The 54462-nt window shown below is 68.8% G+C and carries 60 protein-coding genes, 3 tRNA genes and 2 pseudogenes (1 of these 65 cut by a window edge); 31 read left to right on the top strand and 34 right to left on the bottom strand.

The features are described from left to right. From AC069I_RS03980 to AC069I_RS03965, 4 genes are all read right to left on the bottom strand, one after another. A protein-coding gene (locus AC069I_RS03980) for a hypothetical protein (RefSeq protein ID WP_478223586.1) crosses the window boundary here: on the bottom strand, positions 1-377 show its 5' portion. The gene continues 82 nt to the left of window position 1, outside the view; 377 of the gene's 459 nt are visible here — the first part of the coding sequence; it begins with the start codon at positions 375-377; its stop codon lies off the left edge, out of view. A 4-nt stretch (positions 378-381) separates the two neighbouring features. Beyond that, positions 382-939, bottom strand: a complete 558-nt coding sequence (locus tag AC069I_RS03975; protein WP_340686793.1) for a SigE family RNA polymerase sigma factor — start codon at positions 937-939, stop codon at positions 382-384. Further along, positions 940-1287 carry a hypothetical protein gene (locus AC069I_RS03970; RefSeq protein WP_478223585.1) on the bottom strand — a complete coding sequence of 116 codons (348 nt, stop codon included), beginning with the start codon at positions 1285-1287 and terminating at the stop codon, positions 940-942. It lies immediately after the preceding gene. Between the two features lie 158 nt (positions 1288-1445). Then, positions 1446-2687, bottom strand: coding sequence for a L,D-transpeptidase (locus tag AC069I_RS03965; protein ID WP_340686795.1), 1242 nt, complete (start codon positions 2685-2687; stop codon positions 1446-1448). Positions 2688-3108: 421 nt separating this feature from the next. On the opposite strand from AC069I_RS03965, the gene AC069I_RS03960 reads away from it, so the two are divergent. Beyond that, positions 3109-3312 (top strand): cold-shock protein, encoded by a 204-nt coding sequence (locus AC069I_RS03960; protein WP_003097368.1) that lies wholly within the window; start codon positions 3109-3111, stop codon positions 3310-3312. Between the two features lie 115 nt (positions 3313-3427). Here AC069I_RS03960 and AC069I_RS03955 read toward each other — a convergent pair whose 3' ends face one another. After that, positions 3428-3847 (bottom strand): hypothetical protein, encoded by a 420-nt coding sequence (locus AC069I_RS03955; protein ID WP_034310430.1) that lies wholly within the window; start codon positions 3845-3847, stop codon positions 3428-3430. A 525-nt stretch (positions 3848-4372) separates the two neighbouring features. Between AC069I_RS03955 and AC069I_RS03950 the strand changes: the two genes are divergently transcribed. The 4 genes from AC069I_RS03950 (at position 4373) to AC069I_RS03935 (ending at position 5145) form a co-directional block, all read left to right on the top strand. Then, positions 4373-4630 (top strand): hypothetical protein, encoded by a 258-nt coding sequence (locus tag AC069I_RS03950; protein WP_020633070.1) that lies wholly within the window; start codon positions 4373-4375, stop codon positions 4628-4630. A gap of 235 nt (positions 4631-4865) precedes the next feature. Continuing rightward, positions 4866-4938, top strand: a tRNA-Glu gene (locus tag AC069I_RS03945). Between the two features lie 28 nt (positions 4939-4966). Next, positions 4967-5040 (top strand) — tRNA-Asp (locus AC069I_RS03940). A 31-nt stretch (positions 5041-5071) separates the two neighbouring features. Then, positions 5072-5145: transfer RNA gene (locus AC069I_RS03935), tRNA-Phe, on the top strand. Between the two features lie 131 nt (positions 5146-5276). Here the strand turns inward: AC069I_RS03935 and AC069I_RS03930 are convergent. Beyond that, the gene (locus tag AC069I_RS03930; RefSeq protein ID WP_478223584.1) at positions 5277-6056 is read right to left on the bottom strand and encodes a S1 family peptidase; all 780 of its coding nucleotides are present in this window, start codon (positions 6054-6056) and stop codon (positions 5277-5279) included. Between the two features lie 180 nt (positions 6057-6236). Between AC069I_RS03930 and AC069I_RS03925 the strand changes: the two genes are divergently transcribed. After that, a complete protein-coding gene (locus tag AC069I_RS03925; protein WP_478231324.1) occupies positions 6237-7058 on the top strand; it encodes an arylamine N-acetyltransferase family protein in 822 nt (273 codons plus the stop codon). Between the two features lie 3 nt (positions 7059-7061). Here the strand turns inward: AC069I_RS03925 and AC069I_RS03920 are convergent, their stop codons facing one another. Both AC069I_RS03920 and AC069I_RS03915 read right to left on the bottom strand, forming a co-directional pair. Further along, a complete protein-coding gene (locus AC069I_RS03920) occupies positions 7062-7361 on the bottom strand; it encodes a GNAT family N-acetyltransferase (RefSeq protein ID WP_478223582.1) in 300 nt (99 codons plus the stop codon). Further along, positions 7358-10135 (bottom strand): sensor domain-containing protein, encoded by a 2778-nt coding sequence (locus AC069I_RS03915; RefSeq protein ID WP_478264792.1) that lies wholly within the window; start codon positions 10133-10135, stop codon positions 7358-7360. Before AC069I_RS03915 ends, AC069I_RS03920 begins: the two co-directional genes overlap by 4 nt. A 246-nt stretch (positions 10136-10381) precedes the next feature. Here AC069I_RS03915 and AC069I_RS03910 point away from each other — a divergent pair, with 246 nt between their 5' ends. Further along, positions 10382-10900 (top strand): serine/threonine protein kinase, encoded by a 519-nt coding sequence (locus AC069I_RS03910; RefSeq protein ID WP_478264791.1) that lies wholly within the window; start codon positions 10382-10384, stop codon positions 10898-10900. Here the strand turns inward: AC069I_RS03910 and AC069I_RS03905 are convergent. Next, positions 10897-12246, bottom strand: coding sequence for a nucleobase:cation symporter-2 family protein (locus AC069I_RS03905; protein ID WP_478264790.1), 1350 nt, complete (start codon positions 12244-12246; stop codon positions 10897-10899). The two genes, AC069I_RS03910 and AC069I_RS03905, sit on opposite strands and share 4 nt — an antisense overlap. Positions 12247-12376: 130 nt before the next feature. Here AC069I_RS03905 and AC069I_RS03900 point away from each other — a divergent pair, with 130 nt between their 5' ends. Together AC069I_RS03900 and AC069I_RS03895 are read left to right on the top strand one after the other, a co-directional pair. Beyond that, complete coding sequence (locus tag AC069I_RS03900; protein WP_478264789.1) at positions 12377-13591, top strand: NAD(P)/FAD-dependent oxidoreductase; 1215 nt, start codon at positions 12377-12379, stop codon at positions 13589-13591. Between the two features lie 32 nt (positions 13592-13623). Further along, on the top strand, positions 13624-14343 hold the full coding sequence (locus AC069I_RS03895) for a Clp protease N-terminal domain-containing protein (RefSeq protein WP_478231328.1): 720 nt from the start codon (positions 13624-13626) through the stop codon (positions 14341-14343). 93 nt (positions 14344-14436) lie between these two features. Here the strand turns inward: AC069I_RS03895 and gndA are convergent, their stop codons facing one another. Both gndA and AC069I_RS03885 read right to left on the bottom strand, forming a co-directional pair. Further along, positions 14437-15876, bottom strand: coding sequence for an NADP-dependent phosphogluconate dehydrogenase (gene gndA / locus AC069I_RS03890; protein WP_478223576.1), 1440 nt, complete (start codon positions 15874-15876; stop codon positions 14437-14439). A 324-nt stretch (positions 15877-16200) separates the two neighbouring features. Beyond that, positions 16201-17108: pseudogene (locus AC069I_RS03885) on the bottom strand (MBL fold metallo-hydrolase). A 219-nt stretch (positions 17109-17327) separates the two neighbouring features. On the opposite strand from AC069I_RS03885, the gene AC069I_RS03880 reads away from it, so the two are divergent. From AC069I_RS03880 to AC069I_RS03870, 3 genes are read left to right on the top strand one after another with little or no spacing between them, the layout of a single operon-like run. Then, positions 17328-18185, top strand: a complete 858-nt coding sequence (locus AC069I_RS03880) for a helix-turn-helix domain-containing protein (protein ID WP_478223574.1) — start codon at positions 17328-17330, stop codon at positions 18183-18185. 1 nt (position 18186) lies between these two features. Continuing rightward, the gene (locus AC069I_RS03875; protein WP_478264788.1) at positions 18187-19002 is read left to right on the top strand and encodes an SAM-dependent methyltransferase; all 816 of its coding nucleotides are present in this window, start codon (positions 18187-18189) and stop codon (positions 19000-19002) included. 14 nt (positions 19003-19016) lie between these two features. Next, the gene (locus AC069I_RS03870; RefSeq protein ID WP_340686807.1) at positions 19017-19865 is read left to right on the top strand and encodes an SAM-dependent methyltransferase; all 849 of its coding nucleotides are present in this window, start codon (positions 19017-19019) and stop codon (positions 19863-19865) included. Positions 19866-20045: 180 nt separating this feature from the next. Here the strand turns inward: AC069I_RS03870 and AC069I_RS03865 are convergent, their stop codons facing one another. Continuing rightward, positions 20046-20306 carry a hypothetical protein gene (locus AC069I_RS03865; RefSeq protein WP_478223572.1) on the bottom strand — a complete coding sequence of 87 codons (261 nt, stop codon included), beginning with the start codon at positions 20304-20306 and terminating at the stop codon, positions 20046-20048. Positions 20307-20311: 5 nt separating this feature from the next. After that, entirely contained in the window at positions 20312-20584 is a 273-nt protein-coding gene (locus AC069I_RS03860) for a hypothetical protein (protein WP_034310462.1), read from the bottom strand. 350 nt (positions 20585-20934) lie between these two features. Here AC069I_RS03860 and AC069I_RS03855 point away from each other — a divergent pair, with 350 nt between their 5' ends. After that, positions 20935-21189: a DUF397 domain-containing protein gene (locus AC069I_RS03855; RefSeq protein ID WP_478223571.1), complete on the top strand. Its 255-nt coding sequence runs from the start codon at positions 20935-20937 to the stop codon at positions 21187-21189. 58 nt (positions 21190-21247) lie between these two features. On the opposite strand, the gene AC069I_RS03850 is transcribed toward AC069I_RS03855, so the two are convergent. From AC069I_RS03850 to AC069I_RS03820, 7 genes are all read right to left on the bottom strand, one after another. Beyond that, the gene (locus AC069I_RS03850) at positions 21248-21796 is read right to left on the bottom strand and encodes a hypothetical protein (protein WP_478223570.1); all 549 of its coding nucleotides are present in this window, start codon (positions 21794-21796) and stop codon (positions 21248-21250) included. Then, the gene (locus tag AC069I_RS03845; RefSeq protein WP_478223569.1) at positions 21789-22922 is read right to left on the bottom strand and encodes a hypothetical protein; all 1134 of its coding nucleotides are present in this window, start codon (positions 22920-22922) and stop codon (positions 21789-21791) included. Before AC069I_RS03845 ends, AC069I_RS03850 begins: the two co-directional genes overlap by 8 nt. A 17-nt stretch (positions 22923-22939) precedes the next feature. Further along, positions 22940-23347, bottom strand: a complete 408-nt coding sequence (locus AC069I_RS03840) for a FixH family protein (protein WP_478223568.1) — start codon at positions 23345-23347, stop codon at positions 22940-22942. Next, positions 23344-24792, bottom strand: a complete 1449-nt coding sequence (locus AC069I_RS03835; RefSeq protein ID WP_478223567.1) for a hypothetical protein — start codon at positions 24790-24792, stop codon at positions 23344-23346. The genes AC069I_RS03840 and AC069I_RS03835 overlap by 4 nt, the downstream gene beginning before the upstream one ends. Before the next feature lie 236 nt (positions 24793-25028). Then, positions 25029-25886, bottom strand: a complete 858-nt coding sequence (locus AC069I_RS03830) for an oxygenase MpaB family protein (RefSeq protein WP_478223566.1) — start codon at positions 25884-25886, stop codon at positions 25029-25031. Further along, a complete protein-coding gene (locus AC069I_RS03825; protein ID WP_478224421.1) occupies positions 25883-26431 on the bottom strand; it encodes a TetR/AcrR family transcriptional regulator in 549 nt (182 codons plus the stop codon). The genes AC069I_RS03830 and AC069I_RS03825 overlap by 4 nt, the downstream gene beginning before the upstream one ends. Next, positions 26428-27810, bottom strand: a complete 1383-nt coding sequence (locus tag AC069I_RS03820; RefSeq protein ID WP_478223565.1) for an amidase — start codon at positions 27808-27810, stop codon at positions 26428-26430. The genes AC069I_RS03825 and AC069I_RS03820 overlap by 4 nt, the downstream gene beginning before the upstream one ends. 74 nt (positions 27811-27884) lie before the next feature. On the opposite strand from AC069I_RS03820, the gene AC069I_RS03815 reads away from it, so the two are divergent. Continuing rightward, complete coding sequence (locus tag AC069I_RS03815) at positions 27885-28889, top strand: D-cysteine desulfhydrase family protein (RefSeq protein ID WP_478223564.1); 1005 nt, start codon at positions 27885-27887, stop codon at positions 28887-28889. Positions 28890-28967: 78 nt separating this feature from the next. Here AC069I_RS03815 and AC069I_RS03810 read toward each other — a convergent pair. Both AC069I_RS03810 and AC069I_RS03805 read right to left on the bottom strand, forming a co-directional pair. Next, a pseudogene (locus AC069I_RS03810) lies at positions 28968-29438 on the bottom strand (DUF998 domain-containing protein); the annotation flags it as partial. 134 nt (positions 29439-29572) lie between these two features. Then, positions 29573-30346: a protein phosphatase 2C domain-containing protein gene (locus AC069I_RS03805; RefSeq protein WP_478223563.1), complete on the bottom strand. Its 774-nt coding sequence runs from the start codon at positions 30344-30346 to the stop codon at positions 29573-29575. 61 nt (positions 30347-30407) lie between these two features. On the opposite strand from AC069I_RS03805, the gene AC069I_RS03800 reads away from it, so the two are divergent. Beyond that, positions 30408-30617 carry a sigma factor-like helix-turn-helix DNA-binding protein gene (locus AC069I_RS03800; RefSeq protein ID WP_004559389.1) on the top strand — a complete coding sequence of 70 codons (210 nt, stop codon included), beginning with the start codon at positions 30408-30410 and terminating at the stop codon, positions 30615-30617. Continuing rightward, the gene (locus AC069I_RS03795) at positions 30617-31141 is read left to right on the top strand and encodes a Clp protease N-terminal domain-containing protein (protein WP_478223562.1); all 525 of its coding nucleotides are present in this window, start codon (positions 30617-30619) and stop codon (positions 31139-31141) included. Before AC069I_RS03800 ends, AC069I_RS03795 begins: the two co-directional genes overlap by 1 nt. Positions 31142-31177: 36 nt before the next feature. Here the strand turns inward: AC069I_RS03795 and yczE are convergent, their stop codons facing one another. After that, positions 31178-31810 (bottom strand): membrane protein YczE, encoded by a 633-nt coding sequence (gene yczE / locus AC069I_RS03790; RefSeq protein WP_478223561.1) that lies wholly within the window; start codon positions 31808-31810, stop codon positions 31178-31180. A gap of 61 nt (positions 31811-31871) precedes the next feature. Between yczE and yczR the strand changes: the two genes are divergently transcribed. Continuing rightward, entirely contained in the window at positions 31872-33326 is a 1455-nt protein-coding gene (gene yczR / locus AC069I_RS03785) for a MocR-like transcription factor YczR (protein WP_478223560.1), read from the top strand. Between the two features lie 516 nt (positions 33327-33842). Here yczR and AC069I_RS03780 read toward each other — a convergent pair. Next, on the bottom strand, positions 33843-34895 hold the full coding sequence (locus AC069I_RS03780; RefSeq protein WP_478223559.1) for a hypothetical protein: 1053 nt from the start codon (positions 34893-34895) through the stop codon (positions 33843-33845). A gap of 365 nt (positions 34896-35260) precedes the next feature. On the opposite strand from AC069I_RS03780, the gene AC069I_RS03775 reads away from it, so the two are divergent. Continuing rightward, positions 35261-35734: a sigma-70 family RNA polymerase sigma factor gene (locus tag AC069I_RS03775; protein ID WP_478223558.1), complete on the top strand. Its 474-nt coding sequence runs from the start codon at positions 35261-35263 to the stop codon at positions 35732-35734. Positions 35735-35746: 12 nt separating this feature from the next. Here the strand turns inward: AC069I_RS03775 and AC069I_RS03770 are convergent, their stop codons facing one another. Beyond that, the gene (locus AC069I_RS03770; protein ID WP_478223557.1) at positions 35747-36910 is read right to left on the bottom strand and encodes a pyridoxal phosphate-dependent aminotransferase; all 1164 of its coding nucleotides are present in this window, start codon (positions 36908-36910) and stop codon (positions 35747-35749) included. A 29-nt stretch (positions 36911-36939) separates the two neighbouring features. Between AC069I_RS03770 and AC069I_RS03765 the strand changes: the two genes are divergently transcribed. Then, positions 36940-38238 (top strand): DUF445 domain-containing protein, encoded by a 1299-nt coding sequence (locus AC069I_RS03765; RefSeq protein ID WP_478223556.1) that lies wholly within the window; start codon positions 36940-36942, stop codon positions 38236-38238. Between the two features lie 305 nt (positions 38239-38543). On the opposite strand, the gene AC069I_RS03760 is transcribed toward AC069I_RS03765, so the two are convergent. Next, complete coding sequence (locus AC069I_RS03760) at positions 38544-39044, bottom strand: CGNR zinc finger domain-containing protein (protein WP_478264787.1); 501 nt, start codon at positions 39042-39044, stop codon at positions 38544-38546. A gap of 60 nt (positions 39045-39104) precedes the next feature. On the opposite strand from AC069I_RS03760, the gene AC069I_RS03755 reads away from it, so the two are divergent. Genes AC069I_RS03755 through AC069I_RS03745 form a run of 3 tightly spaced genes read left to right on the top strand, consistent with a single transcriptional unit; the run spans position 39105 to position 40543 of the window. Further along, positions 39105-39473 (top strand): VOC family protein, encoded by a 369-nt coding sequence (locus tag AC069I_RS03755; RefSeq protein ID WP_478223555.1) that lies wholly within the window; start codon positions 39105-39107, stop codon positions 39471-39473. Between the two features lie 33 nt (positions 39474-39506). Next, entirely contained in the window at positions 39507-39884 is a 378-nt protein-coding gene (locus tag AC069I_RS03750; protein ID WP_126733187.1) for a zf-TFIIB domain-containing protein, read from the top strand. Between the two features lie 2 nt (positions 39885-39886). Further along, positions 39887-40543: an AAA family ATPase gene (locus AC069I_RS03745; protein WP_478223554.1), complete on the top strand. Its 657-nt coding sequence runs from the start codon at positions 39887-39889 to the stop codon at positions 40541-40543. On the opposite strand, the gene AC069I_RS03740 is transcribed toward AC069I_RS03745, so the two are convergent. Beyond that, entirely contained in the window at positions 40508-41638 is a 1131-nt protein-coding gene (locus AC069I_RS03740) for a methyltransferase domain-containing protein (protein WP_478264786.1), read from the bottom strand. The two genes, AC069I_RS03745 and AC069I_RS03740, sit on opposite strands and share 36 nt — an antisense overlap. 151 nt (positions 41639-41789) lie before the next feature. On the opposite strand from AC069I_RS03740, the gene AC069I_RS03735 reads away from it, so the two are divergent. The 4 genes from AC069I_RS03735 to AC069I_RS03720 all read left to right on the top strand — a co-directional run bounded on the left by AC069I_RS03735 (position 41790) and on the right by AC069I_RS03720 (position 43965). Next, entirely contained in the window at positions 41790-42203 is a 414-nt protein-coding gene (locus tag AC069I_RS03735) for a helix-turn-helix domain-containing protein (RefSeq protein WP_425342040.1), read from the top strand. Next, positions 42200-42874 carry a hypothetical protein gene (locus AC069I_RS03730; protein ID WP_478223552.1) on the top strand — a complete coding sequence of 225 codons (675 nt, stop codon included), beginning with the start codon at positions 42200-42202 and terminating at the stop codon, positions 42872-42874. The genes AC069I_RS03735 and AC069I_RS03730 overlap by 4 nt, the downstream gene beginning before the upstream one ends. An 84-nt stretch (positions 42875-42958) precedes the next feature. Further along, positions 42959-43252, top strand: a complete 294-nt coding sequence (locus AC069I_RS03725) for a DUF2516 family protein (RefSeq protein ID WP_034310520.1) — start codon at positions 42959-42961, stop codon at positions 43250-43252. 158 nt (positions 43253-43410) lie between these two features. Further along, positions 43411-43965: a YbaK/EbsC family protein gene (locus tag AC069I_RS03720; RefSeq protein WP_478223551.1), complete on the top strand. Its 555-nt coding sequence runs from the start codon at positions 43411-43413 to the stop codon at positions 43963-43965. A gap of 147 nt (positions 43966-44112) precedes the next feature. Here AC069I_RS03720 and AC069I_RS03715 read toward each other — a convergent pair whose 3' ends face one another. Together AC069I_RS03715 and AC069I_RS03710 are read right to left on the bottom strand one after the other, a co-directional pair. Continuing rightward, the gene (locus AC069I_RS03715) at positions 44113-44829 is read right to left on the bottom strand and encodes an ABC transporter permease (RefSeq protein ID WP_478223550.1); all 717 of its coding nucleotides are present in this window, start codon (positions 44827-44829) and stop codon (positions 44113-44115) included. Next, positions 44826-45512, bottom strand: a complete 687-nt coding sequence (locus AC069I_RS03710; RefSeq protein WP_478224420.1) for an ABC transporter permease — start codon at positions 45510-45512, stop codon at positions 44826-44828. Before AC069I_RS03710 ends, AC069I_RS03715 begins: the two co-directional genes overlap by 4 nt. Before the next feature lie 175 nt (positions 45513-45687). Between AC069I_RS03710 and AC069I_RS03705 the strand changes: the two genes are divergently transcribed. The 3 genes from AC069I_RS03705 to AC069I_RS03695 all read left to right on the top strand — a co-directional run bounded on the left by AC069I_RS03705 (position 45688) and on the right by AC069I_RS03695 (position 48269). After that, positions 45688-46584, top strand: coding sequence for an ABC transporter substrate-binding protein (locus AC069I_RS03705; protein ID WP_478224419.1), 897 nt, complete (start codon positions 45688-45690; stop codon positions 46582-46584). Between the two features lie 152 nt (positions 46585-46736). Further along, positions 46737-47171 carry an SRPBCC family protein gene (locus tag AC069I_RS03700; RefSeq protein WP_478231347.1) on the top strand — a complete coding sequence of 145 codons (435 nt, stop codon included), beginning with the start codon at positions 46737-46739 and terminating at the stop codon, positions 47169-47171. Positions 47172-47270: 99 nt separating this feature from the next. Next, positions 47271-48269, top strand: coding sequence for an NADP-dependent oxidoreductase (locus AC069I_RS03695; RefSeq protein WP_478223548.1), 999 nt, complete (start codon positions 47271-47273; stop codon positions 48267-48269). Positions 48270-48347: 78 nt separating this feature from the next. Here the strand turns inward: AC069I_RS03695 and AC069I_RS03690 are convergent, their stop codons facing one another. The 5 genes from AC069I_RS03690 to AC069I_RS03670 form a co-directional block, all read right to left on the bottom strand. After that, positions 48348-48977 carry a pyridoxamine 5'-phosphate oxidase family protein gene (locus AC069I_RS03690; RefSeq protein WP_478223547.1) on the bottom strand — a complete coding sequence of 210 codons (630 nt, stop codon included), beginning with the start codon at positions 48975-48977 and terminating at the stop codon, positions 48348-48350. A 15-nt stretch (positions 48978-48992) separates the two neighbouring features. After that, the gene (purU, locus tag AC069I_RS03685; RefSeq protein ID WP_478264785.1) at positions 48993-49877 is read right to left on the bottom strand and encodes a formyltetrahydrofolate deformylase; all 885 of its coding nucleotides are present in this window, start codon (positions 49875-49877) and stop codon (positions 48993-48995) included. Continuing rightward, the gene (locus AC069I_RS03680; RefSeq protein WP_478223545.1) at positions 49855-50514 is read right to left on the bottom strand and encodes a DedA family protein; all 660 of its coding nucleotides are present in this window, start codon (positions 50512-50514) and stop codon (positions 49855-49857) included. The genes purU and AC069I_RS03680 overlap by 23 nt, the downstream gene beginning before the upstream one ends. A 63-nt stretch (positions 50515-50577) precedes the next feature. Beyond that, a complete protein-coding gene (locus AC069I_RS03675; RefSeq protein WP_478264784.1) occupies positions 50578-51375 on the bottom strand; it encodes a class I SAM-dependent methyltransferase in 798 nt (265 codons plus the stop codon). Then, the gene (locus AC069I_RS03670) at positions 51357-51854 is read right to left on the bottom strand and encodes a DUF2505 domain-containing protein (RefSeq protein ID WP_478264783.1); all 498 of its coding nucleotides are present in this window, start codon (positions 51852-51854) and stop codon (positions 51357-51359) included. Before AC069I_RS03670 ends, AC069I_RS03675 begins: the two co-directional genes overlap by 19 nt. Positions 51855-51880: 26 nt before the next feature. Between AC069I_RS03670 and AC069I_RS03665 the strand changes: the two genes are divergently transcribed. Further along, positions 51881-52945, top strand: coding sequence for a UDP-N-acetylmuramate dehydrogenase (locus AC069I_RS03665; protein ID WP_478264782.1), 1065 nt, complete (start codon positions 51881-51883; stop codon positions 52943-52945). Between the two features lie 220 nt (positions 52946-53165). Then, the gene (locus AC069I_RS03660) at positions 53166-54341 is read left to right on the top strand and encodes a L,D-transpeptidase (protein ID WP_478264781.1); all 1176 of its coding nucleotides are present in this window, start codon (positions 53166-53168) and stop codon (positions 54339-54341) included. The last annotated feature ends 121 nt before the right edge of the window (positions 54342-54462 follow it).

Here is a 54462-nt window from a genome sequence, read left to right as displayed (position 1 = left end):
CGGCCGGGCTGAACGGACCTCGGTGTCGAACGCGTCTGCTCGGTCTTCGGGGCCGTCGCGGGCGGGGGCGGCTTCTCGGGGGAGACTTCCGGACGGGGAGTCGTCTCGGAAGGCGCAGGCGAGACCGGTGCCGGGGCGATGGTCGACAGGCCCGGCCCCGCGGGCTGCACCGGCGTGGAACCCTCGCCGCCGCGACCGCCGACGGCGATCGCGCCGACCACGATCACCGCGACCGTCGCCAGCGAACTCCCCGCCACCGCCAGCCGTTTGCGTCGTCGCCGGATCCGGCCACCCCGCTCGATGATGTCCGCCGCCCGGATACCCAGCGGGGGACCGCTCGCCCCGTGCGAAAGCACGCCTTTGATGTCCTCGTCCATCTCCTCACCTCCCATCGTCGTGCGCTCCGCTCAAGGCCAGTTCGCTGAAATGCGGTCCGAGCCGCTTGCGCAGGGTCGCCAGACCCCGCGCGGCCTGGCTCTTCACGTTGCCGGTGCTGCAGCCCAGCGCCGCGGCCGTCTCTTCGACGCCGAGATCTTCGAAGTAGCGCAGCACCAGTACGGCCCGTTGCTTCGGGGCGATGCCGGACAGCGCGTGCCTGACCAGCATCTCCTGTTCGGTGCCCCCTGCCTCGCTCGGGACGTCGGGAAGGGCGTCGGTGAGCTTCTCCCGTTTGCGCCACACGCGCCGGTGCTCGGAGAGGAACGTCCGCAGCACGATCTTGCGCGCGTAGCCGTCGAGCGCGTCGTGCCGGGAGAGCCTCGGCCAAGCCAGGTACAGCTTCAGCAGCGCGGCCTGGGTGATGTCCTCGGCCTGGTGCCAGTCGCCGCACAAGAGGTACGCGGTGGCACGCAGGCTGTGCGCGCGCTCGTCGAAGTACCGGGCGAACTCGCCGTCCCACGGCGAGCCCGTCCCGGTCTTCGACGAGCGGCTCAGCGACACCTAGTTACCGGCTCCTTCGACGATGGCGGGGAGGTGCAGATCCCCGGTCGGCCCGGCGGGAACGGCCTTGGGCACGCGGTGCTCACCCGGCTTCACGACGGCGGCGCCGGTCTTCGCCGGGGCCGGCGCCGGCGGGGCGGCGGTGGCGCGGGTCGGTTCGCCCGGTGCCACGGTGGGCGCCTTGGTCGGCGGCTGGGGCGCCTGAGTGGTCGTCGGCGACGGGGCGCTCTGATCGGCCGACGCCAGCGACGTGGTCGCGAAGGCGGCGCCGCCCGCCAGCAGCAGCGCGCCGAGGGAAAGAGCGATACGAGTACGCAAGAGTGTCTCCTCGATCCGGGCGCCGCTCATTGGCCGCGGCGCCTTACGTCGTTAGACATGCGTCCCGCTCGTTCTGGGGTTGCATCGAGTTTCGGAAGTTCGCGGAAGGTGCCAGTCAGCGCACGGCAACGAACACGAACGGCCGGAGACCGCGAAGGTCTCCGGCCGCCCGGTTCCATGGAAGTACTTCAGCTCGCGAGAGCGGACAGCTTGGTCCACTCGTCCCAGGAGTAGGTCCAGTCGCTGTAGTCGCGCGCGCGGTTGATCTTCACCGTGCTGCCCTCGATCTCGACGGGGTCGCCGACCAGGGCGCCGTCCATGTACGCCTTGGCGTTCGCCGGCGCCAGGTTCACGCACCCGTGCGAGATGTTCTTCTTGCCCTGCGCCCAGATCGAGGGCGCGTAGCCGTGGATGAACTCGCCGTTGGTCGAGAACCGCACCGCGGACGGCACGACGATGTTCTCGTAGTTGTAGCGCTCGTTGGTCATCGAGTACGTGTCGTGCTTGGACATCACCACGTGCGTGCCGCTCGGCGTGACGCGGCCCGGGTCGGCGTCGAGGCCGTAGCTGGCCGGGTAGTCCGCGATCTGCTGCCCGTCACGGACCACCACGAGCCGGTGGGTCTGAGTGTTGCCCTTGACGATCTGCGAGCGGCCGATCGTGAAGCTCGCCGAGCGGTCTTCCTTGCCGTACACGCCTTCGCCGATCTTGACGCCGTAGATCTTGGCGTTGAACTTCACCGTGGTGCCGGGCTGCCAGTAGGCCTTCGGCCGCCAGTGCACCGAGGTGTCGTCGTGGACCCAGGCCCAGGACCCCTCGGTCTTCGGCGTGGTCTCGACCGAGAGCGCCTTCTCGACCGACGCCTTGTCGGTGACCTTGCTCGGGAACGTCAGCGTGATCGGCATGGCGACGCCGTACGTCTGCCCGTCGAAGACGTTGATGTTCGCGCCCACCTGCTTGCGCGGCTTGACGGTGGTGAAGTTCCCGCCGATCTCGACGGGCTTGCCGTCGGTGCCGGTGGCCTTGCCGGACCACGTGTAGGCCTTGCCGTAGCCGAGCTGTTCGGTGGTGGACCAGCTCTTCTTGTCCTCGGACGGCTGACCCGCGACCTGCTTGCCGTCCGGATTGGTCAGCACGACCTGGTCGAGCGTGCCGTCGGCGACGCTGACCTTGATGGGCTGCCCCGGTGCGACGTCTTGCGCGCCCGCCGCGGGCTCGTACGTCAGTTTGGCGGGCGCGGGCGCCTTCCCGCCGGTGTCACTGCTGACCGGCCCGCCGCCGTCCGGCCCGCTGGCCGACACGGTCGGCTCGCTGCTGCACGCCCCCAGCGTCAGAACCGCCACCAACCCCAGTGCCGCGAACGCCGCCCGGCGGCGCGCGGTTTCCGTGAACCTCAAAGCTTCCCCTTTGCTCCCCTGTACACCGACCATGACGTCCGGACCGCCCCTTAAGTTGATCCCACCGAGAGTGATGCGAGTCACAATCGGGTGGATCGTAGTTCACGATCGGGGCATGGCCGACTTCGTTCCGTGTCCGGCGATGACCTGAGGTCGGCGTACGGCGAAAGGGTAGCGAGGGGGTCCGACAGAAGCCGGATCCGCGTACGACGTTCCGGTGACCTTGGTACTTGGGGGCGCCCAGAGTCCGATCACGGGCTTCAAATATGGCCAGATCCCGGTACGCTGCCATCAGGCCGTCGTTTTGCGTGTTCGTGGCTTCACACTCGCGGAACTTCTGACGCGAGCCATGAGCCGGTGACGCGCTCTTCGCTCGACTCGTTGGAACCGCCCGGGACGGTCTGGGTGTCGCTTCGGAGGCACTCGAAGCGGATGTGCAACGAGGAGTACAGCGGTGGCGCAAGGCACTGTGAAGTGGTTCAACGCGGAGAAGGGCTTCGGCTTCATCGCGCAGGATGGCGGCGAGGGCGACGTCTTCGTTCACTACTCGGAGATCGAGGGTCGCGGGTTCCGCACGCTCGAGGAGAACCAGCGAGTGGAGTTCGAGGTCGGTCAGGGCCAGAAGGGCCCGCAGGCCCAGAAGGTCCGCGCGATCTGAGTCCGCCCTTCAGGCGTTGCTCAGACTGATCAGAAAAGCCCCCGGCGATCGCCGGGGGCTTTTCTCTTGTCCGAAGGCTTCTTCTGTTGTGCTGTTCCGTTCCGGGGGACCGGGGTCAGCGGGGGACGGGCTGCTCCCACGCGTTGGCGTCGAAGCGGAATTCGTCGGTGTGGGCTTCCTCGTGGCGGCGCTGCTGGGCCGAGTTGGCCTGCGATTCCCACGAGAGGCGCTCGAGGATCCATTCCTGCGCCAGCGCCTGCGGCGACAGGTTGCGCTCGGCGGCGGCGTCCTTGAGCTGTTCGCAGGCGATGAGGTTCATGCGCAGCTGGAACACCTGCGCTTCACCGAAGCGCTTGCCGGTGCCGGTGCTTTCCGGGTCGTTCTCAGGGGCGAGGGCACGAAGGTAGCTGGTGAGCTCCGTGTCTTCGACGACCGCTTCGGCCTCCTTGGAGGCGGAGTTGCGGTGACGACCGGGGTTGACCGGCTTCAGGTTCGTGCGGCTGCCGCTACGACGGCTCAGGGAAGGAAGGGGCACCGGGCCACGATAACGGTTCGGTCTCGGCAAACCAACCACAGTGAGCCACGACACACCCATTATTTCGTCTCGAATGGCCCAACCCCGACAGGAAACCCTTTTCCCATGATCGCAACCCGCAATCACAAGCGCCCCGGAAGAAATTCGATCAAGGTTCCCGGTCCTGGGCTGCCAACCGCCGCCGCAAGGGACCTGGGGTCTGGGGGTGGCCCCCAGAAAACGGAGCGACCCCCGCGCCAGGGGGAGGAACGCGGGGGTCGGAGGGGATCTCCACAGGCGCTGACCGGGGGTGTGTCAGCAAATCGATTGTTGCACGGTTTGCTGAGAAGGGCGAGTGGGCGCGGGCAGAATTCCGGGCAGGGCGCCACCTGTGGTTCGCCTGGGGTTCATGTGGCGCGGCCGCATGCGCGATCGCTCTGCGTTGTGCGGAGCGTGGCGACAGGTTCACTCTCCGGGGGGCTGTGTGTCGCGGCCGGCTCTGGCTAGCCTCGCGGCCAAGCTGTTCGTTGGCCGTCTGGAGGAACCATGGGTGGGTCTGTGGAAGTTCGACAGTTCCTCCTTCGGTACGAAGGTGCCGATGGGGGAAGCTCGACGACGTTGGCCGGTGGTCTGCCGGCGCAGCGCACGGGTCAGGGGGACGCGCAGCGCGTGTCCGACGACCAGGTGCGCCGTGCCCGGCTGGCGGTGGCCAATGGGGCGTTGGGTGTCGATGACTGTGTCCAGCTGCTGGACATGCTGGGGTTGACGCTGGACGAGGACGGGCAGGCGCCCGTCCAGCGCTGAGTTCGTTCACGGGGCCCTGCCGCGCGGGGGTGTGCCGCGCGGCAGGGCTTCGTTTCAGGTCCGGGCGGCGGCTCGGGCCTGATATCCTGAACTCGCCGCGTTCTCGCAGGTCCCAGCCCTGTGAACAACTAAGGGACCCCCTGTGCGGAAGCGGAAACGGGGGTGTCCTATAGTTATGTTCGCTCCCGGGGACACCGGAGAGCGCGGGTCGGTCGGTTCGCCGAAACCGAACCGGGCTCCCATCGTCCAGCGGCCTAGGACTCCGCCCTTTCAAGGCGGCAACGCGGGTTCGAATCCCGTTGGGAGTACGCAGTACAGTTACACCGCAGTATGCAAGGCCCTGTGGCGCAGTTGGTTAGCGCGTCGCCCTGTCACGGCGAAGGTCGCGGGTTCGAGTCCCGTCAGGGTCGCAAGATCGTTCGGCTCCTTGCCGGCGTTCCCGGCCAGGTAGCTCAGTTGGTACGAGCGTCCGCCTGAAAAGCGGAAGGTCGCCGGTTCGACCCCGGCCCTGGCCACCGCTCAACGAACCGCCTCGATGCACATCGAGGCGGTTTTTTCATGCCTGGGGCCGGGTCCACGGCCCCGCGCGGTGGCGTCCGATGTCGCAGGAGCATCGGGCGCCACCGCGCGGTGCGGGCTTGGCGTTCTACTTACCGGTCTGCTGCTTGACCCAGTCGGAGAACGCGGTCACGTCGGTGTAGATGCCCGGCATCTCCGGGCAGCTCGCGGTCTGACCGCGGCTGGTGGCGCCGACCAGCGTCCACTTGTCACCCGACTTCACGACGGCAGGGCCGCCCGAGTCGCCGTAGCAGGCGCTCGCCTTGCCGCCCTGGTTGTCCATGCACAGCTCGGTCTGCGCGTCGTAGGCGCCGGAGCCGGAGCACCCGGAGTCTTCGGCGATCTTGGTGTCGAGCTGCTGGAGCACCACAGGGGCGGAACCGCAGCCGCGCGTGGGGCAGGTCAGCCCCCAGCCGATCTCCCGCACGTCGGTACCCGCCGCCGGCGACTGGCCGATCTCGATCGGCGCCGCCTCCGCCGGCTTGGTCAGGTGCACCAGGGCGATGTCGTACGGGCCGGAGCCGTCGTACTTCTCGTGGACCACGAACTTGTCCACCTCGGCGACCTCGCCGCCCTTGGTGTGGTCGGTGGTGTTGAGGCGGTACTGCCAGTTGGCGGGCTGCTCACCCTCGACGCAGTGCGCGGCGGTCACCAGCCACTCCGGTGAGATCAGGGACGCGCCGCAGTTGTGGTCACCGCTCTTGGTCTGCATGGACGCCATGAAGCTGTAGGTCTCGGTCGCGTCCACACCGCCCACGATCAGCGGCTGAACGCCCGAGGGCGGTTCGGCGGCGGAAGCCGGCATCGCCAACCCGAGCACGGCGGCCGCTCCGGTCAGCAGACCGGCGACGAGGGTACGAGTCCTCATCTGCTTTCTCCTTCCACGCCGGTGTGTTTCACCGGCTCACTCCGGAAGGGTGGCCAATCGTCACTCGTCCGTGAACTGACGAAAGTCGGGGGCCGTTGCCAGTTACCAGTTGGGGTAACGGTTTTCCGCGGCCAAGATCGACCTTGACTTCAAGTAAGGTCGAGGTGTCAATCTCGAAGCATGACAATCGCACCTGAGCAGGTCGACGAATGGACCGTCGACACCCTCGACCTCGACGCGTACCTCGGCCGGATCGGCCAGGACCGCGCGAAGCCCTCCGCCGCCGCGTTGCGTGAGCTGGCGAAGGCGCACGTCCTGGCCGTCCCGTTCGAGAATGTCGACGTCGTTTTGGGGCAGCACAAGGGAATCGCGCTCGAAGACGTGATCGGCAAACTCGTCCACCGCCATCGTGGCGGCTACTGCTACGAGCACGGAAGCCTGTTCGCGGCGGCCGCGGAGCAGCTCGGCTACCCCGTACGCCGCCTGGTCGCGCGGGTGCAGCCGCAGAAGAACGGGCCGTACACGCATATGACGCTCGTGGTCGAGGCGGACGGCGTCCCGCATCTGGTCGACGTCGGATTCGGCGCCGGGATGCTGGTGCCGATGCCGCTGGCCGACGGCGCCGTGGTGGATCAGGCGGGCTGGCCGCACCGGCTCGTCGCCGACGGCGACTGGTGGCGCCTGCAGAAAAAGGAGGGCGACGACTGGACCGACCTGCACGCCTTCACACTCACACCGATGCACCGGATCGACTACGAGGTCTACCACCACTACACGTCGACGCATCCGCGGTCGCCGTTCACTGGGCAGCTGGTGGTCATGCGGCTGGAGGAAGGACTCAGCCGCAAACTGGTCGGTGAGGAGTTCATCGTCGAACGCCCGGACGGGACCAAGGAGACCACCACGGTCCCGCCCGAGCGGCTCGACGCGACACTGCGCGAGCTGGACGTCGTCCTCACCGAGGACGAGCTCGCGAAACTGCTGACGATCTATCCGGGCTGAGGCTCAGAGTTCGAATTCGGCGCGTTTGTCCTCGGGGACGAGGTCCTCGTACTCACGGTGCTTCGCGATGAACGAGCGCACGTACGGGCAGTAGGGCAGGACGGATCTGCCCTGCGACCGGACGTCGTCGAGCGCCGCGGTCACGAGCTTGCCGGCGAGACCCTGTCCCGCGAAGTCGTCCGAGATCTCGGTGTGCAGGAACAGGATCGCGTCCGGGCGGGTGCGGGTTTCCAGGAACCCGGCGATCTTCCCGTCCACGACGATGTCGTAGCGGTCTTTTCCGGCTTTGATCTCGACACTCATCCCACGGCTCCGAAAAGTTCGTCCGGCGGCGCGGGGCGACCGAGATGGAAGCCCTGCGCCTGGTCACAGCGCAGCTCACGCAGGATCGTGAGCTGCTGATCGTCTTCGACACCTTCGGCGACGACGATCAGGTCGACGGCGTGCGCCATCGCGATGATGCTCTTGACGATCGCCGCCGCGTCGCGCGATTCCGCGATACCGGTGACGAAGGTGCGGTCGATCTTGAGCGTATCCAAGGGGAGCCGTTGCAGCTGGGCGAGCGACGAGTAGCCGGTGCCGAAGTCGTCGATCGCCAGTGAGACACCGAGATCGCGCAACGACATCAGGACTTCGGCGGCCGCGGCCTGGTCTCGCATCAGCGCGCTCTCGGTGACCTCCAGGGTCAGCGCGTGCGGCGGGAGCCCGGTGGTCTTCAGCGCGTCCTGCACCCCGGCGACCAGATGCGGGTCGTCCAGCTGGCGGGCCGAGAGGTTCACCTTGAGGTTGAGGTCGATGCCGAGTTGCTCGCGCCGTCTGGCGATCTCGCGGGTGGTGGTGCGCAGGACGTACTTGCCGATCAGGTTGATCAGGTCGCTTTCCTCGGCCAGCGGGATGAACTCGGCGGGCGAGACGCTGCCGTGCGCCGGATGTTTCCAGCGCAGCAACGCCTCCACGGCGACCATCTCGCCGGATTCGATGTCCACGACCGGCTGGTACGCCGTCCAGAGTTCCTCGTTCTGCAGGGCGTCGCGCAGGTCCTGCTCCATGCGCAGCCGCCGTTGCATCCGCTCGCGCAGCTCGACGTCGAAGAACTCGTAGCGCGCCCGGCCGAGCGTTTTCGCTTGGTACATCGCGACATCCGCGTCGCGCAGGAGATCTTCGGCGGTCCGGGTGTCGTCGTTTGCGGCGGTGACGATGCCGATGCTGGCGTCGATGTGCAGCTGCCTGCCGTTGACGGTGATCGGTTCGGTCAGCGCTTCGCGCAGATGCTCGGCCAGCGCCTTGATCTCGTGCGGCTCGGTGATCTCCGCGGTCACGACGACGAATTCGTCGCCGCCGAGCCTGCCGACGAGATCGTTCTCTCCGATCCCCCTCCGCAGCCGTTCGCCCGCGATGCGGAGCACCTTGTCCCCGACCGAATGCCCGAGGGAATCGTTGATCACCTTGAACTTGTCGAGATCGATGAACAGCAGTGTGGTCAGCTCGGCGCGGCCCGCGCCGGACAGCGCCTCGGCGAGGCTGTCGAGCACCAGCGTCCGGTTCGCGAGTTCGGTGAGCGGGTCGTGCGTCGCCTCGTGGGCGAGCCGTTCGCCGATGGCGCGGCGTTCGGTGATGTCGGTGAACGAGGCGACCACAGCCTGGGCCGACGGGTCTTCCGGCGGCAGCAGCCGCGAGGTCAGCGAGATCCAGACGTCGTCGCCGGCGGGCCTGCGCAGCCGCAGCACGAGACCGGTCAGCGTGACCCCGGTGCGCCGGGTGATCACCGACGGCATCCGGGCGGGCGGGATCCGGCCCTGTTCGTCGTACAGCTCCAGCGTCACGCACGGGACGCCGATGAGGTCGTCGTGGTCGATGCCGATGATCCGGCACGCCGCCGGGTTGGCCGATTCGATGAGGCCGCCGGGGCCGATCACGACCACGCCTTCGTCGAGGGACGCGACCACTGTGCTGTAGTGCTGTTCGGCGCGCCGCCGGGCCGTTTCGTCGGCGCAGACCAGGACGAACCCGTCGTTCATCTCCGCGGCCGAGATGCGGATGGCCAAGGTCGAACCGTTGCGATGGCGGTGGGTCGTCTGCATGACGCCGCCCCTGCGCAGCACCGTTTCCGGATCCAGCTCGGCGCCGACGAGATCGCTGACCGTGCCGCCGATCGCCTCTCCGGCCGTCCAGCCGTAGACGTTCTCGGCGGCGGGGTTCCAGCTGGTCACCACGCCGGTGCCGCTGGTCGCGATGATCGCGTCGCTGACGTGGCTGATCAGTGCGGCCTGGTAGCGCAGGGTCGCTTCGGCGGCCTTCTGCGCGCTGATGTCGCGCATGATGACCTGGAACGCGGGCCTGCCCTCCCAGGTCGTGCGCACCGAAATGCTCTGGACCAGGTACTTCATGCCGTCGAGGCGGAGCATGACGGTGTCGGCGGGGTCGGTCGACGCGCCTTGGCGGTGAAGCGACGCGATCCTGTCCAGCAGGGCCGGGAGCGACTCGTCGGCGACGAAGTCCATGATCGGCCGCCCGATCAGCTCGGCGGTCGAAGACGCTCCGAGCGCGGTGACGGCCGCCCGGTTGACGTACGTGACAACGCCGGCTTCGTGGACACAGACCGCGTCCGGGCTGAGTTCCACCAAAAGCCGGTAACGGTCAGTGAGATCTTCGAGGGCTTGCCGGTTCTCGCGGACGTCGGTCACGTCGGTGGCGATGCCGAGCAGGCCCGTCGAGCCGTTGTCGTCACCGATCGTGCGCGCACGCAGCCGGACCCAGCGGACCTCGCCCGCCGGGTTCAGGAACGACTGCTCGAGTTCGAACTCGCGCCACGGCGGGGAAGTGCGGGTGCCGGAGGTCAGCGGGGCCACCAGATCGGCGAGCCTGGACTCTATCTCGGCTTCGGTGAGGACGCCTCCGCCCAGCAGGTTCTCGAGTCCTGGCAGCCAGGACAGGGTCTCGTGCTCGAAGTCGTACGACCAGATGGCGGCGTGGTCGCCCGCGAGGCCGAGATCGCCGACCGGCCCGTTTCCGAGCGGGGCGACTGCCGGGCGACCGGAATTACCGGCTCCGGGCACGGCGAGGGCGTCAGCCTCCATGATCCGTCCGAACCCCCTCTTCCGGTGCTGGCACCGTCGATTACACCACCCGCGGGGGACGCTGTATACGCGAACCGAAGGTCCGTCACCGCCGATATGAGCGGAAGCGGATGAATACACGCTGTGTGACTGGCCTACGCTGGCGTGTTCCATCGGGTGAATAATTTTTGGTTAACTTCACCCATTCGGCGGTGAGTTGCGGTAAAACTACTCTTCGCTCGTTCCCGGTGCGAAAGGTTTCAGCTGGTGGATGACGACGACGTTTCGGTCGCCGACCTGCTTATTCGCGAGGGCTGGGACGACCACGAGGAGTCACGGGCAAAGTCACGCTGGAGAGTTATCGCGGTGGTGATCGCCGTGGTCGTCGCCTGCGGCGCGGCCGCTGTTCTCGTCGGGTTCGATGCGGACCCCGAACCGAATGCGGCGCCGAACCAGATGAGCGTCATCGAGATGCCGAAGCGGCCTTCGGAAAACGGGGGAGCGGGCGCGACGTCGGCGGTCCCGTCCACCGAGACGGTCGAAACCGGCGTCGGGGAGCCTTCGTCGCGCCCCAGCCGGACGACGTCCAGCCGCCGCACGTCGAGTTCGGCCGCGTCGACGTCCGACTCCCCGGATCCCACCACGCCGACGTCATCGAACGGGCCCGCCGATCCGCCGAGGACGACCGGGTCCACCGTCGTTCCGCAGCCGCCCAACCCGACGCCGCCGCCCTCGACGACGCCGACCGAAGAGTGCAACCTGTGGCCGAAGTGGCTGTTCTGCTAGGGCGCTCGCAGTAGATCCGGCTCCCGGCGTTTGCCGAGGTGGTTGAACAACAGGTTGAGGGTGAAGGCGACGATCGCGGCGACCGTGATCGGGCTGCCGCAGATGGTCTGAAGCCACGCCGGGAAGTGCTGGAAGAAGATCGAGTTCCCGAACCGGTTCGTGGCGAACGCGGGCAGCAGCCCGACCCCGACCGACACCGCGACGATGAAAGTGTTGTGGTTGCCCGAGAACTCCACCTTCTTCAGGTTCTGCACGCCGACCGCGGCGACCATCGCGAACATGACCACCGCGACCGCGCCGATCACCGGCTCCGGTACGGCCGCGACGAAGGCGCCGACCTTCGGCACCAGGCCCATCAGCACGAGCAGGCCACCCGCCATCGCGACCACCCATCGGCTGCGCACCCCGGTCATCTGCACGAGGCCGACGTTCTGCGCGAAAGCGGTGTCCGGGAACGAGTTCATCGTGCCGCCGAGGATGGCCGAGAGGCCGTCGGTGGCGAGACCCCGCGCGAGGTCGGAGTCCGTCGCCGGCCGTCCGGTGATCTCGCCGACAGCGACCAGGTCCGCGGTGGATTCGGTATAGGTCACCAGCATCACGACGCACATCGAGAGCACGGCCGCGATCGGGAAGGTCGGCGGGCCGAAGTGGAACGGTGACGCGAGGCCGAACCAGCCGGCGTCGGCGATGCCCTTGAAGCTCACCAAGCCCATCGGGATGGCCGCGACCAGGCCGATCAACAGCGCCAGCAGTGGGCCGATCTGGCTCGCGAACCCGCGCAGGACCCGGGTGAACAGGACGATCACCACGATCACGCCGAACGCGAGCGCGATGTTGGCGGGCTTCGCGTAGTCCGGTGAACCGGTGTCGTGTCCGGCGATCAGGCCGACGCCCGGGCCGATGAGCGAAATGCCGATGACCATGAGCAGCGTGCCCGAGACGAGCGGCGGGAAGAATCGGATCATCTTCGCGAACGGTTTCGCGATGAGCAGGCCGAAGACACCCGACGCGATCATCGCGCCGTAGACGGCTTGCATGCCGTACTGGGACGCGATCATGATCATCGGGTTGACCACGGTGAACGTCGCGCCCGCCACCACCGGCAACCGGATGCCGAAGATCTTCCCGATCCCGACCGCCTGTATCAGCGTCGCGATGCCCGCGACCAGCAGATCCGCGTTGACCAGCAACGCGATCGTCGCCGCGTCCAGGTTCAGCGCGCTGCCCACGACGAGCGGGACGGCCACCGAGCCCGCGTACATGATCGTCATGTGCTGCAGGCCGAGCAAGGTCAGCTTCGGCAGCGGCGGGCAGGCGTCGACCGGGTGGACCTCTGGCCTGCTCATGGAGCCCCCTTCTCAGTGCGGTAACAAGCAGTGGACTCGCCGGGCATGACCGTAGCGCGTCCGCCGCGTGAGGATCATGTTGCGAAGGGGCGGTGTTGAATGGACATCGGGTACAACGGAAGGAGCGCCGATGGAGACCGTCCTCGTCGTAGGGGCCGGGCAGAGCGGGTTCGGAGTGGCGACCTCGCTGCGGGACAAGGGGTTCGACGGCCGGGTGGTGCTGATCGGTGACGAACCCGGCCTCCCGTATCAGCGGCCTCCGCTTTCGAAGGGCTACCTCGCCGGGACCGCGGGCGACGCCCAGTTGCGTTTGCGGCCCGAGGACTTCTTCGCGGAGAAGGACATCGAGCTGATCCCCGGCCGTGTCGCATCGGTGGATCGCGATGACACGAAGGTGGTACTCGAGGACGGGAGTGCCCATGAGTACGACCATCTCGTCCTCGCGACGGGCGCGGACAACCGTGTCCTGCCGGTTCCCGGTTCCACTTTGGACGGTGTGTTCACCCTGCGAACCAAGGACGACGCCGATGTGTTGCGTGCCGCGCTGGAAAGCGCGGAGAACGTGGTGGTGGTCGGAGGCGGGTTCATCGGGCTCGAATTCGCCGCGCACGCCGGACGGCCCGTGACGATCGTGGAGGCGCAGGACAGGCTGCTGGCCCGTGTCGCGACTTCCGAGGTCTCGGCGTACTTCGCGGCTCTGCACGAAGGGGCCGGGCACACCATCCTGCTCGGCACGGGGGTCGCCGCGTTGCACGGTGACGGCAGGGTGGCCGAGGTGGAACTGAGCGACGGCAGCCGTCTGCTCGCCGACCTGGTGCTGGTCGGGGTCGGGGTGGTGCCGCGGACACGACTGGCCGAAGAGGCGGGGCTCGCCGTGGCGAACGGTGTCGTCGTCGACGAGCACCTGCGCACGAGCGACCCGAAGATCTCGGCGGTGGGGGACTGCGCGAACTTCCCGTGTGTCCAGGCGGGGACGGCGACCCGGCTGGAGTCGGTGCAGAACGCCGTCGACCAGGCGCGGGCCGTCGCGGCCGTCATCGTCGGCGAACCCGCGCCCTACGAGAGCCTGCCGTGGTTCTGGACCGACCAGCTCGGCGCGAAACTGCAGATCGCCGGGCTGTTGACCGGCGCGGACAAGACCGTCGTGACCGGGGATCGGGAGGGCGGGAAGTTCTCGGTGCTGTCGTTCCGCGACGGCGTGCTCGTCGGGGTCGAGTCGGTGAACCGGCCGCCGGACCACATCGCCGCGCGCCGCCTGTTCGCCGCGGATCCGGAACCACGGTTCGAGACGCTGGAGGCCGACGGCTTCGACCTCAAGGCCACCTTTGCGTCAACCCGTGGTTGACGATGGCTGATCGTCAACCTAAAGTTGACGATATGACGAATCCGGTCCGGCTCGACGACCTCATCTCCCATATCAAGCAGCAGCATCCCGACGGAGACGTGCTCGGCCAGTTGTCCGACGCGGTCTTCCTCGGCGAGCACCTCGGCGAAGTGGCCGACCATCTGATCGGTCACTTCGTCGACCAGGCACGACGTTCCGGCGCGTCCTGGACCGAAATCGGCAAGAACATGGGTGTGTCCAAGCAGGCAGCCCAGAAGCGCTTCGTCGACTCCAGCGGCTCTTCGCTGGAAGACCTGGTGAAGGTGTTCAGCCGCTACACCGATCGCGCGCGGCACGTCGTCGTCGCGTCACGGGACGCGGCGGTCTCGGCGAGGAGCCCGCAGATCGAGCCCGTGCATCTGGTTCTCGGTCTGCTCTCGGAACCGGCCGCGCTCGCCGCCGGGGCGATCGTGGCACAGAACGTGACTCTCGAGGCCGTCCGTGAGGCCGCGGAGGCCAGGCTGCCGGAACCCGCCGACGAACCGGCGGAGGCGGCGAAGATGGCGTTCGGCGCGCAGGCCAAGAAGGCGCTGGAACTGACCATGCGGGAGTCGCTGCGGCTCGGGCACAACTACATCGGCACCGAGCACATCCTGCTGGCTCTGTTCGAACTCGGCGACGACCTGCTGACCGGGCTCGGGCTCACGAAGGAGAAGACCGAGGCGGTGATTTCGCGGGCGCTGGCGGAGATAGTCGCGGCGCGCGGGGAATGACGCGGATCGCGCTCACCGTCCTGGTGTTCGTCGCCCTTGTCCTGTTGGCCGCGTGATGGCCCCCTGGCAGTCGGGGGCCATCACGGGACTCTGTCAGGCCGAGGCCTCGGGGCGGCCGTCGGCTGCCCAGGCGGTGTGGAACGAACCTTCGCGGTCGACGCGGCGGTACGTGTGGGCACCGAAGTAGTCCCGCTGCCCCTGCACCAGCGCGGCGGGGAGCCGCTCCGCGCGCAGACCGTCGTAGTAGGCGAGCGCGGTCGAGAAGCCCGGGGTCGGGATGCCGAGCCGCACCGCCGTGGAGATCACCGAACGCCAAGAGTCCTGGGCGTCCTCGACGGCCTTGCGGAAGCCACCTGAAGTCAGCAGCGTCGGCAGCGCGGGCTCTTCGGCGTACGCGGCCGTGATGTCGTTCAGGAACTTCGCGCGGATGATGCAGCCCCCGCGCCAGATCGACGCGACCTTGCCGAGATCGATGTCCCAGCCGTATTCGGCACCGCCCGCCTGGATCTGGTTGAAGCCCTGGGCGTACGCCACCACCTTCGACGCGTACAGCGCCTGCTCGACGTCGTCCGCGAAGGTGTCCAGAGCGGACCCCGTCAGCGGAGCGCGCGCGGGACCACCGAGTCCGCGGGAGGCCTCGCGCAGGTTCGACGAGCCGGACAGCGAACGCGCGAAGACGGCTTCGGCGATGCCGCTGATCGGCACGCCCAGGTCCAGTCCGATTTGGACGGTCCAGCGGCCGGTGCCCTTCTGCTCCGCCTGGTCCGCCACGATGTCGACGAACGGTTTGCCGGAGGCTGCGTCGGTGTGGGCCAGTACCTGCGAGGTGATCTCGATCAGGTACGAGTCCAGCCGCCCCGCGTTCCACGTGCGGAACACCTCGGCGATCTCGGCCGGGGAGTAGCCGCCGGCGCCGCGCAGGAGATCGAACGACTCGGCGATCAGCTGCATGTCGGCGTACTCGATGCCGTTGTGCACCATCTTCACGAAATGCCCGGCGCCGTCCGCGCCCACGTGCGTGCAGCACGGTTCGCCGTCGACCTTCGCCGAGATGTCCTCGAACAGCGGCCCGAGCGACTGGTACGACTCCTTGGACCCGCCCGGCATGATGCTCGGCCCGTGCAGCGCGCCCTCCTCGCCGCCGGACACACCGGTGCCGACGAAGTGGATGCCCTTCTCGCGCAGCGCGGCCTCGCGGCGACGGGTGTCCGCGAAGTGCGCGTTGCCCGCGTCGACGATCACGTCGCCCTTCTCGAGGAGCGGGACGAACTCGTCGATCACGGCGTCCGTCGGCGCACCTGCCTTGACCATGATCACGACCTGGCGCGGCCGCTCCAGCGCGTCGACGAACTCCTGCGCCGAATACGCCGGGATGAAGTCGCCTTCGTCGCCGAACTGCTCGACCAGTTCCTTCGTCCGCTGCTCGGAACGGTTGTGCAGGGCCACCGTGTGCCCGTGCCTCGCGAGGTTCCTGGCCAGGTTGCGGCCCATGACCGCCAGGCCGGTGACCCCGATGCTCGCCTTCTTGCTCATCCGCACCCTTCCGCTTCGATTCCCGTGCCGAGCCTATCCCCGTCGAGGGATACGGCGCCGGGGCGAGAAGGGATCAACCGGGAGTTGTCCACAACCGGGCCTGGCTGTGGACAACTCGCCTTACGCGCCCCGGCCCGCCCCCTCTCGCCGGTACGCTGGGTTCGGGGTCGCCCCCCAGGGACGGGTGGGGGCTGCGTGTGGGGGCTGCGTGTGGGGCTTTCAAGACATCGGGTGCGGGTGCCCTGGGGAGGGCACGGGTGCCGGGAGGGTTGCTGTGGCTTTCGCAACAGCGGCGGCACCGTCAGCGGACAGGCGGCGGGGCCGTCAGGAGAAGCACCGGATCGGGGCGCCGTTGAAGGTGACCATGTCCGCCAGCGCGGCACCCAGGTCGATCGGCGCGCCCCACTCGAGACCGTCCAGTTCGGCATACGCCCGGTGCAGGTTCGCCGGCAGCCGCTCCTGTTCGGACAGTGCCGCGTAGGGCCCCAGATCCGCATCGCGAGCGGCCTGAAGCGGTGTCAACCCGGCGCCTTCCCGTACGAAGCGAGTTTTTGCAGGAAGCCCAGGTATCCGTCGACGACGTCGATCGCTTCGGGGCCGCACACCGGCCCGTGGCCCGGCACGATCGTCTCCGGTTCCAGCTCGCGAACCAGGTCCAGCGCCTTCCGCCAACCGGCCGGTGAGCCCATCAAAGCGAACGGACTGCCGCCGTTGAAGATCAGGTCGCCGACGAACAGCACCCGCCGTTCCGGCAGCCAGACGAGGACGTCGTTGGTGGTGTGCGCGGCATGTCCGGGGTGGATCAGCTCCAGCCGGACGTCGCCGGCGTGCACGGTCAGCCGGTCGTCGAACAGCACCTCGGGCGGCCGCAGCTCCAGATGGCCCCAGTCGTTGCCGGTGAACGAGTTCTCGTAGGTGTTGATCCCGGTCGCGACCATCACTTCGCGCGTCTTCCGGTGCCCGACGATCGTTGCGCCGGTCGCCAGGTGGTTGCCGTTCGTATGGTCGCCGTGGTGATGCGTGTTGACCACGGTGGTCACCGGCGCCCCGCCCACCGACTCCGCCGTCGCCAGCAGCGCCCTGGTACGCCGTTCGGTGGAACAGGTGTCGATCACCACCGTGTGATCGCCCGCGGCGACGATCCCGCAGTTGTTGATCCACCACGAGCCGTCCGGCTGGACGTACCCGAAGACACCATCGGTGACTTGCCTGGCGAAGGGGGATTGGTCCACTCGGTCACTATGCCCGACCGGCGTGCCCGAAATGTGACGAGATCGATCCGCCACCAGGGTGACGTACCAGGTGACTGGTGTTTTCGGGCGTTTCCTGGAACGCTGCGCAATGTCATCATCGAACCCCTCAAGGTGAAGTACCCTGGGTGGGTTCGAGTATTCGCGCGCAGGACCGCGGGCAGCCGCGGTCCTGGTTATGTGGTCCGGGAGAGCAAGGCGATGGCCAGCACCGTCACCTCGCGCCGGAAGCAGCTCGGGAACGAGCTCCGGCATGCCCGCAACGCCGCGCGGATGACACAGCAGCAGGTCGCCGAGGTTCTCGGCTGCACCCAGGGCAAGGTCAACAAGATCGAGTCCGGTGCCGTCGGGGTCAAGCTCGGGGATGTGCGATCCATGCTGAACGCGTTCGGGATCAACGGCGACGAGGCCGACACGTTGATGAACCTGGCCCGCGCCGCGGCCGGGCAGCGCGGCCACTGGTCCGGCTACCGATCCGTGGTGCCGCACTGGTTCCGCACCTTCACCGACCTCGAACCCGCGGCCGCGGAGATCCTCACCTGGCACGGCGAGCGCATCCCCGGCCCGTTGCAGTCCGAGCACTACATGCTCAAGCAGTTCACCGAAGCGGGCGCCACCGACGTGACCTCACTGGTCCGCAACCGGCTGGACCGCAAGGCCGTCTTCGAACAGCAGCAGCCGCCCTACTACCGGTTCATCATCAGCGAAGGCGCCTTGCGCCGCGCTCCCGGCGGCTCCGCCCCGGCGGTGATGCTGGATCAGGTCGAGCATCTGCTGGCGCTGGACAGGCATCCGCGCGTGTATGTGCACGTGTTGCCGTTCGGCGCGCGGCTCGCCGCGGTGCCCAACGACTTCACCATCATGCGTTTTCCCGATCGCACCAGGGATTTCGTCTACATCGAACATTCCGCGGGCGGGTTGTACCTCGACGACGTCAAGGACTTCAACATCTTCGTCGACTCTTGGGACCGGCTGCGCGGCGCCGCGCTGGAGCGCCAGGAGACCAGGCAGTTCCTCAAGGAACTCGCCGAGCTGTACAGAACCCAGATGCAATCCTGAGATGGACCCGCGATTCCTGCCCGACGGCGTGGATCTCGAGCGGCCCAACGCCGCCCGGATCTACGACTGGGCGCTCGGCGGAACCGCGAACTGGGCGGTGGACAGGGAATTCGGCGAACAGCTGGTCAAGACCTTCCCGCTCATCCGCTCGCTCGCCAGGGCCAACCGCGCCTTCCTCGGCCGCGCGGTGCGGCATTGCGCCGAGCACGGGGTGAACCAGTTCCTCGACCTCGGGTCCGGCGTGCCGACGGTCGGCAACGTCCACGAGATCGCCGACGACGTCGACGGCGACAGCCGGTGCGTGTACGTCGACAACGAACCGGTCGCCGTGGCGCACGCCAGGATCCTGCTGGAGAAGAACGGGAATCCCGCCAGGCACGCGGTGCTCGGCGGCGACCTGCGCGACGCGGACGACATCTGGGAACGCGCCATCGACACCGGCGTGCTCGATCCGGCGAAACCGGTGGCCCTGCTCACCGTCGCGGTCCTGCATTTCGTGCCGGACCCCGGGCTCCCCGACGTCATCGCGCGATACCGGCGCCTGCTGCCCGCGGGCTCCTTCTATGTCCTGTCCCACGTCACGATGTCCGGCGTGGAAGGTGACGAGCTGGACCAGGTCCAGCGCGTCGTGAAGCAGTACGAGCAGTCGAGCACGCCCGCGTCCTTTCGCGACAAGGAAGAGATCCTCGGTTTCTTCGGCGATTTCGACCTCGTGGCACCGGGTCTGGTCCCGGTCGGCGCATGGCGGCTGGACGACCCCCACTCGCCTGCGCTTAACTGCGCCATCGGCGGGGTCGCCCGCAAACCCGGTTTCTGACGAGGTGTGACGGTATGACGACGCAGCAGGACCCCGAAGTTCCCGAAGGTGTCGATCTCGAACGGCCCAACGTGGCCAGGGTGTACGACTGGTTCCTCGGCGGTTCGGCCAACTGGGCCATCGACCGCGAGTTCGGCACGCAGGTGCTGAAGCAGTTCCCGGAGGTCAAGACGTTCGCCCGCGTCGGCCGCGACTTCCTCGGCCGCGGCGTGGGTTACCTGGCCCGTCAGGGGATCACGCAGTTCCTCGACATCGGCTCAGGCGTGCCCACCGTCGGCAACGTCCACCAGATCGCGAGCGCGATCAACCCCGATTCGCGGGTCGTGTACGTGGACATCGAGCCGGTCGCCGTCGCGCATTCCCAGCTGCTGCTGGAACGGGAGGGGTTGCTCGGGCGGCACGCGGTCCTGCAGGGCGACGTGCGGGATCCCGCCGACATCTGGAAACGCGCCCTCGAGACCGGGGTGATCGACCCGCGGCAGCCGATCGGGCTGGTGCTGGTCGGCCTGCTGTACTTCCTCGGCCCGGAGGAGCCCGTGCACGAGATGGTCCAGCGGTACCTCGATTTCCTGCCGTCGGGTTCGTACTTCCTGTCCTCGCATCTGACCGAGGACGGCGTCACCCGCAAGGAAGGCGACAACCGGGAGAACGTCCAGGAGCTGTACAAGAAGACGAGCGCGCCGTTCCATCTGCGGTCCCGCGCGGAGTTCGCCGCGTTCTTCGACGGGCTGGAGATGGTGGAGCCGGGCATCGACTGGATGGCCACCTGGCATCTCGACGAAGCGGATTCCCGGGCGAGCGACCGGTTCGCGGACGACCCGACCTTCACCGGCGGACTCGGCGGGCTGGGCCGCAAGCCCTGAGTGTCTGTAGGTGAACCCGCGTCCGCGATCGACGTCGGCAGGACGTGACCTGGTCTTTCAGGTTACGAAGGTGGTGAAGGGCGCCCTGCCACCGCGATAGCGGGGCCTTCGGCCGGGCGGGTTCACGTCTATGGCCACTTTCCGGACGAAACCTCAGCTCCGCCAACAGGCCCTGAGCGGTCAGGCCCGGCCGGTCAGATGCCCGATCAGGGGCGTCAGCTCGAACTGACCTTCGAGCGGCCGGCCGGTCCTGATCAGGTCTCGGTGCGCGCCGGGCGCGTCGACTTCGGAGTTCCACGGCGGCTGTTTGCGCAGCGGGGCCTGGATGAGGCTGAACCCGAACCGCTGACGCAGTTCGAGCCCGATGGTGCGGTGGTGCTTCGCCGAGGCCAGGCGTTCGTCCTCACGGCGGAACAGCAGCGTGGTGAGACGGACGGCCATGGCGGTCACACCCCCCGGCTCGGACGCGGCAACCGCGCCTGGTCGGCCGAACCGGCGAGGCCGAGGCAACGCTCACAGGGCATCCCCGAACCGACGGGTACCCATTCCAAGTGGTCGTACGGCATCGCGGCGCCGCAGCGGGCGTGCAGGAACTCGGGGTGCGAACCCCCGGTGTGCAAATCGAAGAGATGCGCGGAGCGGCGGCTTTCGCCCGCCGTCCCGGCCATGAGCCTGCCGACGGCGAGTACCGTCGCCGGCATGGTGTCCTGAATGATCACGCTGATCCTCCCCCACGAGGTCGGCGGTGGGTGGTCATGCGCCGCGGGGTGGGTGTCCCCGCCGGTCACCTGCCGTCGGTGGCCTGCCGGAACGGCGAAACTCCCTGCTGACGCACCCGGTGACGTCCGTCGCCGGGATGTCCGCGTACTGCGAGCGAATCACCAACAACCGAGCCCCGGCCGCTGCGATTAATCCTACTCCTGGAATAATCTTCATGTCGAGGGTGGGCGGAGTTGATCACCCACTTGGCCGTGCGGGATAGTCCCGTTGAGGCAGGGAGAAGCCGGGACGGTGACGGTTCGCGCAGGTCGCGGCCCGCACCCCCGACCGACGTTCGGAGGTACGACCAATGGCCGATTATCCATCGGCGGTGGATTACGATCCGACCACGGCCGTGTCGCTGTTCGACGACTCCGCGTGGGAGAAATCCTTCGCGAGTGAGCCCAACGGGGGGAACTGCGTCGAGGTCAATCTCGGCAGGGAAGGCCTGGTGGGGGTCCGTGACACCAAGCTGGCCCAAAGTCCCGTCTTCGTCTTCGATTCCGGTGAGTGGAACGCCTTCCTCGAGGCGGTCAAGGCCGGACAGTTCGATTTGAGCCCATGACGAAAGGCTCGCGTGCCCATCGGGACACGCGAGCCATCCGACCTTCGGTCACTTCGAGTCACACCGTGGCGGGGAGCCCGTTCCCGCGCAGCCTGGATTTCGTTCTGCGCCAGGCGACGGCGATCAGGACGGCGAGGACGATCAGCGGGATCAGGCTGATCGACCAGCTCACCGCCATCGGCGGACCCGGCTGTTCGAGCACCGCCAGATCCCGCAGTTCTCCCGTGCCCTTGCCCGCGGGGCCCTCGATCTCGAACCGGAACGTCCACGAGCCCTGTGTCTGCAGGGCACGGATGTCCAGCCCCCACACCTCCAGTTTCCGCGGATGCTTCGCGAGCGGCTGCGGACGCCCCAGCCGCCCGGTCTCCGGATTGACGAACGCGAGCGTCCCCGACTTGCCGGCGATCCCGTCGTCCGGGATGAACGTGAAGTCCAGCGATTGCATGGCGCGCAAGGGCCACGTGCTGAATCCGACCGTCATCCCGTACGGACCGACCTGGACCCGTTCGGTGTGGACGATGTTCACCGGTTCGTAGGCGTTCGCCGTGGGCGTGGTCGCGAACAGCAGACCGATCACCGCCGCCAGGGCCAGCAGTGTCTTACGCATGCGCGTTGTCCCCCTTCGCCGGGGCCAGCAGCCCCAGCATCCCGCCGAAACGCCACCCGGCGAACCCGCCGAGCAGCCCGGCCACCGCGCCGGCGGCGGCCGTCGCGAACACGACCGCCCACGGCATCCGGTCGGCGCCGTAGACGATCGCGTTCTGGATCGGCATGCTCGCGCCGACCAGGAGGCCGCCGATCGCGCCCGCCGGCACCGAAACGCGGCCCGCGGACCAGCCGCGTCGCGAAAGCAGATATACCGCCTCGAGCACGGCCGCGATGGGCAGCAGCGCCATCGGCATCATCGAGGGCATCGCGGGAACGCCGTCGATGTAGTCGCGCATGGGCAGACCGACGGCTCCCGCGTACGCCTCCGCGGCCCAGGGCGAGAACCACCACGTGATCGCCTGGATGACCGCCAGTGCCGCGGCGACCCGGACCGCGCCGCCGGGCCGTGCCCAGAATCCGGCGCCCGCCGAGACCAGCAGCACCGAAAGCAGCGCGATGCCGACGGAGACGACGTCGAGCCCGTCGACGTCGATCTGCTGCAGTCCCAGCACGGTCACCGTGCTGAACGCGATCAGCACACCGAGGCTGCCGACCACGCCGACGGTGCCCCAGCGGTGTTCCCGAGCGGCCGCGAACACCATGACCGTGCCGATGATGCTCAGCGTGATCGACAGCAGCAGCCCGATGTGCGGCGGCGAGTCGATCACCGCGTCGAAGCCGTAGAGGCCGTGCCACCACTGGTCCCACAGGCCGTACAGCAGGAACATCGCCGCGCCCGCACCGGTCACCAGGTAGCCGGCCGGTGCGGCGAAGACCTTGCCGAAGACATTGATCGCGCGGCCGCCGACCCTGGCATCGACCGGGCGGCCTGCCCGGCGCGCCGCCGTGGTCATCAGCACGACCGCGAGGCTCGCGAGCCCGGAGATCGCGCTGCCCGAATACAGGAACAGGTGCGGCATCGTGAAGAAAGTGTCCGGACCGACATCGCCGTGCCATTGGATGTCCCAGGTCAGCCCGATCAGCGAGATCACCGATCCGGCCAGCACCGTGCCCGCCGGTACGAGACCGGTGCGTTCACTTCGCGCCACCGAGACGGCCCTCGCTCCTCCCGCGGTGAGTTCCATACCCCCGACCTCTCTCTTTACTTGACCAGCAAAGGAAAAACGTGCTGCGTGGCGCCGGACGGCCCGCGCAGTGAAACGGTGATCTCCCATTGCCCCGACATCGGCAGCAGGACGTCGCCGGTGCGGAACCGGCCAGGCCCCTCCGCGATCGCGGGCGAAGGGGCGAGCGCGTGCCCCATCTGCGGCATCACGGGTTCGAGGGTGACGACGTCCGGCGTGGCGCCCGTGACGGTCAGCGCGAAGACATTCTCGCCTTGGTGCGGATCTTCGACCGACAGCTGCACCGTGTACGGGCCCTGTGTCGAGCGCTGGACCTGCGCGCCGCCGCTGCTCGGCCAGACCAGCCAGGCCACGATCGCCACCACGAGCACCGAGACGACGGAAATCAGCAGGACGGGCTTGCGTCTGTCCACGGTGGAACTCATTGCGGTACCCCTTCCTGCGGGACCTCGATCTGCAGGGGCACGGTCAGCACCGTGTAGTCGCGTTCGGCCTGCAACCAGATCCGGTACTTGCCGGGCGCGGAGAAGGTGTAGGTGAACGGGACGTCGGGGCCGTACGCGGCGACGGTCTCATCCGGCTTCCCCGGCATACCAGGGGATTGCGGGATCATCGAGTGCACATGGGCCCAGGTCGGCGCGGCAGCGGCATCCGCGCCGACCCGGCTGTCGTCGGTGATCGGGCCGACGACGATCAGGTGGCCGAGCATCCCCAGCCAGGGTTGAAGATCCGCTTTGCCGAACCGCGCGGTGATCGTGGTCGGCTTTCCCGGTTTGACCTCGACGTCGACCAGGTTTCCTTGCACGACTCGCTTTCCTGCTCCGGCGGGAACGGGTTCGGCGGCGGAATCCTTTCCGGCCGCGACATCCAGCGTGGTGCGGGCCAGTTGCACGCCGCCGCCTCGCCGGGCGAGTTCCGCGGCGACGGCGTAGGTCCCGGCCTCGGGCGGGGTGAACTTCACCCGGTAGTCACCGGGGCCGACCCGCACCGGATGCAGATGCCACAGCCTGCCTGTCGGCGAGATGACGACGAGATGGATCAAGGCGTTGTCGTGCACCAAAAGGTCGTCGACGGGGCGGCCGGTCGCGCCGTCGGCGACGGCGATCCGGACCTCGGCGAGACCGCCGGATCGCGCGTTCGGCGAGTGCGCGGCCAGATTCACCGGCGGCCGGGAGAAGTCCACAGTGGACATCTGCGCGTTCGCATACGGGTCCCGGATGTTGTCGATCGTCGGGTCCAGCGCGGTACCGGGCGCGGGCGGCGGCGGGGTGGACGCGGAGAGCATCGCGCCGGTGATCGCGACCGCGAGCGCGGCGACCATCCCGCCGGCGGGGATCAGCGCGAGCTGTGGCCGCTTGCCCCGCAGCGCGACGACGAGGCCGAGCACCAGGAACACGCCCGCGGCGACAAAACCGCCGAAGGTGGCCTTCTCCCACGGCGGGATGACCCTGGCCGGGACGATGAACGGGATCGACGCGGTGTCCGTCCCGTCGTCGAGGCCGAGCTCCCACGGCCCCGGCTGGTCCACCCGCAGCTGCGCCGCGTGGGCGCCGGGTTTCCCGTCCAGGCGGATCGTGGTTTCGGAAAACGTCGTCCCGGCGGCCGACGCGCGCAGTTTCAGTGTTCCCGGCGCGCTTCCGGTGTGCGTGACGACGTCGACGTGCAGCGGCCCGGGCGCGATGTCCATCCGCCGCAGGATGACCGTGAGATCGCGGGTGCCGAGCGTCTGCGCGACTTGGACGTCCGCGCCGCTCGACACGCCGTCCGCCTGGGCCGTGCCGCCCAGCAGAAAGGACGCCAGCGCGCAGAGCGCGAGTACACGGGCGATGACCAACAGCGTCGTGCGCCGCCCCCTCGGTGAATTCCCCATCCCGGTTGAAGTTAACGACGATGGTCCGGGAAAACGTCACGGTGCGGGGTGAACCGGGGTCCCCCGTAAAGGGGACGGCGTCCCTTACTCCGGTGGGGCAGGGCAGGGGGAATTCCCCCAGGTGACCCGGCCCCCAATACGGAACTCGCGTGCTTGACCCCGGAACTCGCGTGCTTGGAGCCGGAACTCGCGAGTTCCGGCTCCAAGCTCGCGAGTTACGTCCCGAAGCACGCGAGTCACGTGTTCCCGCCCAGGTACCGGTAGGCGCGTGGATGCGCCCGGAACCAGACATTGAGCCTGCCGATCCGTCGCACGAGCGAAGACCGCAACGGCACCGGCACCAGCCCGCCGGCCAGCCGCACCACCGTGCGGAACCGGTCGAACCGGCGCTGGTCCCGGTCCGTCCACTGTAGACCGAGGCGATCCCGCAGCGCGGGCGGCAGCGTGGCGCGGATGACGAACATCTGCCCTTGGTGTTGCCGCCGCTGCAAGCGCACCCACCGATTGTCGGGCAGCCATCGCCACGGTTTCTTCACCGTGCGGATCGTTTCGAACAACGTCGAGATCGTCTCGTTCGGGCCGAAACCGTCGATCATTTCCGCGTAGTACCGCTCGAATTCCGGCCACGTCGGCGGCATGTCCTGCTCGCGCAGACCGAGGAGCCGTCCGACGTCGCACATCTGCGCGTAGTACTCGTCCAGTTCGGACGGGGTCATCGGGGTGCCGTAGAACCGTTGTGTGTCAACGGGAACCATGACGAGCGTGGCGTGCACCCAGGCGTACGCGCGCGGGTTGAGCGCGCTGTAACGGTGACCGTCGTCGACGCCGGTGAACGACCGGTGCAGCTCGCGCAGCCGGTCCGCCTCGTAGCGCGCGCCCTCGGGGCCGCCGTAGATGTAGATGGACAGCGACGCGGCCGTGCGCATGAGCCGGGTCCACGGATCTTCGACGTAGTCGGAATGATCCCGCACCCCGGCCGCGACGACCGGATGCGCGACTTGCAGCACCAGCACCTGGCCCGCCAGCAGCCCGGCCCGGAAGTCGCCGAAGTACCGCCACGCCGCCGTCCCCTTGACGATCGGCGGACCGCTCATGACGCGCCGCGGACGAGCATCATCAACGACTGCGCCACCCCGACGCCGTCGTCGCCCGTGGCCAGCCTGCGCAACTGGAGGCCGGCGATCAGCGCGACGACCGGGCCGGTCAGCCGCTCGGGGGACGGCACGCCGAGCGTTTTCAGGATCACCAGCGCCAGCTCGTCGTAGGCGGCGAAACACCGGGCGGCCGCGTCCTGGAGCCCGGGGTCGCGCGCGGCTTGCAGGTACAGCTCGTGCGCGCCGAGTTCGTCGGTGCCGAAGGGCAGCTGCGCGATGACCTGCTCCACCACCGACGCGGCCTGCTCGACACTCAAGCCCTGTTCGCGGTACGCGTCTACGAACCCGGTCAGCTTCGTGGTCTCTTCTTCGACGAACAGCAGCATCGCCTCGCGCAGCAACGCCGTCTGGCTGGGGAAATGGTAGGTCAGCGTGCCGAGCGAGACCTCGGCCTGCCGGGCGATCCGGCGGTTGGTCAGCCCGCCGACGCCCTGTTCCCCGACCACCTTGAGCGCGGCGTGGAGAATGGCTTCGCGGGTGTTCACCAAGCGGTCTCGGGTTTGCGGTCCTGCCACCGTTCGACCTCTTCCAGTTGCGCGGCCAGCGAGATCAGCCGTTCCTCGGCGTGCGAGGGGCCGAGCAGTTGCCCGCCGAGCGGCAGTCCTTCCCGGCTCAGTCCGGCGGGGACATTGACGCCCGGCCAGCCCAGCACGTTCCACGGCCAAGCGTAGGGGCACGCGGCGATCATGGCCTGGTCGGTCTGCCAGCCGGAGAGCGCGTCGAAGCTGCCGATCCGCGGTGGCGGCGTGGCCGTGGTCGGCGTGAGGACGACGTCCACCCGGCCGAACACCGAGCCGATCTGCCGTTGCAGCGATGGTTCCGTGGCGCGGGCGAGCCGCAGCGCCGGTCCGGCCAGCACCGAGCCCTGGCGGGCGTTGGCGCGCGTGCGCGGGTCGAGCCGCGCCTGGTCCGGCACGCGACGGGACCAGTCGCGCACGCCGACGAGCGAACGCGGCAGGAAGGTGAGGCCGATCAGCCGGTAGTCGGGTTCGATCTCGACGATCTCGTGGCCGAGTTCGGCGAACCGCTCCGCGAGCCGGACGACGGCCGCGTGCGCTTGCGGATCGAGCCGGGTTTTCGTTGCCGTGAAAGGGATCCTGGTGGAGAGCCCGATTCGCAGGCGGCCCGGTTCACGGCGGGCGGCCGCCTGGAACGCGGTGCCGGTCCCGGCGGCGACGTCGAGCAGCAGGGCCGCGTCGGCGACGGTGCGCGCGAGCGGGCCGACCACGGTCAGCCCGTGGAAGAGTTCGCGTTCGGTCGGGACGCGGCCGCGCTGCGGTTTGATCCCGACCAGATCGGTCCACGCGGCCGGGATCCGGATCGACCCGGCCCCGTCGGAACCCAGCGCGGCGGCGATCACCCCCGACGCGATGGCCGCCGCCGCGCCGCCGGAGGAACCGCCCGGGGTGCGCTCGGTGTCCCACGGATTGCGGGTCGCGCCGAACGCCGGGCCTTCGGTGAACGGCCACTGGCCGAGTTCCGGGGTGTTGGTCTTGCCGATGAGCACCGCGCCCGCCTCGCGGAGCGCGGCGACAGGCGGGGAGTCCGCCGTCGCGGCGGCGAAGTCGCCTTCGCAGCCGAACGCCGTCGGCAGGCCGGTGACGTCGAGGTCGTCCTTGATGGCGGTGGGGACGCCGAGCAGGGGAGCGGTCTCGCCGGCGGCGAGACGTCGGTCGGCTTCCTCCGCCTCGCGAAGGGCTTCTTCGGCGCGAAGGCATTTGAAGGCGTTGAGAACGGGCTGACTCGCTTCGGCCCGCTCCAGCGCTTGACGGGTGAGTTCGACGGAAGTGACCGCGCCACTGGCGAGCAGCGAGGCCTGTTCGGCCAGGCCGGTGAACGCGAGGTCCGGTTTCGAGGTGGTCATGATTCCCCCTGCGCGTCTCGTTCGTTCAAACGAACGATACCACCGGGTAGCTTCGGTGTGGTTACGTGACTTTCATGAACTTCGATCGCTTCCCCCGCGTCGACCTCGGCGGCTACCCCACGCCGCTGCATCCCGCACCGCGGCTGGGCGAGGCCCTCGGCCTGCCGAACCTGCTGCTCAAACGGGATGACGTGCATCCGCTCGGGGTGGGTGGGAACAAACTGCGCAAACTCGAGTTCCTGCTCGGCGCGGCGATCGAAAAGGGCGCCGACACGGTGATCACGTTCGGCGCGCTTCAGACCAACCACGGCCGCCAGACCGCCGCGGCCTGCGCGAAGCTCGGATTGCGATGCGAGCTCGTGCTGACGGCGAAGGTCCCCCGCGAAGGCGACGCGTACGAACGGTCCGGCAACGTCTCCCTCGATCATCTCTTCGGTGCGAACGTGCACATCTGCCGCGACGGCGAGGAGACCGGCAGGACCTACGAGCGGCTGATCACCGAGGCCGCGGCCGAGGGCCGCGAGGTGGCCACGTTCCCGGTCGGCGGTTCCGACGGCGTCGGGGCGCTCGGGTACGTCGCGGCCGCGCGGGAGATCGCCGGGCAGCTCGGTGAGCTGGGCATCACCAAGGCGCGGCTGGTCGCCCCGCACGCCAGTGGCGGGACCTCCGCCGGGCTCATCGTCGGAACGGCGGACATCGATTGGCTGACGCTGGACATCGCCTGCGTCAGCCATCCGGTCGACGAGGCCCTCGACAACCTGGCCGACCTCACCATCGCGGCCTCCGTGCTGCTCGGGAGCGAGCCGCCGTCACTCGACGGCCTGCGCATCGACGACCGCACGATCGGTCCCGGTTATGGGATCCCGACCGCCGGGACGTGGGACGCGGTGCGGCTTTTCGGCCGCACGGAAGGGATCGCGCTCGATCCCGTGTACACCGGCAAAGTGGGCGCCGCGCTGATCGAGTGGGCCGCCGAAGGCCATTTCGCGCCCGGCGAGCACGTTGTCTTCCTGCACACGGGCGGTCTGCCCGGCCTCTACGGTTACGCCCCCGAATTCGCCGACGCGGTGCGCCGCTGACGCGACCTTCAGCATCCCGGCGATCAGGATCACGTGCGCCACCAGCGAAACCCGCTGCATGACGCCGACCGGCGCGATGTCGGTCAGTGTCATGAAGAACGGGATGTCGGACAGGCGCACGAAGATGAAGCTGAGCCCGAAGACGATCAACCCGGCGGCGCTTCCCCACGCCAGGCGGCCGACCAGCTTGGCCGCGGGCGTGCCGCGCAGGTTGTCGCGCAGGGTGAACCCGGCGGCGGGCAGGCTGAGGAACGCGATGAGGCAGGCGTACAGGTGGATCTCGCCGCTGACCGGATCGGGGAATTCGGGGTAGCTCGCCGGGAAGATCGCGGCCGCCGCCAGCCCGAGTGACCACAGCACGAACAGCAGTTTCGTGGTGCGGCTGAGCGGGATCCCGGCCGCGGCCAGCGCGCCGAGCGCGGTGAGCGAGCCGATGGACAGGGAGAGCACGCTGGCGCCGAGCATGCCCGTGCCGCGATCGACGTAGGCGTAGCTGGACAGCGTGTCGAACACCGGATCGCGTGAGCTGATCAGGTGGAGCACGACCATGGTGAACAGTGCCCAGCCGATGGCCGCGCCCGACGCGATCAGCCAGGGCTTGGTCCGCGATCTCTCCCCAGGGAACGTCATGCGTCCAGCGTGCTCGCGCGGGCGCGGATTTCCGATCCGGGAAGCCCCCGGTTTTACCCTGGGGCTACCCCGAAGTCGACGAGTACCAGTAGCTGGTCATCGTGCCTTTTCGCGCGGGGCCAGCGCTCGCCGTCCGGGTCCTGTTTCTCCGCCGTGCGCACCGCGTCGAGGACGGCGTCCGGGCCACGCTCCCGGCTGATGGCGAGCACCTCGGGCCAGTCGAACAGGTCGTATTCGTCGACACCGATCGCGACGCCGTCCGTCGCCAGCAGCAGGGCGTCGACCTCCGAGCGCGGCCAGCTGCGGCGGATGGCTTCCGCGGCCGCCTTCGGTTCCGCCTCGGCGACCCAGAAGCCGCCCGGAGCGTTGCGTTTCGCGCGGACGTCGGCGCCGGTGCGGAGCTGGCCGCGTTCGCGCAGCGAGACGAGCCTGTCGTCGGTCAGCGGGTCGGTGCCGGAAGGCCCGAAGGCGATGATCGGGCTGTCCGCGAGTACCAGCCCGTCGACGGTGTCGTCCGTCCAGCGCGCGATCGCGACCGTGCTCGACGGCGATCGTCCCGGTTCGAGGCCCTCGCGGTGGGCGACGTCGGCGATCGACTCGGCCAGCAGCACCGCGAGATCGGCCTGGGGTTCCGCGCTCAAGGCCCGCGACAGGCTGTGCACGAGCAGACTCGCGTACCAGCCGCCGGACGGCAGATCCGGCCGCGGTGCGGTCGCCCCGTCGAGCACCACCACGGCGTTGCCGAGTACGGCGACATGGTCTTCGGTCGGGCGCGTCGCTCCGTCCGCGCCTACTCCGTCCCTTTCCGCCACTGCGATTTCGACCATGACCCGACCCTAACTGTCAACCGAGGTTGACGCGGACGAGATGTCAACGTAGGTTGACGTCATGACCGAAGCGACAGATCTGGCCGCGCGAGCCGGCGACCGCGATCCCCGCGTGGGATTGCGCGCCGTCGCCGCCTTGCGCCGGCTGTTGGAACAACTCGAAGCCGTGCAGGTCCGCAGCGCGCGGGTGCACGGCTGGTCCTGGCAGGAGATCGCGGCCGAGCTGGGGGTCAGCAGGCAAGCGGTGCACAAGAAGTACGGGAGGCACTGATGTTCGAACGCTTCACCACCGAAGCCCGCGAAGTCGTCGTCGGCGCCCAGCGCGTCGCGTCGGACGAGGTGTCCGGGAACGTCGACCCGCTGCATCTGCTGACGTCCCTCGCCCGGCACACCGGCGTGCTCACCGCACTGGGCTGCCCGGCGGACGAACTGGCCGACGACCTCCGCCGCGTCCGGCGGCGGGGCGGGATGAGCGACGCCGATGTCGAAGCCCTGAGCGGGTTCGGCATCGACGTCGAGCACATCGTCGAGCGGGTCGAGCAGCGCCACGGCCCCGGCGCGCTGACCGGTGGCCGTCGTGTGGGGCGCGGTCATCGGCCGTTCACGCCGGAGGCGAAGAAGGTACTGGAGAAGAGCCTTCGCGAAGCCATCGATGTCGGCAGCAAGCGCATCGAAGGCGAGCATCTGCTGCTCGCGCTGACCGCTGTCCCCGGTGTCGCGGCCGACGTGCTCGCGCAGCGGGGCATCGACTACCTCGCCGTCCGGCGGCTGCTTGAGCAACGGGAGGCCAGCTGAGGAGCGCCGCCGGCTCACGCGAGTCCCGGCGAGCGGCTAGCCGGCGGAGCGCTCTCGCCAGATGACGTACGGCAGGAAAGCCTGCGTCAGCGGTCCGATCGCGAGCGCGTAGAGGACCGTGCCGACACCCACGGTGCCGCCGAGCAGCCAGCCGGCGACCAGGACGGTGATCTCGATGAGCGTCCGGACGAGGCGGATCGACTTGCCCGTCCGGGCCGAGAGGCCGGTCATCAGCCCGTCGCGCGGGCCGGGGCCGAGTCGCGCGCCGACGTAGATCGCGGCGGCGAGGCCGTTGAACACGACCCCGGCGACGAGGTTGAAGATCTGCCAGCCGAGCACGTCCTGGTCCGGCAGGAAGACCCGCACGAGGTCGACGGTGAGCGAGATGACCACGACGTTGGCCGCGGTGCCGATACCGGGCCGCTGCCGCAGCGGGATCCACAGCAGCAGCACCAGGACCGAAGCGATCGCGGTGACCGTGCCGAACGAGAGACCGGTGATCTTCATCAGCCCTTCGTGGAGCACGTCCCACGGGTCAAGGCCGAGTCCCGACCTGGTCAGCATGGCCATACTGCCGCCGTAGAGGGCGAGTCCGCCGACGAGCTGGATCGAGCGTCGGGTGGTGTCCTGGGAGATGCCGACGGGCCTGAGGTCGAGTTTGAGTGCCACGGGTCCACCATCAGGGGTAAGTGGCTACCTTGACCATGACCAATCTGAAAGAATTGGCCTTATGGAACCGCTGATTCCGCTGACTGGACGCGTTTCAGGCACAAAATTGGCCCTTTTGCTGGGAAGTTGGCGGCAGAGTGGTTCTCGACACGGTGCCGCGGATCTCGCGGCGGCCGTCGAGCTGCTGGTCCTCGACGGCAGGCTCCCGCTCGGCACGAAGCTCCCGGCCGAACGGGAACTCGCCGACGCGCTGGAGGTCAGCCGCACGCTGATCGGCGCCGCGCTGGACAAGCTGCGGGCCGACGGCCTGGTCGCCAGCCGTCGCGGTGCGGGCTCGTGGATCGCTTCTCCCGGCGGCCGGGGCCGGGACGCGATCCTGCCGACCGGCGAGGACCTCATCGACCTCGCCCAGGCCTGCCCGCCCGCTGTCGCCGGCCTGGTCCCGGCCGTGGACGCCGCGCGGAAGGCGCTGGTCGACCACCTCGGCGAGAACGGCTACCAGGTGCGCGGCCTGCGGGTCCTGCGTGAGCGGATCGCCCGCCGCTACACCGAACGCGGGCTGACGACCAACGCCGATCAGGTGATGGTCACCAACGGCGCGCATCACGCGTTCGTGCAGGTGCTGCGGATGCTGGCCGGTCCGGGCGACCGGGTGCTGGTCGAGCAGCCGACGTACCCGAACTCGCTGGAGGCCATCGGCGCCGCGCACGCCATCCCGGTGCCGGTGCCCCTGGATCCGGCCACCGGCTGGGACATCGTCGGGATCGAGGCCGCCTTGCGGCAATCCTCGCCGAGGCTCGCGTATTTCGTCGCGGACTTCCAGAACCCGACCGGCCTGCGCATGGACGCGGACAGCCGTCAGCGCCTCGCGGCCGCGCTGAACCGCGCCCGGACCCCGGCGATCGTCGACGAGACGCTGGTCGAGCTGGACCTCGAAGGCGATCCGGCCGACGGGCCGCCGCCGCTGGGCGCGTACCTGGGCGACCTCGGCATCACGATCGGCTCGGCGTCCAAATCGCATTGGGCGGGCCTGCGGCTCGGCTGGATCCGCGCTTCCGAGGACGTCATCGGCAGGCTGATCGCGGCCCGGTTCGCCGTCGACCTGGGGTCGCCGGTCTTCGAGCAACTCGTCCTCGCCGAACTGCTCGACGACGGCGGGGCCGCGCTGGCGCACCGCCGTCAGGAGACGCTGGCGCTGCGGGACGCGTTGACCGGGGCACTGAACTGGTACTGCCCCGAGTGGACGTTCACCGTACCGCGCGGCGGGCTTTCGCTGTGGTGCCGTCTGCCGGAGCCGATGAGCACGCGGCTGGCCGTCGCCGCGGCGGGGCACGGAGTGCAGGTGGCGCCGGGCTCGCGGTTCGGTGTCCACGGTGGACTGGAGCGCTGGCTGCGGCTGCCGTACGCGCTTCCGGCCGAACGGCTTTTCGAGGCCGTGCGGCGGCTGGGCACGGCCGCCGCTTCGGTGGCCGCGACCCCCGCCACGGCCGCCCCGGCCACCGTCCAGGTCACCTGACTCTCCGCATTTCGTCCTCTGAATGCGGTACTTGCACGCGCAACTACCGCATTCAGAGGACGAAACGCGGGGCTGGAAACGGAAATAGCCGGTGCGCCGGCGGGGCGGCCGATGCTCCAGGGAGGGCATCGGCGCCGCGCGACCAGCGCACCGGCTATCCGGCCCGCCCCAAGGCCGAAACCTTGGGACGGGCACCGCGGCGGTTACCCGGCACAGCCCCTCGACGTGCCGGGAACCGCCCGCGGTTCAGGCGGGCTTCGAGCTTGACCGGCTCCTGCTCGGCGCGGTGAGCAGAAGCCCCCGAAGTCCACCCGGTGCTGGTCCCGGCGCCGCAGGGGCAGCGCGGCGCCGGGGCCGGGATCCGAACCGGCCGGGCGCGGTCGGCCGTTCGGGAAGACAAAGGGGATGCCTGAACGAGGGCAGGCGGAAAGCGGCTTGTGCCAGAGGAATCAGCGGACGTCGAAACCCGAAGTTGATCTTGGTTTGGACGAGGTTCTCCCCGGCGACCTGGTCAGGTCAGTCGGGGGAGGTGGCGGGAAGCGCGGCTTCCCTGCCGGTGCGCTCGCCTTCGTGGTCGCAGCCGGTGCCGATGAGCTTCAGCTGCGTGGCGGGCATGCCGGAGTCGAGCACGGCGAGCGGCCCGCGGCCGCCGCCGGTGTTGTCGTGCCCCGGCTGGGCGGTCGTCGTGGGCGCGATCGGAGCCACCGGGGAGTTCGGCAGGCCACCGCCGCCGCCGCTCGAGCCGCCGCCGTCCGGGGACGCGTGCGTGTCGGATTCGGCGGGCGCGGGCGGAGCGGGCTTGGCGTCGGTCTTGACCTGGACGGGCAGGGTGACGCGGTGGTTCTGGCTTGCCGTCGCCGGAGCGGGACTCTCGACGGGAACGACCGGGCGCGGGGCCGGAGTGGCAGGCGCGGGCACCTTCTCCGTGACGGCCTTGGCCGGGACGGCGATGGTGACCGAGCCGCTCGCCGACTCGCCGGAGCCGCCGCCGAAGACGGGGTCGAGCATGTCGCCGGTGCCCGGCAGGATCACCGGGGCGCCCGTGCCACAGCACGGTTCCGGCGTGATGATCGGCGCGACTACCTGGTCGCCGATTCCGTCGACGACCCCGCCGACGGTGTGGACGACGCCGCCGACCGTGTTCGTGACGACATTCAGCACGCCGCCGATGAGGCCGCCCAGTAAGCCATTGGACGCCTGGGTCTCTGCGGTTTTCGTGGCCGGTTCCGAAGAAGTACCCGCCTCTTCCTCCACAGTGGCCTCAGGCTCCTCGTGCACGACGGGAGCGGGCTCTTCCTGGGAGGATTCAGCGGTCTCAGTGGGTTTCGCGGTCTCGGTCGCGGTGGGGTCCGAAGTGGACTCCTGGGGAGTGGTCGTTTTCCCGGACCCGGTTTCGTCCGCGGGCTGGACCACGGAGGTCTCCGGCGTCACGGGTGCCTGTTCGTCGGCTGAAGCCGGGGTGCTCAGCACGGCGCCGAGGATCCAGCCGGTGAGCACAAGCCCGCCCGCGAAAAGGATTCGCTTCGGGGCGGTGAGGCCGCCACGGCGCACGACTGCCGTACCACTCACAGCAATCACCACCGTCCGCGCCTGAAACCCACGTTTCCCGCGTGAGTTCGATCTTGCTTGGGGTCTCTTCCGGCCAGGTCGCAGTTCCCCCGGGGCTGCACCAGTTTTAGCACCGGAGGGGAGTGTTTCACTTCAGCCGCCGTCGATCCAGCCCGTTAGGCGGAACGACGCAACCGGCTCCGGTGCCTGGAGTACCGGAGTTGATCACTCTCGGTATGTGCCCGGCGGCCATCCGGTGAGAGGTGGAACTACTCAAATCCTCGGTGACCTGACCTTTTCCGGATCCCTGCTGCGGTGCGTGCCGTCGAAGTCGCGTTCGGTGAGCGGCTCGGCGGACGCGAGCCGCCGGGAGGGAAGGGTCCGGGATGTGGGACGTGAACGCGCTGTCGGCGGCGGTGCTCAGGACGCTGAAGGCGTATCGGCTGAGCGAAGCCGACGCCAGGGACGTCTGTCAGGACGCGTGGCTGGAACTGCTTCGTGCGCCTGGCGCACTACGCGACGAAGCGAAGCTCGGTGCTTGGCTGACGACCACCGCGCGGCGCCGCGCGCTCCGGATGATCACCAGGACCAGGCGCGAAACGCCGCGCCCGCTGCCCGACGAGGAGACGACCCCGGAGGCCGAGGTCGTCCGTGCCGAACGTGATCGCGCGCTCTGGGCGGCGGTCGATCGCCTGCCGGACTCGCATCGGCGGATGATGCGGCTCCTCGCGTACCGGCCGGAGCTGTCCTACGCCCAGCTCGCGGGTGAGCTGGACATCAGTCCGGCCAGTGTGGGCAGGCTGCGAAGACGGTGTCTGGACCGGCTCAGACGGACGCTCGAAAAGAGCGGCTGGGCGTGAACATCGGACGAGTCACCGAAGTTTGCGCAATCGGGTGACCGCTTCGTCGATGACCTCGTTGCGTTTGCAGAACGCGAAACGCAGGAGGTGTTTCCACTCTTCCGGGTGATCGGTGAACACCTTTACGGGCACGGCCGCCACGCCCACCCGTTCGGGGAGCTCCCAGGCCAGTTCCGCGGCGTCGTCGAACCCGAGCGGCCGGACGTCGACGCAGACGAAGTACGTCCCGGCGGTCGGCCGGACCGCGAACCCGGCTTCCGCGAGCCCCGCCGAGAGCCGGTCCCGCTTGTCCTGGAGGCTCGTACGCAGGTCTTCGGCCCACGGCAGTTCGTGGTCCAGCGCGTGGGCGACGGCAGGCTGGAACGGGCCGCCCGAGACGAAGGTGATGAACTGCTTCGCCGCCTTCACCGCCGCGACCAGTTCGGGGCTCGCGCAGACCCAGCCGATCTTCCAGCCGGTGCAGTTGAACGTCTTGCCCGCGCTGGAGATCGAGACGGTCCGGTCGCGCATACCGGGAAAGGTCGCCAGCGGCAGGTGCTCGGCGTCGTCGAAGACCAGGTGCTCGTACACCTCGTCGGTGATCGCGATCAGATCGTGCGTCACGCAGAGCGCGGCGACGGCTTCCAGCTCGGCGCGGGTGAACACCGTGCCGGTCGGGTTGTGCGGCGAGTTGATCAGGATCGCCCTGGTCCGGTCGGTCACCGCGGCGCGCAGGCCCTCGATGTCCAGCGCGAACCGGCCGTCGCGTTCCACCAGGCCGACGACACGCCGCTCCGCGCCCGCCATGGCGACCGCGGCCGCGTACGAGTCGTAGTAGGGCTCGATGACGATGACCTCGTCACCCGCCTGCGTCAGCGCGATCAGCGACGCCGCGATGGCCTCGGTGGCGCCTGCGGTGACCAGGATCTCCGTGTCCGGGTCGTACGCGGTGCCGTACCGCAGCCGGTGCCGCGCGATCGCCGCGCGCAGTTCGGGACGCCCCGGTCCCGGCGGATACTGGTTCGCACCCCCGAACAGCGCGTTCTTGGCGGCGTCGAGCATTCCGGCGGGCCCGTCGGTGTCGGGGAAACCCTGGCCGAGGTTGACGGCTTCGTGACGGACGGCCAGTGCCGTCATCTCCGCGAAGATGGTCGACGTGAAGGGCTGGAGGCGGGGTACGAGGACAGGTTCGCGCACGATCAGCCATCCTCACGGACAATGGCGGTGTGGAGCAACTGACGCCCGCCAAGGTGACCCCAGCCGATCCGCCCGGTGGAACCGCCGCCGAGGAGGAGAAGCGCCGCGGCCTGCGCAAGATGAAGATGGTCGCGCTGTCGTTCCTGCTCGGCGCGACGGTGATCTTCCTGCTGACCAGCTGGGCCGAAGCCGCGGGCTGGCCGGCCTGGGTCGGCTACGTCCGCGCCGCCGCCGAAGCCGGGATGGTCGGCGCGCTCGCCGACTGGTTCGCGGTGACGGCGCTGTTCCGGCATCCGCTGCGGATCAAGATCCCGCACACCGCGATCATCCCGAACAAGAAGGACGCCCTTGGCAGCAGCCTCGGTGACTTCGTCGGCTCGAACTTCCTGTCCGAGTCCGTGATCCGCGAGAAGCTGAGCCGGGTCGCAGTCTCGAAGCGGCTCGGCGGCTGGCTTTCGCAGCCCGCCAACGCGGAGCGGGTGACGTCGGAGCTGGCCACCGTCGTGCGGGCGGCGGTCAAGGTGCTCCGCGACGAAGACGTCCAGGCGATCATGGAACAGGCCGTGGTCAAGCGGATCGTGGACAAGCCGTGGGGTCCTCCGCTCGGCAAGATCCTGGCCGGCGTGTTCGCCGACGGGGCGCACCACAAGCTGGTGGACCTGATGTGCGACCGCGCCTACGAATGGGTGCGGGACAACCACACGACGATGCTGCGCGTGGTCTCGGACCGGGCGCCGAGCTGGTCGCCGAAGTTCGTCGACGAGATGCTCGCGGACAAGGTCTACGGCGAGGTGCTGTCGTTCGTCTGGGCGGTGAAGACCGACGTCAACCACCCCATGCGGCTGGCGCTGGACAAGTTCCTCGGCGAGTTCGCCCAGGACCTGCAGACCGACCCCGAGGTGATGGCGCGCGCCGAGCAGGTCAAGTCCCAGATGCTGGGGCACGACGAGGTGCAGAAGCTGATCGGCTCGGCGTGGGCGACGGCGAAGGAGATGCTGCTCAACGCCGCCGAGGACCCGTCGAGCGAACTGCGGCGCCGTGTGCGCACCGGCCTCGAGACCCTCGGCGGGCGGCTGGTCTCCGACGACCACATCCGGTCCAAAGTGGACACCTGGGTGGAGGGCGCGGCGGCCTACGTGGTCACGCACTACTCCAAGGAGATCACCACGATCATCACCGACACCGTGGAGCGCTGGGACGCCGAGGAGACCTCGCGCAAGATCGAACTCCAGGTCGGCCGGGATCTGCAGTTCATCCGGATCAACGGCACGGTGGTCGGCGCGCTCGCCGGGCTGGTCATCTACGCGGTCGCGCAGCTGCTTTTCTGAGCCGCCGCGCTTATACCACACTCCGGAGGCCTCACCGGGAGTTGTCCACAGGAAGTGGAGTCATCCCCAGGGTTATCCACAGCTTTTCACGTTTTTGGCCTAACGGTGTGCACAACCCCTGGGGGTAACTCGGGGGTGGGTGACACCAGAAGTTGTGGTCGCGCGTCCCCGGCGGGTCACGACGCTTGCCGGATCTCGCGTGCTTGAAGCCGGATCTCGCGTGCTTGGAGCCGTGACGCCCCCAAGCACGCGAGATCCGGCTTCAAGCACGCGTGTGACGGGTCCAGGCACGCGAGATCCGCCGTTCAGGTCGAGATGTCCGCCGTCCGCGCCCGCCAGGCCCGCGCCTTCTCCCGGTTCCCGCAGGCCCGCATCGAGCACCACGTCCTCGACCGGTTCCGCGATTCGTCGTAGAACGCCCACAGGCAGTCGTCCGCCGGGCAGATCTTGAGCCGGATCCATTCGCCGAGCACGGTCAGCCGGGTCGACGCCGCCATCACCGCCCCGCAGACCGTTTCCGAGACCAGCAGCGGGCCTTCCGGACCGAGGACGATCTCCGCCGGCGCGCGCAGGCCGGGCCGTGGGAGCCGCGGGTCGCCGATCGCGGCGCGCAGCGCGTCCCGGGTTTCGCGCGCGGCCGCGGGGGTATCCGCGCGAAGCCGGTGATCCCGGGCCCAGTGCTGCCAGGACTCCAGATCGTCCAGGAGGTCGGTGCCGCGTTCGACGTTCACCGTGTTCAGAAACTCGACCACCAGGGACGCGTCGGTGTTCACCTCGCCCAGTGTACGGGCGAGACCGGTTGTCATCGGCTCCGATAACCTTCATACTAATTTCACTGGTTACTCGATCCTTCTGGAGGCTGAACCATGGGTGCGGTACCGACCTTCGGCGCGGTGGCCCTCGACTGCCCGGACCCGGTCGCGCTGGCGGAGTTCTACCGCGAGCTGCTCGACTGGAAGGCGGCCGAAGTCGCCGAAGACGGCCATTGGGTGACTCTGCGGAACCCGGAGGGCGGCGCTCGGTTCTCGTTCCAGCGCGTGCCCGACTACCGGCCGCCCGCATGGCCGTCCGCCGAGAACCCGCAGCAGGCCCACGTCGACCTCGACGTCGCCGACATGGAGGCCGCCCACGAGCGAGCGCTGGCCATCGGCGCGAAGCTGCTCGACGACTCCCCGGAGACCTTTCGCGTGTACGCGGATCCGGCCGGGCACCCGTTTTGCCTGTGCGCCTGCTGACCTCGGACGAGAAAAATGCGTAATCTCTGATACGTGATTTGTCCGAAGTGCCAGAACGTCATGAAGACCGTCGACAAGAACGGCATCCACATCGACCAGTGCCAGGGGTGCCGCGGCATCTTCCTGGACAGGGGTGAGCTGGAAGCCATCGCCGGTGCCGAGAACTCGTACTACGGTGGCGGGCACCAGCCGCCCCCGCCGTACCAGGGAGGTGGACACGCGCCGGCTCCGCACTACGGACGGCCGGACTCCCCGCGGCCCCATCGCGGCGGCTACGCGGACTCGCCGAAGGGCTACCGGGGTGGTTACGCCGACTCGCCCAAGGGTTACCGCGGCGGCTACGCGGACTCGCCGCACGGCTATGGCCACAAGCGCCGTAAGGGCGGCTTCCTCGAGGGCCTCTTCGACTGACCGTGGTCCTCGATCTCAAGATCTGCCCGGCCTGCGGTGATCGCGCCGAACGGCCACGAGTCGAGAACGGGCTGCTGGTGTGCGCGGTATGCGCGCACCAGTGGCCCTTCCGGCGCCTTCCGCTGTTCGCGCTGACCGGGCCGAGCGGCGCCGGCAAGTCGACGGTCGGGCCGCGGCTCGCGGAACGACTCGGCGATCTCGCGCTCGTGGTCGAGCAGGACGTGTTGTGGACCGGGGCGTTACGGGACGACGTCCCCGGCCATCCCGCGTTCCGCTCGACCTGGCTGCGGATGGCGGCGATGCTGCACCAGAACGGGCGGCCGGTCGTGCTCTGCGGCACCGTCGCGCCGCCCGAGTTCGAGCGGCTGCCCGAGCGCGTCTTCTTCTCCGGCATCCACTACCTGGCCCTCGTCAGCGAGCCCGACGCCCTGCGCAAGCGTTTGCTGGCGCGGCCCGCCTGGCGCGAGTGGGACGATGAGCGGGTCGAGGAGATGCTGGAGTTCAACGAGTGGCTGCAAGCGGAAGCGCCCTCGATGGATCCGCCGGTCGAGTTGTTCGACACCACCCGCATCCCGGTGGACGACGCCGTCGACCACGTCGAGAAGTGGGTGCGAGGCCTGCTTTCAGGGACGCAACGGCCAAGTGCGGCCGTCGGGTGAATCCAGCCAGATCACCTGGTCCTCGCCGTCGAGGCTGAGCCCGAACCGGTCCCGCCCCGGCTCGCCGAGGCCGAGCCAGTCCTCGTGCGCCACTTCGACGATCTCCCACAGCCGCCGCGGGCCACCTTCGGCCACTTCGAACTCGCTGCCCCGCTGCCGATGGCGCATCCATGAGCCGTCCGGATGGACCAGCGTGGTGCTCTGGCCCGTCCGCGCGGCCGTCACGCCCGGAAGGTGGAGCCCGGCGAAGAACTCGAAGCGGCTGCGGCCTTCGGTGAGCACGCCCATCGGCAGCCGGGTCGGCCGCCAGGAGACATCACCTTCGAGCGCCTTCGACGGCTTGAAGCGGTGCGCGCGCAGCGGCATGAAGCGACCGTCACGGGCGAGCACCCGCCCGTGTCCCGTCGCGCCTTCGCCCGCGACGATCCGGACGAGTCCGCCGCCGATCGGCCGGTGCAGCGTGGTGACGATCAGCCCGCCCGGCATCGTCTGCGCCAGCCACGCGGGCGGGATCGACGACACCGAGCACGTGCACAGCACCCGGTCGTAGAGCACGCCCGCCGGGAAGCCTTCGGCGCCGTCGGCCGCCGCGCACGAGGGCGCGTACCCGATCTCCGCCAGGCGTTTGCGCGCGGCGTCGACCAGTTCCGGGTCGATGTCCACTGTGTACACGAGCCCGGAACCGAGCCGATGGCACAGCAGGGCGGTGTTGTAACCGGTGCCCGTGCCGATCTCCAGTACGCGATGCCCGTCGGCGACCCGGAGCTCTTCGAGCATGATCGCCATGATCGACGGCTGGCTGGACGAACTCGTCGGCGTTCCGGGCTGGGCGCCGAGATAGCGCGCCCGTTCCCAGAGCCCGGAGTCGTCGTCGAGCTGGACGACCAGTACGTCGGGGGAGTACACGCGCCGGAGCCACTCGTCGTCGCCGCTTTCGACCGCGGCCCAGCCGTTCGCCGCCGGGACGAAGAATCGCGGCAGGAAGACGTGTCTCGGCACGGAGCGGAACGCGGTCATCCAGCGCGCGTCGTGCAGCACGCCCTCGGCGAGCAGATGCTCGACGAGGCGCCGCCGCAGCCGCGTCGCGTTCGACATCCCCCCACGGTAGCGGGGTGAGCACCAACACACCCGATGGTTGCAAGCAGAGTGCTTGCAATTGCTAGCACCCGCGCGTAGCGTTGACGACGTCGCGAGGAGGTGACCGATGTCAGACATCGACCGGGATCAGCCCGCATCGGGTGGACCGATGGAGAAGGTCGCGGACATCGCTTCCGACATCGGCGAGTACATCCGCCAGCAGCGCAGCAACGCGAAGATCTCCTTGCGGCAGCTGTCGAAACTCGCCGGCGTGTCCAATCCGTACCTGAGCCAGATCGAGCGCGGGGTCCGCAAGCCCAGCGCGGAGATCCTCCAGCAGATCGCCAAGGGCCTGCGAATCTCGGCCGAGGCGCTCTACGTGCAAGCGGGAATCCTCGATCTGCCCATGGGTGGCCCGGTCGGCGACGCGATCCGCGCCGACACCGAGCTGACCGAACGGCAGAAGCAGGTCCTGCTCGACGTCTACGAATCGTTCCGCCGCGAGAACGCCGCCGCGAAACCCGAGCAGGCGGCCAAGGCGAAAACCGAAGACCAAGTCACAGAAACCAAGGAGTCAGCATGACCACGGCCACCAAGACCGACCGCAAGCACACCGCCCTCGACCAGGTCCGCACGCCGCTGCTGGCCGCCCTGGGTGCCGGCAACCTGGCCGGCCAGGCCGTCGTCGACGCCGTGTCCAAGGCCAAGGAGAAGGTCGTCGAGGGCAGCGAGACCGCCCGCAAGAACATCGAAGAGCTCCCGCACGACGTCGAGGGTCTCCGCGAGAAGCTGGACCCGGCCGAGCTGCGCAAGGTCATCGACGAGTACACCGAAGCCGCGCTGAAGCTGTACAACAAGCTGGCCGAGTCCGGTGAGCAGGCGTGGGACAAGATCGCCGCGCAGCCGCAGGTCAAGAAGGCCATCGAGCAGCTCGAAGACGCGATCAGCACCGCACAGGACCGCGTCGAGGGCGCGACCACCGACGCCCGTGAGCGCATCGACACCGTGCTCGGCAAGGTCACCAAGGGCACCCGTTCCGCCGGCGAGAAGACCGCTCGCAAGGTGACCGAGCTCGCCGGCGAGATCGCCGACGAGGTCGAGGAGATCGGCGACGACCTCGCGCACGAGACGCGTTCGGCTTCGCGCAAGGTCGCCAACAAGACCGCGCCGAAGACCACGACCACGACGCGCCGTACCACCACCAGCCCGGCCGCCAAGAAGCCGGCCACCGCGCCGAAGACCACCGAGAAGTAAGTTCCGCGTGAATTCCCGGGCCCCCGGCGCCGCTTCGGTGCCGGGGGCCCGGGTCATTCGCCCGGTTTGACGTAAGCTGAGTTCGTGTTCGTTGCCACCTGGATCCTCATCGCCATCCATTGGGGCGGCGCGCTGACGGGGCTGTTCGCTTTCGTGCATGCGCTGTTGCAGCGCGCGGACGCGTACTCGGCCGCCGATCGGAAGACCAAGCCCATCTGGATGCTCATCACCGGCGGATCGACCGTGGTGCTGACCTTCTTCCAGTTCTACGGCGGCGGCATGATCCTGTGGCTGCCCGCACTGGTCGCGGTCCTGGTCTACCTCGTGGACGTCCGCCCCAAGCTCATCGAGGTGCAGCGCGGCGGCCGCAACTGGTGATCGAGTGCCGGTTCGGCGGAGCTGAGATGTACTCGGACAAGTCACCGAACGCGTGAACCCGCCCGGCCGAAGGCCCCGCTATCGCGGTGGAAGGGCGCCCTGATCGCCCATCGTGCGCGTTCTCCCGGGCGGCGCCCTGCCGACATTAGGGTGGCCCTGTGACTAACTGGACCATCGCCGGAAGCCTCACCGTCGTCCCCGCCCTCTCCCGCACGGACCTGCTCGCCGAGCCCGTCGCCAAGGCACTCGCCGCCCTGCCCGATCCGGATGCCGTCGGCGTCGTCGAGATCGACGCCGACCTGGCCGACACCGCCGCTTTCTGCGAGGCGTACGGCTCACCGCTCTCCGCGTCCGCGAACTGCGTCGTCGTCGCCGGCAAACGCGCCGGTGAGGTCCGGTTCGCCGCCGCGATGATCCTCGCCACCACCCGCGCCGACGTGAACGGCGTGATCAAGCGCCGTCTCGACGTCCGCAAGGCCTCCTTCGCCCGGATGGACGAGGCCGTCTCGCTCACCGGAATGGAGTACGGCGGCATCACGCCGGTCGGCCTGCCCGCGGAATGGCCGATCCTGATCGACCAGCGCGTCGCCGACGAGCCCGAACTGGTCATCGGCAGCGGTATCCGCGGCGGCAAGCTGCTGATCTCGGGCGCGACCCTCGCGGCCCTGCCCGGTGCCGAGGTGATCGACGGGCTCGCGCGCCCCGTCGAGTGAGGCTGTCCACAAAGGACTTCTCGCTGGCCTCGGCCTTCGAGGCCGCGTTCCTCGCCCCGCCGTGCCGCGGACGGGGCTGGGCCGCGCCGGTGAGATCATCCCGCTGGCGCACGCCTTCCAGGCGTTCGCGTGGGCGGCGGTGAACGCTCAGGAGCGGGCAGCCGCGCGGGACTGGATCGCCAGCCCGCGCGGGGTCACCCAACGCGTGACGAGCGCGAAAACGCCTTCGCACACCAATGCCAGTACGACGACCGCGATGCCACCCGCCAGGATCTCGCCGTGGCCGGGTTCGCCGAGGGCGAAACCGTCCACAATGTACCGTCCGAGCCCGCCGCCGTCGTTGACGATCGCGCCGATCGCGACCGTCGCCACCAGTTGCAGGAACGCGACGCGGGCACCCGCCAGGATGACCGGAGACGCGAGCGGCAACTCCAGGCGCAGCATGATCTGCCACTCGCGGTAGCCGGTTCCGCGCGCGGCGTCGACGGTTTCCTGCTCCAGTTGGACGACGCCCGCGTAGGTGTTCGTGAACAACGGCGGCAGCGCCAAGGCCACCAGCGCGAGCATCAACGGCCAGAACGTCGTGTCGACTTCGAGCCGGGCTGCCAGGAACCAGAACAAGATCACCAGCCCGAAGCTGGGGATCGCGCGGCCGATGTTCACCGCGCTCGTGGCGAGGAACTGCGCGCGGCGGTAGTGCGCCAGCCATAACGCGGGCGGGATCGTCAGCACGGCCGAGATCGCCAGCGCCAGCAAGGAGAACTGCAGATGCTCGACCGTCCGGTACGGCACGCCCGCCGGGTCCGTCCAGCTCCAGCGGTTCGGTTCGCCGAACCACTCGATGGTCTGGTCGATGATGCTCATCGCGACGCCGCCTTCCGCGACCACGGCGCGAGCGCGCGCCCACCGAGCCACAGCAACAGATCCACCACCACGGCCAGCACCACGGAAAGCACCACGCCGACGATGATCGACGTCGGGTTCGGCGTCGCGGTCTGGATCCCGTTGCGGATGAAGTACCCGAGACCGCCCTTGCCGAGCATGGAAGTCACCGTCACGAGCCCGATCGTGGTCACCGCCGCGACCCGCAGGCCCGCGATCACCACCGGCAGCGCGAGCGGGAGTTCGACCTGCCACAGCAACCGCGAACGCGTGAAACCCATGCCTATCGCGGCTTCGCGGACTTCCTTGGGTACTTGTTCGACGCCGGTGACGATGTTGCGGATGAGGATCAGCAACGTGTACGTGGCCAAGGGAATCACCGCGGTGGTGAAGGACGTCAGACCGGTGAAGGGCACCAGCACGGCGAAGGCACCGAGGCTCGGGATGACGTACAACGACCCCGCCGTGCTCAGCGCGATGACGTAGAACCACCTGCGGCGCAGCGAAACCACGGAAACACCGATCGACACCACCAGCCCGATGGCGAGCGCCGCCGCGGTCAGCGTGAGGTGCTCGCCGAGCCGCTCGAAGATCTCGTCGAGATGGCGGTCCACCCACCGCCACTCGAAGAGCGGCCGTCCACCTTGGGTGGCAACGGGGAACACGGAGGAGGCTCGCACCGGCAGACCTTACCCCGATCGGGCGGCCGGATTCCGCTCTCTGGGAGCAGAAGGGGCGGAACTCTCAAAATGTGGATTCTGTCGTGACCCGGGGATACGGTTCGTTCCTCTGAACGAGTCATAGGAGTGTGTGCACGTGCGCTGGACACGGAATGTTCGAGTGGGCGCGGTGCTCGCCGCCGCCGTCCTCGGTATGACCGCCTGTGGGGGAGGCGACGACGCGGCGGCCCCGGCCGCGCAGAGCAAGGGCGGGGCACCGATCGTGGTGGCGTCCTTCAACTTCACCGACAGCGTGATCCTCGCCGAGCTGTACGCGAACGCGCTGGAGGCCAAGGGTTATCCGATCACCCGCAAGCTGAACCTCGCTTCGCGCGAGCTGATCTACCCGGCGCTGAAATCCGGCGAACTCCAGTTCATCCCGGAATACCAGGGTGCCGCCATCACCACCGGATACGGCAAGGAAGCCGCGAAGGACGCGCAGGCCGAACACGAGCAGCTCGAGAAGTTGTTCGAGCCCGACGGCATCGCCCTGCTGGAGCAGTCGCCGGCGGAGAACAAGAACACCTACATCGTGAAGGCCGACCTCGCCAAGGAGAAGGGCCTCAAGAAGATCAGCGACCTGTCCAAGGTCGACAACGTCATCGTCGCGGGCGGGCCGGAGTGCGCGGAGCGGCTTCCCTGCTTCAAGGGCTTCACGGACGTCTACAAACTGAAGGCCACGTTCCAGACCGTGCAGGAGGCGGGCCCGCGCGTCGAGCAGCTGCGGTCCGGCAAGGTCACCGTCATCCCGGTCGACTCGGTGAGCCCGCTCGTCGGCGACCCGCAGTTCGTGGTGCTGGAGGACGACCTCGCCATCGTGCCGACCGAGAACGTCGTGCCCGCGGTGAACAAGAAGGTCCTCGACGAACGCGGCGCCGACTTCGCGGCCGCGGTCAATGCCGTGAGCAAGGCCCTCGACACCGTACAGCTGCGTGAGCTGAACAAGCGCGTCGACTCGGACGGCGAGAAGCCGGCCGACGTCGCGAAGGACTGGCTGAAGGAGAAGTCCCTCATCTGAGGCTCTTCGCAAGTGAGATGAAGGGGCCTTTCATAGCAAATTTTGCTATGAAAGGCCCCTTCATTGCAGTCGGAGGAGGGCCGCCCGCTCCGGCTGCGGGCGTCGGTGGAATCGTGGACGCTGTCGTTGCACCACGGGTGAAAGGGAGTGGGATGGGAAAGGTCACGGCCATCGCGGAGCGCACCATCGAGGCGCCGGCGGACAAGGTCAGGGCGCTCGTCGCCGACTACGCCGAAACCCGGCCGAAGCTGCTGACCGAGCACTACCGCGACTACGAGGTCACCGAAGGCGGAGCCGGCGCGGGCACGAAGGCGCGCTGGAAGCTGCAGGCCACGTCGAAGCGTGTGCGTGACGTCGCCGCGACGGTGACCGAGCCGTCCGAAGGCACCCTCGTCGAGACCGACGCGAACTCCAGCATGGTCACCACCTGGACCGTCCGCGAGGTGCCGGGCGGCAGCGTCGTCCGCATCGAGACGACCTGGGACGGCGCGGGCGGCATCGGCGGCTTCTTCGAGAAGACCTTCGCGCCCGGTGGGCTCAAGCGGATCTACGAGGGAGTGCTCGGCAAACTCGCCGAGGTCGTGTAGTGCTCGCCACAACCGGAATGGCCGCCCCGGTTCGCTCGTTGTACCCGGCGTGAATACGGGGCGATCGCCCCGCTTGGGCAACAGACTTGGAGTTACCTCGTGAACGCAACCGAGATCCGGCTCGCCTCCCGTCCGCACGGCGTCCCCACGCTCGAGAACTTCGAGATCGCCGACGTCGAGATCCCGGTGCCGGGCGAGGGGCAGATCCTGGTCCGCAACCAGGTGCTGAGCGTGGACCCGTACATGCGCGGCCGGATGAGCAGCGCGAAGTCCTACGCCGAACCGTACGAAGTCGGCAAGGTCATGCACGGCGGCGCCGTCGGTGAAGTGCTCGAGTCCACCGTGGACGATTTCAAGCCGGGCGACATCGTGCTGCACGGCCTTGGCTGGCGCTCGCACGCCGTCGTCGCCGCGAAGCACGCGGTGAAGGTCGACCCCGAGGCCGCGCCGATCACCGCGTACCTCGGCGTCCTCGGCATGACCGGGCTCACCGCGTACGCCGGACTGCTCGAAGTCGCGGAGTTCAAGGAGGGCGACACCGTCTTCGTGTCCGGCGCGGCGGGTGCCGTCGGGTCCGTCGTCGGCCAGCTGGCGAAGCTGAGGGGCGCGAAGCGGGTCATCGGCAGCGCGGGCACGGACGAAAAGGTCAAGTGGCTGACCGGCGAGCTGGGCTTCGACGCGGCGTTCAACTACAAGGACGCCCCGGTCGCCGAGCAGCTGCGCGCGGCGGCACCCGAGGGCATCGACGTGTACTTCGACAACGTCGGCGGCGAGCACCTCGAAGCGGCGATCGACTCGATCAACCTGCACGGCCGGATGGCGATCTGCGGGATGATCTCGGTCTACAACAACACCGAACCGGCCGCGGCGCCGCGCAATCTCGCGTCGATCATCGCGAAGCGGTTCACCATGCGCGGCATGCTGGTCGGCGACCACTACGCGCTTCAGCCGCAGTTCGTGAAGGAGGTCGCTCCGCTGGTCGCCTCCGGGAAGCTCAAGTACTCGGAGACCGTTGTGGACGGTATCCGCAACGCGCCGCAGGCCTTCCTGGACTTGCTGGGCGGGGCGAACACCGGCAAGATGCTGGTCCGCGTCTGACCCCGCCTCACGTGCAATGAAGGGGCCTTTCATCGCAAATTTTGCGATGAAAGGCCCCTTCATTGCACGCGCGGAGGCTCAGTACTGGGTGGTGAGCGCGCCTTCGGTCAGCGCGGCGTCCAGCGCCTCCGCCGACATGTCCAGCTTCATCTGGTCACGGAAGATCTGGCCGGCGGTCGGCAGGCTGGAGCGCTCCGGCCAGGTTTCCGGCTTCCACAGCGAGGACCGCAGGAAAGCCTTGGCACAGTGCATGTACAGCTCTTCGACCTCGACCATGATCGCCAGCGCGGGCCGCTTCCCCTTGACCACGAGGTCGTCGAAGAACGGCGCGTCCGCGACCAGTTTCGCGCGGCCGTTGATCCGCAGCGTCTCGTTCATCCCCGGGATCAGGAACAGCAGTCCGGCGTGCGGGTTCTCGAGGATGTTGGTCTGGCTGTCGAGCAGCTTATTGCCCGGCCGGTCCGCCAGTAGCAGCGTCTTGTCGTCGAGCACCTTCACGGAACCGGCCGGGTCGCCCCGCGGAGAGACGTCACACGTCCCGTCGGACGACGCCGTCGCCAGCAGGTAGAACGGCGAGTGTTCGATCAGCGTGCGCGCGTGCGGATCGAGGAAGGGGATGATCTTCCCCTTGGTGCGCTCGGCCGGGTGGCCGAGGTGTTCACGCAGCGCTTCGCGCGTCTCGATCACTTTGATCTCTGAGGTCCCCATGACCCCAGTGAACCACTAGAACACGACAGTCCGGTTCCCGTGCACCAGCACGCGGCCTTCCAGGTGCCATCGCAGCCCGCGCGCCAGCGTCACCTTCTCGATGTCGCGGCCCTTGCGGACCATGTCCTCGACGGAATCGCCGTGGTCGACGCGGATGACGTCCTGGTCGACGATCGGACCCGCGTCGAGGTCCGCGGTGACGTAGTGGCAGGTCGCGCCGATGAGCTTCACTCCGCGCGCGTGGGCCTGGTGGTAAGGCCGCGCGCCGACGAACGACGGCAGGAAGCTGTGGTGGATGTTGAGCGCCCGCCCGGCCCACGCCTCGCACAGTTCCGGGGGCAGGACCTGCATGAACCGGGCGAGGACGACGGCGTGCGGGTCGTGCTCGTCGACGATTTTCCGCACTTCGGCGAACGCGGACGCCTTGGCCGCGGCGTCACCGGCGGGGAACGGGACGTGGTGGAACGGGATGCCATGGGCGCGGGTGATGTCGCCCAGCGAAGCGTGGTTGCCGATGACGGCGGCGACGTCGATGTCCAGTTCGCCGGAGGCGACCCGGCCGAGGAGGTCGTAGAGGCAGTGCCCGGCCTTGGAGACGAGGATCACGGCGCGACGGCGCTCACCGGTGTCGCTGACTTGCCAGCTCGACTCGGCCGAAAGCGACTTCGCGACGTCGGCGAATCGGGAGCGCAGTTCGGCGGCATCGAACGGGAGCGAGTCGGCGCGCACGACCTGGCGGGTGAAGAACCAGCCGGTGTCGGGGTCCGTGTGGTACGCCGCTTCGACGATCCAACCGCCGTGCTCGGCGAGGAAACCCGAGATACGGGCGATGATGCCGGTGCGGTCAGGGCAGCCGAAGGAGATCACATAGCGACGTTCAGGGTTCGACACGGACTCCATTGTCGCTGGTCTCGGCCGCGGCGCGGCGCCGGGTCAGTATCCGGACGCGGACCCGCCGCCCGACCTCGATCGCCGCGACCAGCAGCAGGCCGAGCGCGAAGGACAGCAGAAGGCCCTTCTCCGGTTCGTCCGCGAAGGCCGCTCCGCCGACGAGACCGATGAGGACGCTGTAGACCGCCCAGATGCTCGCACCGAGGGCGTCGAGCGGGACGAACTTGCGCGGCGGGTAGCCGAGGCTGCCGTTGGCGAGCCCGCTCGCGACCCGTCCGCCGGGCAGGTATCGGGCGGCGAGGATCAGCAAGACGGCGTTGCGCCGCACTTGGATCTTCGCCCATTCGTAGCGCCGGACCCCGTCCGGGCCGCGCTGCAGGCGGGCGAGCGCTCGCGGACCCGCGGCCGCGCCGACGGTGTAACCGAGACAGTCGCCCAGCCAGGCCCCGAGCGCGGCGACCAGCGCGAGCAGCGCCAGCTGGGAGAAGTCCGTGCCGATCAGGACGGCGACGGTGATGACGGTGGTCTCGCTCGGCATGAATGGCAGGAGCGCGTCCAACCCGGACACGAGGAACACGATCACCCACAGCCAGGGCGATCCGAGCGTGCCCTCGAGCAGCTCGGTGACGTACTCCAGCAGTTCCACGGTTCCATGGTGATCACCGCAGGTCGCTTTGGGGTGACGGAGCGGGGTTCGACCGGTGAATTCCTAGTCCGGGGCGACCGACGACCACGGCACGGTGAGCTCACCGAGCCGCCACCGCGACGGCCGGTTCAGCACCGGCCAGCCCCGGGCGGTGAGGAGGTGGACGGCGTGCGCCCAGCGGGCGCGGACGCCGAAGTTCTGGTGCGGCGCCGCCGTCGCCCAGCATATGTCCAAAATAGACAATAGCTCGTGGACACGTTCGCCGGGGGCGTTGCGGTGGATGAGGATCTTGGGCAGTCGTTCGGCCACTGTGGACGGACGTTCCAGGCTGGCGAGATGGACGGACAGGGTCAGGCTGCGCGGTCCGCCGGAGCCGACCGCGACCCACGTGCTGAGCCGCCCGATCTCGTCGCAGGTGCCTTCGACGAGCAGCCCGCCCGGCGTCATCGCGTCCAGCATCAGCGACCAGGCGCCAGGGACCTCGGCTTCGTCGTACTGGCGCAGCACGTTGAACGCGCGCACCAGCACCGGCCGCGTCCCGGCGAGTTCGAAGCCGCCGCGCCGGAAGTCCAGCCACGGCCGGTCGACGGCGGCTTGCGCGACGGCGACCCGTTCGGCGTCCAGCTCCAGGCCCAGCACCCGGACGTCGCGCCGGACCGTGCGCAGCCGGCGCGCCATTTCGACCGTGGTCACCGGTGAGGCGCCGTAGCCGAGGTCCACCACGAGCGGTTCGTCCGCGCGGTGCAGCAGCCGGGTCACGTCAGGGTCGCTCGCGAGCCAGCGGTCGACGCGGCGGAGCCGGTTGGGGTTGGTCGTGCCCCGTGTCGGTGCCCCGACCGGTTTCAGCGCTCGGCCAGCCACTTCGCGACGAATTCGGCCTCGCGTTCCAGCAGCTTGGTGACCTGTTCGGCGATCACGCCTTCCAGCTTTCCGCCGACGAACGGGATCCGCACCTTGACCTCGCCGCTGTTGACCAGCGTCACCTGCTCGCCTTCGCCGGTCAGCGACGTCTTCGCGGTGATCTCGCCCGGCACGCCCGAGACCGACGCCGTCGCGGTGCCGGTGTAGCCGGATCCGGCGGTCTTCCAGGTCTGCTCACGCTCGACGATCAGATCGCCCCGGTGCAGCGTCCGCACGGCCGACGGGAGCTTGTCCGAGCTGATGCCCTGGCGCAGCTTGTAGCGCACGCCGTCCCCGGCCGGGACGTACTCCAGCAGCTCCGCGTCGTCGTCGCCGATCTCCTCCAGCCTCGCCCGCAGCGCCGCCTCGCCGGCGACCGCGTCGAACGTGGTCGCGAGGTCTGCGGAGAACGTCGATCGGTGCTCGATACGGGAGGCCATGGCGCCAGACAGTACCGTTCACGGGCGTGAGCACTGCCGAAACTCCCACCCAGCACGCCGCCCTCGCCGACCACACCACGTTGCGGCTCGGCGGTCCGGCACGGCGTTATGCCGAGGCGAAGACCGTGCAGGCCCTGGTCGACGCGGTCCGCGAGGCCGACGAAGCGGGCGAGCCGGTCCTGCTGCTCGGCGGCGGTTCGAACCTCGTCGTCGCCGACGACGGCTTCGACGGCGCGGTGCTGAAGGTCGGCAACACCGGCTGGACACGTGACGGGGATCTCGTCGAGGTCGCGGCGGGGGAGAACTGGGACGGTTTCGTCGAGGGCCTGGTGGCCGACGGCGTCGGCGGGCTCGAATGCCTGTCCGGGATCCCCGGTTCGGTCGGCGCGACGCCGATCCAGAACGTCGGCGCGTACGGCTGCGAGGTGGCCGAGTCCCTGGTCTCGGTCGACCTCTACGACCGTGCCACCCGCGAGATCCGCACGCTGACCGCCGACGAGCTCGGCTTCGGCTACCGCACGTCGATCCTGAAGGGGACCGACGCGGGCGTCGTGCTCACCGTGCGTTTCAAGGTCACCGAAGACGGCCTCTCCGCTCCGATCCGCTACGCCGAACTCGCCCGCACGCTGGGTGTCGAGATCGGTGACCGGGTCCCGGCGGCCGAAGCACGCCAAGCCGTCCTCGGCCTGCGTCGCGGCAAGGGCATGGTCCTGGACGCCGACGACCACGACACGTGGAGCGCGGGCTCGTTCTTCACCAACCCGATCATCGGTGAGGCACGGCTGGCGAAGGTGCTGGCGGGGATCGTGGACGTCGTAGGCGAGGACGTCCGCGTGCCGCAGTACCCGGCGCCCGGCGGTACGAAGCTGTCCGCCGCTTGGCTGATCGAGCGGGCCGGGTTCGCGAAGGGCCACGAAGGGCCCGGCGGCAGGGTCTCGCTGTCGACGAAGCACACGCTCGCGCTCACGAACCGGGGCAAGGCCTCGACAGAGGACCTTCTCGCTTTGGCGCGCGAAGTGCGCGATGGCGTCGAGGCTCGCTTCGGCGTGTCACTGCACCCGGAACCCCTGTTGATCAACTGCTCGCTCTGAACCCCTGCCCGCATTTAGTCCTCTGAATGCGGTACTTGCACGCGCAAAGACCGCATTCAGAGGACTAAATGCGGGTGGTGAACAACCCCACGCCGTCCCGTGCGTCTATTCCTGTAAGGGGCGCGGGTGACTTCCGTCGCCGCGGGTAACGTCGGAGAGGTTCCCAGCGCTGAGCGGGTAGGGGCTCGCGGGGAGACGGGGATCTTCATGGGAGGTACACGTGATCGAACGGCGCACGGTGTTCAAGGCCGCGCTCGCCGCGGGGGCGGCCATGCTGGCCGCTGCCTGCTCCAGTGGTGAAGGCGGCAACGCCAAGCCGGAAGGCAGCGGCGGCGGAGAGCAGAACGCCGCCCCGGTCGCCAAGATCACCGCCGAACCCGCCGCCGACGCCAAGGACGCCTCCGTGGTGACACCGGTCGTGGTGAAGGTCGCCGACGGCAAGCTCACCGAGGTCAAGGTCACGGGGGACAGCGGCAAGGACGTCAAGGGTGAACTTTCCCCCGACGGGCTCACCTGGACCAGCATGGAGGTCCTCGGCTACGGCAAGACGTACACCTACGCCGCGAAGGCCACCGGCAGTGACAACAAGCCGGCCGAGTTCAAGGGCTCGTTCAGCACGGTCAAACCCGCCAAGGAGGTTCGCGCCACGCTGAACCCGACCGACGACGCCGAGGTCGGCGTCGCGATGCCGATCAGCGTGAAGTTCGCGTCCCCGGTCAAGGACAAGGCGGCCGCCGAAAAGGCACTCAAGGTGAAGACCGACAAGGACGTCGAGGGCTCCTGGGGCTGGCTGTCGGACACGCAGGTCGACTGGCGGCCCAAGGAGTACTGGCCCGCCAACATCAAGGTCAACGTCGAGGCGAAGCTCTACGGTGTCGCGCTCGGCGGCGGCGCGTACGGCAAGGCCGACGTGACCACCGAGTTCAAGATCGGCCGCAACCAGGTGGTCAAGATCAACACCCCGGACCACGTGATGAAGGTCTACCGGGGCGGCGCGGAATCGGCGAGTTACCCGTGCTCGAACGGGCTCGACTCCGACGTCCAGCGCAACACCCCGAACGGCACGTTCATCGTGATGACGAAGGAGCCGACGGCGCGGTTCGACAACGCGCGCTATGGCTACACCAACGTCAACAAGAAGTGGGCCTGCCGGATCTCGAACAACGGCGAGTACATCCACGAGAACCAGGACAACGCGGCGAACATCGGCAAGGCCAACACCTCGCACGGCTGCGTGAACCTGCTCGACGCGGACGCGAAGAAGTACTTCGATTCGGCCATGATCGGCGACCCGGTCGAGATCACCGGTTCGAAACTGAGCAGCCCGACCAAATCGGACGTCAAGGACTGGTTCTACGACTGGAAGTCGTGGAAGGCCCTCTCGGCGATCAAGTAGCGAGGGCGCGGGTGGCCGTTCGGTACAGGTGGTCGTGAGTGGCGTTTCGGGTTCTCCCCCCCAACACCCCCCCCACACCACCCAGACGAACTCCACAAAGGGGGAACAAGGGAAAAGAGGG

The sequence above is a fragment of the Amycolatopsis sp. NPDC043885 genome (genome assembly GCF_056435685.1).
The sequence above is the reverse complement of the archived record's forward strand: the minus strand, read 5'-3'. Positions and strand labels throughout refer to the sequence as shown.

Coding starts and splice junctions, on each gene's coding strand:
- AC069I_RS03970 (WP_478223585.1), bottom strand. CDS start 1,287: ATGAGCGGCGCCCGGATCGAGGAGACACTCTTGCGTACTCGTATCGCT.
- AC069I_RS03965 (WP_340686795.1), bottom strand. CDS start 2,687: ATGGTCGGTGTACAGGGGAGCAAAGGGGAAGCTTTGAGGTTCACGGAA.
- AC069I_RS03950 (WP_020633070.1), top strand. CDS start 4,373: ATGGGTGGGTCTGTGGAAGTTCGACAGTTCCTCCTTCGGTACGAAGGT.
- AC069I_RS03930 (WP_478223584.1), bottom strand. CDS start 6,056: ATGAGGACTCGTACCCTCGTCGCCGGTCTGCTGACCGGAGCGGCCGCC.
- AC069I_RS03925 (WP_478231324.1), top strand. CDS start 6,237: ATGACAATCGCACCTGAGCAGGTCGACGAATGGACCGTCGACACCCTC.
- AC069I_RS03920 (WP_478223582.1), bottom strand. CDS start 7,361: ATGAGTGTCGAGATCAAAGCCGGAAAAGACCGCTACGACATCGTCGTG.
- AC069I_RS03915 (WP_478264792.1), bottom strand. CDS start 10,135: ATGGAGGCTGACGCCCTCGCCGTGCCCGGAGCCGGTAATTCCGGTCGC.
- AC069I_RS03905 (WP_478264790.1), bottom strand. CDS start 12,246: ATGAGCAGGCCAGAGGTCCACCCGGTCGACGCCTGCCCGCCGCTGCCG.
- AC069I_RS03900 (WP_478264789.1), top strand. CDS start 12,377: ATGGAGACCGTCCTCGTCGTAGGGGCCGGGCAGAGCGGGTTCGGAGTG.
- AC069I_RS03895 (WP_478231328.1), top strand. CDS start 13,624: ATGACGAATCCGGTCCGGCTCGACGACCTCATCTCCCATATCAAGCAG.
- gndA (WP_478223576.1), bottom strand. CDS start 15,876: ATGAGCAAGAAGGCGAGCATCGGGGTCACCGGCCTGGCGGTCATGGGC.
- AC069I_RS03880 (WP_478223574.1), top strand. CDS start 17,328: ATGGCCAGCACCGTCACCTCGCGCCGGAAGCAGCTCGGGAACGAGCTC.
- AC069I_RS03875 (WP_478264788.1), top strand. CDS start 18,187: ATGGACCCGCGATTCCTGCCCGACGGCGTGGATCTCGAGCGGCCCAAC.
- AC069I_RS03870 (WP_340686807.1), top strand. CDS start 19,017: ATGACGACGCAGCAGGACCCCGAAGTTCCCGAAGGTGTCGATCTCGAA.
- AC069I_RS03865 (WP_478223572.1), bottom strand. CDS start 20,306: ATGGCCGTCCGTCTCACCACGCTGCTGTTCCGCCGTGAGGACGAACGC.
- AC069I_RS03855 (WP_478223571.1), top strand. CDS start 20,935: ATGGCCGATTATCCATCGGCGGTGGATTACGATCCGACCACGGCCGTG.
- AC069I_RS03850 (WP_478223570.1), bottom strand. CDS start 21,796: ATGCGTAAGACACTGCTGGCCCTGGCGGCGGTGATCGGTCTGCTGTTC.
- AC069I_RS03845 (WP_478223569.1), bottom strand. CDS start 22,922: ATGGAACTCACCGCGGGAGGAGCGAGGGCCGTCTCGGTGGCGCGAAGT.
- AC069I_RS03840 (WP_478223568.1), bottom strand. CDS start 23,347: ATGAGTTCCACCGTGGACAGACGCAAGCCCGTCCTGCTGATTTCCGTC.
- AC069I_RS03835 (WP_478223567.1), bottom strand. CDS start 24,792: ATGGGGAATTCACCGAGGGGGCGGCGCACGACGCTGTTGGTCATCGCC.
- AC069I_RS03830 (WP_478223566.1), bottom strand. CDS start 25,886: ATGAGCGGTCCGCCGATCGTCAAGGGGACGGCGGCGTGGCGGTACTTC.
- AC069I_RS03820 (WP_478223565.1), bottom strand. CDS start 27,810: ATGACCACCTCGAAACCGGACCTCGCGTTCACCGGCCTGGCCGAACAG.
- AC069I_RS03815 (WP_478223564.1), top strand. CDS start 27,885: ATGAACTTCGATCGCTTCCCCCGCGTCGACCTCGGCGGCTACCCCACG.
- AC069I_RS03805 (WP_478223563.1), bottom strand. CDS start 30,346: ATGGTCGAAATCGCAGTGGCGGAAAGGGACGGAGTAGGCGCGGACGGA.
- AC069I_RS03800 (WP_004559389.1), top strand. CDS start 30,408: ATGACCGAAGCGACAGATCTGGCCGCGCGAGCCGGCGACCGCGATCCC.
- AC069I_RS03795 (WP_478223562.1), top strand. CDS start 30,617: ATGTTCGAACGCTTCACCACCGAAGCCCGCGAAGTCGTCGTCGGCGCC.
- yczR (WP_478223560.1), top strand. CDS start 31,872: ATGGAACCGCTGATTCCGCTGACTGGACGCGTTTCAGGCACAAAATTG.
- AC069I_RS03775 (WP_478223558.1), top strand. CDS start 35,261: ATGTGGGACGTGAACGCGCTGTCGGCGGCGGTGCTCAGGACGCTGAAG.
- AC069I_RS03760 (WP_478264787.1), bottom strand. CDS start 39,044: ATGACAACCGGTCTCGCCCGTACACTGGGCGAGGTGAACACCGACGCG.
- AC069I_RS03755 (WP_478223555.1), top strand. CDS start 39,105: ATGGGTGCGGTACCGACCTTCGGCGCGGTGGCCCTCGACTGCCCGGAC.
- AC069I_RS03740 (WP_478264786.1), bottom strand. CDS start 41,638: ATGTCGAACGCGACGCGGCTGCGGCGGCGCCTCGTCGAGCATCTGCTC.
- AC069I_RS03735 (WP_425342040.1), top strand. CDS start 41,790: ATGGAGAAGGTCGCGGACATCGCTTCCGACATCGGCGAGTACATCCGC.
- AC069I_RS03730 (WP_478223552.1), top strand. CDS start 42,200: ATGACCACGGCCACCAAGACCGACCGCAAGCACACCGCCCTCGACCAG.
- AC069I_RS03715 (WP_478223550.1), bottom strand. CDS start 44,829: ATGAGCATCATCGACCAGACCATCGAGTGGTTCGGCGAACCGAACCGC.
- AC069I_RS03700 (WP_478231347.1), top strand. CDS start 46,737: ATGGGAAAGGTCACGGCCATCGCGGAGCGCACCATCGAGGCGCCGGCG.
- AC069I_RS03690 (WP_478223547.1), bottom strand. CDS start 48,977: ATGGGGACCTCAGAGATCAAAGTGATCGAGACGCGCGAAGCGCTGCGT.
- purU (WP_478264785.1), bottom strand. CDS start 49,877: ATGGAGTCCGTGTCGAACCCTGAACGTCGCTATGTGATCTCCTTCGGC.
- AC069I_RS03670 (WP_478264783.1), bottom strand. CDS start 51,854: ATGGCCTCCCGTATCGAGCACCGATCGACGTTCTCCGCAGACCTCGCG.